The sequence below is a fragment of the Diaphorobacter sp. B2A2W2 genome, assembly GCF_056730635.1.
The window spans coordinates 1-52,640 of the sequence record NZ_JBWZOR010000013.1 but is presented as its reverse complement, the minus strand read 5'-3'; the positions used below and the strand labels follow the sequence as shown (position 1 = coordinate 52,640).

At 68.2% G+C, this 52,640-nt stretch carries 60 protein-coding genes (1 of these 60 running past the window's edge); 19 read left to right on the top strand and 41 right to left on the bottom strand.

Going from position 1 to position 52,640, the window contains the following annotated elements:
• The 4 genes from coaD to AC1PPL_RS17595 form a co-directional block, all read right to left on the bottom strand.
• Positions 1-344 carry the 5' portion of a pantetheine-phosphate adenylyltransferase gene (gene coaD, locus AC1PPL_RS17610; RefSeq protein WP_479973801.1) on the bottom strand. Its footprint begins 154 nt before the window's first position, so only the first 344 of its 498 coding nucleotides appear in the window; the start codon lies at positions 342-344; its stop codon lies off the left edge, out of view.
• 145 nt (positions 345-489) lie between these two features.
• Positions 490-1,113 (bottom strand): 16S rRNA (guanine(966)-N(2))-methyltransferase RsmD, encoded by a 624-nt coding sequence (gene rsmD, locus AC1PPL_RS17605; protein ID WP_479973800.1) that lies wholly within the window; start codon positions 1,111-1,113, stop codon positions 490-492.
• A complete protein-coding gene (locus AC1PPL_RS17600) occupies positions 1,110-2,492 on the bottom strand; it encodes a M16 family metallopeptidase (protein WP_479973799.1) in 1,383 nt (460 codons plus the stop codon). Before AC1PPL_RS17600 ends, rsmD begins: the two co-directional genes overlap by 4 nt.
• Before the next feature lie 15 nt (positions 2,493-2,507).
• On the bottom strand, positions 2,508-3,962 hold the full coding sequence (locus AC1PPL_RS17595) for a M16 family metallopeptidase (RefSeq protein WP_123676195.1): 1,455 nt from the start codon (positions 3,960-3,962) through the stop codon (positions 2,508-2,510).
• Between the two features lie 29 nt (positions 3,963-3,991).
• On the opposite strand from AC1PPL_RS17595, the gene ftsY reads away from it, so the two are divergent.
• Positions 3,992-5,140 carry a signal recognition particle-docking protein FtsY gene (gene ftsY / locus AC1PPL_RS17590; RefSeq protein ID WP_479973798.1) on the top strand — a complete coding sequence of 383 codons (1,149 nt, stop codon included), beginning with the start codon at positions 3,992-3,994 and terminating at the stop codon, positions 5,138-5,140.
• Between the two features lie 76 nt (positions 5,141-5,216).
• On the opposite strand, the gene cutA is transcribed toward ftsY, so the two are convergent.
• Positions 5,217-5,552, bottom strand: a complete 336-nt coding sequence (gene cutA / locus AC1PPL_RS17585; protein WP_479973797.1) for a divalent-cation tolerance protein CutA — start codon at positions 5,550-5,552, stop codon at positions 5,217-5,219.
• Positions 5,553-5,742: 190 nt separating this feature from the next.
• Between cutA and rpoH the strand changes: the two genes are divergently transcribed.
• The 3 genes from rpoH (at position 5,743) to AC1PPL_RS17570 (ending at position 8,859) form a co-directional block, all read left to right on the top strand.
• Positions 5,743-6,678: an RNA polymerase sigma factor RpoH gene (gene rpoH, locus AC1PPL_RS17580; protein ID WP_479973796.1), complete on the top strand. Its 936-nt coding sequence runs from the start codon at positions 5,743-5,745 to the stop codon at positions 6,676-6,678.
• 139 nt (positions 6,679-6,817) lie between these two features.
• Positions 6,818-7,828: a Bug family tripartite tricarboxylate transporter substrate binding protein gene (locus AC1PPL_RS17575; RefSeq protein WP_288012576.1), complete on the top strand. Its 1,011-nt coding sequence runs from the start codon at positions 6,818-6,820 to the stop codon at positions 7,826-7,828.
• Between the two features lie 248 nt (positions 7,829-8,076).
• Positions 8,077-8,859, top strand: a complete 783-nt coding sequence (locus AC1PPL_RS17570) for a Crp/Fnr family transcriptional regulator (RefSeq protein WP_088888415.1) — start codon at positions 8,077-8,079, stop codon at positions 8,857-8,859.
• A gap of 21 nt (positions 8,860-8,880) precedes the next feature.
• Here the strand turns inward: AC1PPL_RS17570 and AC1PPL_RS17565 are convergent, their stop codons facing one another.
• The 6 genes from AC1PPL_RS17565 to AC1PPL_RS17540 form a co-directional block, all read right to left on the bottom strand.
• Positions 8,881-10,704: a putative bifunctional diguanylate cyclase/phosphodiesterase gene (locus AC1PPL_RS17565; RefSeq protein WP_479973795.1), complete on the bottom strand. Its 1,824-nt coding sequence runs from the start codon at positions 10,702-10,704 to the stop codon at positions 8,881-8,883.
• 215 nt (positions 10,705-10,919) lie between these two features.
• On the bottom strand, positions 10,920-11,483 hold the full coding sequence (locus AC1PPL_RS17560) for an SCO family protein (protein ID WP_252102585.1): 564 nt from the start codon (positions 11,481-11,483) through the stop codon (positions 10,920-10,922).
• 57 nt (positions 11,484-11,540) lie between these two features.
• On the bottom strand, positions 11,541-12,461 hold the full coding sequence (gene cyoE, locus AC1PPL_RS17555) for a heme o synthase (RefSeq protein WP_011806625.1): 921 nt from the start codon (positions 12,459-12,461) through the stop codon (positions 11,541-11,543).
• The gene (locus AC1PPL_RS17550; protein ID WP_479973794.1) at positions 12,458-13,657 is read right to left on the bottom strand and encodes a COX15/CtaA family protein; all 1,200 of its coding nucleotides are present in this window, start codon (positions 13,655-13,657) and stop codon (positions 12,458-12,460) included. Before AC1PPL_RS17550 ends, cyoE begins: the two co-directional genes overlap by 4 nt.
• The gene (locus AC1PPL_RS17545) at positions 13,654-14,403 is read right to left on the bottom strand and encodes a thioredoxin domain-containing protein (RefSeq protein ID WP_011806627.1); all 750 of its coding nucleotides are present in this window, start codon (positions 14,401-14,403) and stop codon (positions 13,654-13,656) included. Before AC1PPL_RS17545 ends, AC1PPL_RS17550 begins: the two co-directional genes overlap by 4 nt.
• Positions 14,345-15,121 (bottom strand): SURF1 family protein, encoded by a 777-nt coding sequence (locus tag AC1PPL_RS17540; protein ID WP_479973793.1) that lies wholly within the window; start codon positions 15,119-15,121, stop codon positions 14,345-14,347. Before AC1PPL_RS17540 ends, AC1PPL_RS17545 begins: the two co-directional genes overlap by 59 nt.
• Positions 15,122-15,136: 15 nt before the next feature.
• On the opposite strand from AC1PPL_RS17540, the gene AC1PPL_RS17535 reads away from it, so the two are divergent.
• Positions 15,137-15,361 (top strand): twin transmembrane helix small protein, encoded by a 225-nt coding sequence (locus tag AC1PPL_RS17535; protein WP_015914161.1) that lies wholly within the window; start codon positions 15,137-15,139, stop codon positions 15,359-15,361.
• Between the two features lie 177 nt (positions 15,362-15,538).
• Here AC1PPL_RS17535 and AC1PPL_RS17530 read toward each other — a convergent pair whose 3' ends face one another.
• The 7 genes from AC1PPL_RS17530 to AC1PPL_RS17500 all read right to left on the bottom strand — a co-directional run bounded on the left by AC1PPL_RS17530 (position 15,539) and on the right by AC1PPL_RS17500 (position 21,617).
• Positions 15,539-16,420, bottom strand: coding sequence for a cytochrome c oxidase subunit 3 (locus tag AC1PPL_RS17530; protein ID WP_015914162.1), 882 nt, complete (start codon positions 16,418-16,420; stop codon positions 15,539-15,541).
• A gap of 58 nt (positions 16,421-16,478) precedes the next feature.
• Complete coding sequence (locus AC1PPL_RS17525; RefSeq protein ID WP_011806631.1) at positions 16,479-16,688, bottom strand: DUF2970 domain-containing protein; 210 nt, start codon at positions 16,686-16,688, stop codon at positions 16,479-16,481.
• Positions 16,685-17,305 carry a cytochrome c oxidase assembly protein gene (locus tag AC1PPL_RS17520; protein ID WP_088888409.1) on the bottom strand — a complete coding sequence of 207 codons (621 nt, stop codon included), beginning with the start codon at positions 17,303-17,305 and terminating at the stop codon, positions 16,685-16,687. The genes AC1PPL_RS17525 and AC1PPL_RS17520 overlap by 4 nt, the downstream gene beginning before the upstream one ends.
• A gap of 15 nt (positions 17,306-17,320) precedes the next feature.
• Positions 17,321-17,431, bottom strand: coding sequence for a cytochrome oxidase small assembly protein (locus AC1PPL_RS17515; RefSeq protein WP_015914163.1), 111 nt, complete (start codon positions 17,429-17,431; stop codon positions 17,321-17,323).
• Between the two features lie 17 nt (positions 17,432-17,448).
• Positions 17,449-19,083 carry a cytochrome c oxidase subunit I gene (ctaD, locus tag AC1PPL_RS17510; RefSeq protein WP_015914164.1) on the bottom strand — a complete coding sequence of 545 codons (1,635 nt, stop codon included), beginning with the start codon at positions 19,081-19,083 and terminating at the stop codon, positions 17,449-17,451.
• A 32-nt stretch (positions 19,084-19,115) separates the two neighbouring features.
• Positions 19,116-20,285, bottom strand: coding sequence for a cytochrome c oxidase subunit II (gene coxB, locus AC1PPL_RS17505; protein WP_479973792.1), 1,170 nt, complete (start codon positions 20,283-20,285; stop codon positions 19,116-19,118).
• Between the two features lie 423 nt (positions 20,286-20,708).
• Positions 20,709-21,617, bottom strand: a complete 909-nt coding sequence (locus AC1PPL_RS17500) for a class I SAM-dependent methyltransferase (RefSeq protein ID WP_135149425.1) — start codon at positions 21,615-21,617, stop codon at positions 20,709-20,711.
• Positions 21,618-21,652: 35 nt separating this feature from the next.
• Between AC1PPL_RS17500 and AC1PPL_RS17495 the strand changes: the two genes are divergently transcribed.
• Entirely contained in the window at positions 21,653-22,381 is a 729-nt protein-coding gene (locus AC1PPL_RS17495; RefSeq protein ID WP_479973791.1) for a phosphoribosyltransferase family protein, read from the top strand.
• A 90-nt stretch (positions 22,382-22,471) separates the two neighbouring features.
• The gene (locus tag AC1PPL_RS17490) at positions 22,472-22,960 is read left to right on the top strand and encodes a tRNA (cytidine(34)-2'-O)-methyltransferase (protein ID WP_196995029.1); all 489 of its coding nucleotides are present in this window, start codon (positions 22,472-22,474) and stop codon (positions 22,958-22,960) included.
• Positions 22,961-22,991: 31 nt separating this feature from the next.
• Here AC1PPL_RS17490 and AC1PPL_RS17485 read toward each other — a convergent pair whose 3' ends face one another.
• The 3 genes from AC1PPL_RS17485 to AC1PPL_RS17475 all read right to left on the bottom strand — a co-directional run bounded on the left by AC1PPL_RS17485 (position 22,992) and on the right by AC1PPL_RS17475 (position 24,945).
• Positions 22,992-23,456, bottom strand: coding sequence for a MaoC family dehydratase (locus tag AC1PPL_RS17485; protein ID WP_011806640.1), 465 nt, complete (start codon positions 23,454-23,456; stop codon positions 22,992-22,994).
• 82 nt (positions 23,457-23,538) lie between these two features.
• Positions 23,539-24,159, bottom strand: a complete 621-nt coding sequence (locus AC1PPL_RS17480) for a ParA family protein (protein ID WP_287952054.1) — start codon at positions 24,157-24,159, stop codon at positions 23,539-23,541.
• Positions 24,160-24,306: 147 nt separating this feature from the next.
• Positions 24,307-24,945, bottom strand: coding sequence for a LysE family transporter (locus tag AC1PPL_RS17475; RefSeq protein WP_011806642.1), 639 nt, complete (start codon positions 24,943-24,945; stop codon positions 24,307-24,309).
• Between the two features lie 285 nt (positions 24,946-25,230).
• Here AC1PPL_RS17475 and kefC point away from each other — a divergent pair, with 285 nt between their 5' ends.
• Positions 25,231-27,102, top strand: a complete 1,872-nt coding sequence (kefC, locus tag AC1PPL_RS17470; RefSeq protein ID WP_287805914.1) for a glutathione-regulated potassium-efflux system protein KefC — start codon at positions 25,231-25,233, stop codon at positions 27,100-27,102.
• Positions 27,103-27,224: 122 nt separating this feature from the next.
• On the opposite strand, the gene AC1PPL_RS17465 is transcribed toward kefC, so the two are convergent.
• The 5 genes from AC1PPL_RS17465 to AC1PPL_RS17445 all read right to left on the bottom strand — a co-directional run bounded on the left by AC1PPL_RS17465 (position 27,225) and on the right by AC1PPL_RS17445 (position 31,797).
• On the bottom strand, positions 27,225-28,217 hold the full coding sequence (locus tag AC1PPL_RS17465) for a Bug family tripartite tricarboxylate transporter substrate binding protein (RefSeq protein ID WP_015914171.1): 993 nt from the start codon (positions 28,215-28,217) through the stop codon (positions 27,225-27,227).
• A gap of 88 nt (positions 28,218-28,305) precedes the next feature.
• Positions 28,306-29,106 carry a 3-oxoadipate enol-lactonase gene (gene pcaD / locus AC1PPL_RS17460; protein WP_220637925.1) on the bottom strand — a complete coding sequence of 267 codons (801 nt, stop codon included), beginning with the start codon at positions 29,104-29,106 and terminating at the stop codon, positions 28,306-28,308.
• Positions 29,107-29,133: 27 nt separating this feature from the next.
• Positions 29,134-30,345, bottom strand: a complete 1,212-nt coding sequence (gene pcaF, locus AC1PPL_RS17455) for a 3-oxoadipyl-CoA thiolase (protein ID WP_479973790.1) — start codon at positions 30,343-30,345, stop codon at positions 29,134-29,136.
• 75 nt (positions 30,346-30,420) lie between these two features.
• Positions 30,421-31,074, bottom strand: coding sequence for a 3-oxoacid CoA-transferase subunit B (locus AC1PPL_RS17450; RefSeq protein ID WP_479973789.1), 654 nt, complete (start codon positions 31,072-31,074; stop codon positions 30,421-30,423).
• Between the two features lie 27 nt (positions 31,075-31,101).
• On the bottom strand, positions 31,102-31,797 hold the full coding sequence (locus tag AC1PPL_RS17445; protein WP_015914175.1) for a 3-oxoacid CoA-transferase subunit A: 696 nt from the start codon (positions 31,795-31,797) through the stop codon (positions 31,102-31,104).
• 120 nt (positions 31,798-31,917) lie between these two features.
• On the opposite strand from AC1PPL_RS17445, the gene AC1PPL_RS17440 reads away from it, so the two are divergent.
• On the top strand, positions 31,918-32,721 hold the full coding sequence (locus AC1PPL_RS17440; protein WP_047349744.1) for an IclR family transcriptional regulator: 804 nt from the start codon (positions 31,918-31,920) through the stop codon (positions 32,719-32,721).
• A gap of 65 nt (positions 32,722-32,786) precedes the next feature.
• Here the strand turns inward: AC1PPL_RS17440 and AC1PPL_RS17435 are convergent, their stop codons facing one another.
• Complete coding sequence (locus AC1PPL_RS17435) at positions 32,787-33,008, bottom strand: hypothetical protein (protein WP_015914177.1); 222 nt, start codon at positions 33,006-33,008, stop codon at positions 32,787-32,789.
• A gap of 151 nt (positions 33,009-33,159) precedes the next feature.
• Between AC1PPL_RS17435 and AC1PPL_RS17430 the strand changes: the two genes are divergently transcribed.
• Entirely contained in the window at positions 33,160-33,594 is a 435-nt protein-coding gene (locus AC1PPL_RS17430; protein ID WP_041836092.1) for a DUF1841 family protein, read from the top strand.
• On the opposite strand, the gene AC1PPL_RS17425 is transcribed toward AC1PPL_RS17430, so the two are convergent.
• Together AC1PPL_RS17425 and AC1PPL_RS17420 are read right to left on the bottom strand one after the other, a co-directional pair.
• Positions 33,555-34,457 carry a universal stress protein gene (locus tag AC1PPL_RS17425; protein ID WP_088888399.1) on the bottom strand — a complete coding sequence of 301 codons (903 nt, stop codon included), beginning with the start codon at positions 34,455-34,457 and terminating at the stop codon, positions 33,555-33,557. The two genes, AC1PPL_RS17430 and AC1PPL_RS17425, sit on opposite strands and share 40 nt — an antisense overlap.
• A gap of 460 nt (positions 34,458-34,917) precedes the next feature.
• Positions 34,918-35,577, bottom strand: a complete 660-nt coding sequence (locus tag AC1PPL_RS17420; RefSeq protein ID WP_011806652.1) for a c-type cytochrome — start codon at positions 35,575-35,577, stop codon at positions 34,918-34,920.
• Between the two features lie 108 nt (positions 35,578-35,685).
• Here AC1PPL_RS17420 and AC1PPL_RS17415 point away from each other — a divergent pair, with 108 nt between their 5' ends.
• From AC1PPL_RS17415 to AC1PPL_RS17375, 9 genes are all read left to right on the top strand, one after another.
• Entirely contained in the window at positions 35,686-36,528 is an 843-nt protein-coding gene (locus AC1PPL_RS17415) for an AAA family ATPase (protein ID WP_011806653.1), read from the top strand.
• A gap of 13 nt (positions 36,529-36,541) precedes the next feature.
• Positions 36,542-36,769 (top strand): hypothetical protein, encoded by a 228-nt coding sequence (locus AC1PPL_RS17410; protein ID WP_479973788.1) that lies wholly within the window; start codon positions 36,542-36,544, stop codon positions 36,767-36,769.
• Between the two features lie 17 nt (positions 36,770-36,786).
• Entirely contained in the window at positions 36,787-37,389 is a 603-nt protein-coding gene (locus tag AC1PPL_RS17405) for a GNAT family N-acetyltransferase (RefSeq protein WP_135149825.1), read from the top strand.
• A gap of 18 nt (positions 37,390-37,407) precedes the next feature.
• Positions 37,408-38,595 (top strand): vWA domain-containing protein, encoded by a 1,188-nt coding sequence (locus AC1PPL_RS17400; protein ID WP_479973787.1) that lies wholly within the window; start codon positions 37,408-37,410, stop codon positions 38,593-38,595.
• A gap of 5 nt (positions 38,596-38,600) precedes the next feature.
• Complete coding sequence (locus AC1PPL_RS17395; protein ID WP_479973786.1) at positions 38,601-40,505, top strand: autotransporter assembly complex protein TamA; 1,905 nt, start codon at positions 38,601-38,603, stop codon at positions 40,503-40,505.
• A gap of 107 nt (positions 40,506-40,612) precedes the next feature.
• Positions 40,613-44,764, top strand: coding sequence for a translocation/assembly module TamB domain-containing protein (locus tag AC1PPL_RS17390; RefSeq protein WP_479973785.1), 4,152 nt, complete (start codon positions 40,613-40,615; stop codon positions 44,762-44,764).
• Positions 44,765-45,085: 321 nt separating this feature from the next.
• Positions 45,086-45,475: a hypothetical protein gene (locus tag AC1PPL_RS17385; RefSeq protein WP_479973784.1), complete on the top strand. Its 390-nt coding sequence runs from the start codon at positions 45,086-45,088 to the stop codon at positions 45,473-45,475.
• Between the two features lie 491 nt (positions 45,476-45,966).
• The gene (locus tag AC1PPL_RS17380; RefSeq protein ID WP_479973783.1) at positions 45,967-46,320 is read left to right on the top strand and encodes a hypothetical protein; all 354 of its coding nucleotides are present in this window, start codon (positions 45,967-45,969) and stop codon (positions 46,318-46,320) included.
• A gap of 22 nt (positions 46,321-46,342) precedes the next feature.
• The gene (locus AC1PPL_RS17375; protein ID WP_479973782.1) at positions 46,343-46,501 is read left to right on the top strand and encodes a hypothetical protein; all 159 of its coding nucleotides are present in this window, start codon (positions 46,343-46,345) and stop codon (positions 46,499-46,501) included.
• A 90-nt stretch (positions 46,502-46,591) separates the two neighbouring features.
• On the opposite strand, the gene AC1PPL_RS17370 is transcribed toward AC1PPL_RS17375, so the two are convergent.
• The 12 genes from AC1PPL_RS17370 to AC1PPL_RS17315 form a co-directional block, all read right to left on the bottom strand.
• Positions 46,592-47,080 carry a hypothetical protein gene (locus AC1PPL_RS17370; RefSeq protein ID WP_479973781.1) on the bottom strand — a complete coding sequence of 163 codons (489 nt, stop codon included), beginning with the start codon at positions 47,078-47,080 and terminating at the stop codon, positions 46,592-46,594.
• Positions 47,080-47,289 carry a hypothetical protein gene (locus AC1PPL_RS17365; RefSeq protein WP_479973780.1) on the bottom strand — a complete coding sequence of 70 codons (210 nt, stop codon included), beginning with the start codon at positions 47,287-47,289 and terminating at the stop codon, positions 47,080-47,082. Before AC1PPL_RS17365 ends, AC1PPL_RS17370 begins: the two co-directional genes overlap by 1 nt.
• Positions 47,286-47,630, bottom strand: coding sequence for a hypothetical protein (locus AC1PPL_RS17360; protein WP_479973779.1), 345 nt, complete (start codon positions 47,628-47,630; stop codon positions 47,286-47,288). Before AC1PPL_RS17360 ends, AC1PPL_RS17365 begins: the two co-directional genes overlap by 4 nt.
• On the bottom strand, positions 47,627-47,788 hold the full coding sequence (locus tag AC1PPL_RS17355; RefSeq protein ID WP_479973778.1) for a hypothetical protein: 162 nt from the start codon (positions 47,786-47,788) through the stop codon (positions 47,627-47,629). Before AC1PPL_RS17355 ends, AC1PPL_RS17360 begins: the two co-directional genes overlap by 4 nt.
• Before the next feature lie 300 nt (positions 47,789-48,088).
• Positions 48,089-48,511 (bottom strand): DUF1353 domain-containing protein, encoded by a 423-nt coding sequence (locus AC1PPL_RS17350; RefSeq protein ID WP_479973777.1) that lies wholly within the window; start codon positions 48,509-48,511, stop codon positions 48,089-48,091.
• Positions 48,508-49,077 carry a glycoside hydrolase family 19 protein gene (locus AC1PPL_RS17345; protein ID WP_479973776.1) on the bottom strand — a complete coding sequence of 190 codons (570 nt, stop codon included), beginning with the start codon at positions 49,075-49,077 and terminating at the stop codon, positions 48,508-48,510. The genes AC1PPL_RS17350 and AC1PPL_RS17345 overlap by 4 nt, the downstream gene beginning before the upstream one ends.
• Before the next feature lie 5 nt (positions 49,078-49,082).
• A complete protein-coding gene (locus AC1PPL_RS17340) occupies positions 49,083-49,364 on the bottom strand; it encodes a hypothetical protein (RefSeq protein ID WP_479973775.1) in 282 nt (93 codons plus the stop codon).
• A complete protein-coding gene (locus AC1PPL_RS17335; protein WP_479973774.1) occupies positions 49,361-49,765 on the bottom strand; it encodes a hypothetical protein in 405 nt (134 codons plus the stop codon). Before AC1PPL_RS17335 ends, AC1PPL_RS17340 begins: the two co-directional genes overlap by 4 nt.
• Before the next feature lie 78 nt (positions 49,766-49,843).
• On the bottom strand, positions 49,844-50,077 hold the full coding sequence (locus AC1PPL_RS17330; protein WP_479973773.1) for a hypothetical protein: 234 nt from the start codon (positions 50,075-50,077) through the stop codon (positions 49,844-49,846).
• Positions 50,074-51,954: a hypothetical protein gene (locus AC1PPL_RS17325; protein WP_479973772.1), complete on the bottom strand. Its 1,881-nt coding sequence runs from the start codon at positions 51,952-51,954 to the stop codon at positions 50,074-50,076. The genes AC1PPL_RS17330 and AC1PPL_RS17325 overlap by 4 nt, the downstream gene beginning before the upstream one ends.
• 10 nt (positions 51,955-51,964) lie before the next feature.
• Positions 51,965-52,396 (bottom strand): hypothetical protein, encoded by a 432-nt coding sequence (locus tag AC1PPL_RS17320; protein WP_479973771.1) that lies wholly within the window; start codon positions 52,394-52,396, stop codon positions 51,965-51,967.
• Positions 52,396-52,640: hypothetical protein (locus AC1PPL_RS17315; RefSeq protein ID WP_479973770.1), on the bottom strand; the 245-nt coding region annotated here is incomplete at its 5' end. The genes AC1PPL_RS17320 and AC1PPL_RS17315, both read right to left, overlap by 1 nt.

Sequence of the window (52,640 nt, the reverse complement as noted above, 5' to 3'; positions counted from 1 at the left end):
TCGACGCCGGGCACCAGCGCGCGGTTCATGCCGGCAAGCTGGAACTCGTAGTCGAAGTCCGTGCCCGAGCGCAGCCCGCGCACCATGGCCGTGCCGCCGCGCGCGGCAGTGAACTCCGTCACCAGCCCCTCGAAGGACTCGACCTGCACCTGCGGACAGTCGGCAAGCGCCTGGCGCGCCATCTCCATGCGCTCGTCCAGGCTGAACAGGGTTTTCTTGTGGTGGGCAATGGCCACGGCCACGATTACGCGGTCGAACAGTCTTGCCGCGCGGCGCACCAGATCCTCATGCCCCAGCGTGATGGGGTCGAAGGTTCCGGGATAAACGGCGAGCACATGCGCCATGGCGTGGGGTCTCCTTGCAGTGGCGGAGCCCGCACGGGCTCCGTGGGGCGGATTATGCAGCGCACGCCTGCCCATGGGCGATTGAAGCCAAATCAGCCTCCAGCGCCCTACCAACAAGCGCGAGCAGCTCCTATATCAATAGCAATCAGGCTTTGTGGAGCAGGTGCGCATGCACGGCCCCGGCCTTCAGGTGCCGGTGCAGCGCCAGCCCCAGCGGGCCGAGCTGCTCCTGCGTCCAGGCTGCAGGCGCCTCCAGGTAGATGAAGCCGTCGGGCGCCACGGCCTGTGCGGCGGCCTGCAGCGCAGGGGCGAACAGCTCGCCGCCAAACGGCGGGTCGACGAGCAGCAGGTGCATGCTGGCCGGCGCGCACTGGCGCAGCGCGGCCACGCCGTCGCCACGCTGTACGCGCACGGCGCTCGTGTGCAGGCGCTGGCGCAGCGTCTCCAGCTGTGCGGCCAGTGCGGCGTCGCCCTCCACCAGCAGCACGCTGGCCGCGCCGCGCGATGCGGCCTCGAAACCCAAGGCGCCTGTGCCGGCAAAGGCATCCAGGCAGCGCCAGCCCGTCAGGTCCTGGCCCAGCCAGTTGAAAAGCGTTTCGCGCACGCGGTCGGGCGTGGGGCGCAGTCCGGGCTTGTCCAGCACGGGCAAGCGCGTGCGTTTCCACTGCCCGCCGATGATGCGCACCTCGCCGGCGCCCTTGGCGGGCGCACGCACTGCCGTACGTGGGGCTGTGCGCGGGGCGGCTGGCGCCGCGGCACGCCCGTTCATGGCCGGGCCTTTGCCGTGTCGGCCGGCTGCGCGCCCACGGTGACGGTCACCATGCGCTCGGGCTGCAGCTTGCGCTGCAGGGCGGCGCGGATGTCGGCCACGGTGAGGGCCTCCACGCGGTCGGTCCAGTGTTCCAGGTAGTCCAGCGGCAGGTCGTTCCAGGCGATGTTGACCACGTTGGCCAGCAGCTTGCGGTTGCTGTCGATGCGCAGCGCAAAGCCGCCGACGAGGTTGTCCTTGGCGGCGCGCAGTTCGGCCTCGGTGGGTCCTTCGGCCACGAAGCGCTCGAGCACGTCGCGCGTGACCTGCACGGCCTGGGCGGCCTGGTCGGGCCGGGTCTGCAGGCCGACGACGAAGGCCCCGGCGTTCAAGCCAGGTGAGAAGCTGCTGCCCACGCTGTAGGACAGGCCGCGCTTCTCGCGCACCTCATTGGTCAGGCGCGAGGTGAACCCACCGCCGCCCAGGATGTGGTTGCCCACCAGCAGCGCGAGGAAGTCCGGATCCCGGCGCACAAAGCCCGGCTGGCCGATGAGCACATGGGCTTGGGCCGAAGCGAAGGGCACATCCTCCTGCACGGCGCGTGCCAGCGGCTGCACCTCGGCCACGGCCGGCAACGGCGCACAGGCCCCGGCCTGGGGCGCAGGCAGGCGCGACAGCAGCGTCTGCACCAACGTCTGCGCCTGGGAACGCGTGAGGGCTCCCACGATGCTCACCCGCGCACGGCAGGCCTGCAGGTACTGGGCATGGAAAGCCTGCAGATCGGCCGGCTGGATGTTGTTCAGTGTCTCGGCCGTGGCGCGCTGGCCGTAGGGGTGGCTGCCGAACACCGCGGCGTTGAAGGCCTTGCCGGCGACCGTGCCGGGGCGTGTGTCGGCCTCCTTGATGGCGGCGCTCCAACGGGCCCGCTCGCGCTGCCACACGTCCGGTGCATAGCTGGGCTGGCCCAGCTGGCGCGCGGCCAGGCGCGCGGCACGGTCCAGCAGATCGGGCTCGGTCAGCGAGCGCAGCGAGAACGCCAGGCCGTCGCGCTCGGCGCCCGCCTCGAAGCTGGCGCCCAGGTCGGCCCAGGCCTCGCCCAGTTCGTTCTCGTCCATCGGGGGCTCGTTCGGCCCGCCCGCAGTCACGCCCTTGGAACTCATCAGGGCCGCCGCCGCAGCCAGGCCCGCCTGGGCCGCTGGGTCGCGGCGCGCGCCGGCATCGAAGTCCACCTGCACATCCACCATGGGAATGGCCGGGCTTTCCACCAGCCACACGCGTGCGCCGCTGGGCTCGGTCCAGTGCTGGATGGGCAGGAGCGCCCAGGCGGATTGGGTATAAAAAATGGCTCCAGCGCTTATCAACAAAGCGCGAGCAGCTATCGCTTTAAGATTTTTGTACATCGCTGACACCTTGGCTCAATGCACGCGGCCACCGGCAGCGTCGGGTGCTGGGGCGGCACGCTTGGTGCCTGCCGCCACGGGCTGGGGCAGCAGCGTGGCAACGGTGAGCTGATCGTCGCCGAAGTAACGCGCCGCCACGGATTGCACCTGCTGCGGCGTGACCGCGCGCAGCAGCTTGAGCATGCGCTCGTCCGCGTCCAGCGGCAGGCCCTGCACCCAGTTGCTGCCCAGATCGCTGGCCTGGCTGTAAAGCGAATCGCGCGCGTAGATGGTGGAGGCCGCCCACTGCGTTTTCACGCGCGAGAGCTCGGCCTCGCTCACGCCCTCGCGCGCCACGCGGGCCACCTCGGCGCGCAGCGCCTCCTCGACCTGGGCCGAGGTCTTGCCCGCGGCGGGCACGCCGGTCATGAGAAACAGCGCCGGTCCGCGTCCGAGGATGGACGCCTGGCTGTCCGCGCCGTCGGCCACACGGTCCGCACCCTGCGTGAGGGCTCGCTCCAGCCGCGCCCCGTCGTAGCCGCTGAGCACGGCCGACAGCACCAGCAGCGCCAGGCCGTCACGGTCGGCATCGGTCATGTCGTCCAGGCGCGTGACGCCCGGCACGCGGAAGGCCAACGCCACGTAGGCCTGCTCGGCCGGCGCCTTGAAGGCGATGCGGCGCAGGCCCTGCTGCGCCGGCTCGGTGCGCGGCTTGCGCGCTGGTAAGGCACGTGCGGGAATGGTGCCGTAGGTCTTCTCCGCCAGGGCCAGCACCTGCGCCGGGTCCACGTCACCCGCCACCACCACGGCGGCATTGCCGGGCACGTACCAGTCGCGGTGAAAGCGGCGCACGTCGTCGGGGGTCATGGAGTCCAGATCGCTCATCCAGCCCACCACCGGGCGGCGGTAGGGCGAAGCGATGAAGGTGGAGGCGAACAGCTGCTCGATGAGCGCGGCGCGCGGCTGGTCCTCGGTGCGCATGCGGCGCTCTTCCTTGACGACCTCGATCTCCTTGGTGAACTCCGCGTCGGGCCACTGGTTGTGGGCGAAGCGGTCGGATTCCAGCCGCATCACGTCGGCCAGCCGGTCGGCCGGTATCTGCTGGTAATAGCCGGTGTAGTCGCGGCTGGTGAAGGCGTTCTCCTGCCCGCCCAGCGCCGCCACGCGGCGCGAGAACTCGCCCGGCGGCACGGCCTTCGAGCCCTTGAACATCATGTGCTCCAGCACATGCGCCACGCCCGAGGTGCCGTCCACCTCGTCCATGGCGCCTACGCGCAGCCAGACCATGTGCACCGCCGTGGGCGCGCGCCGGTCGGGCTGCACGATGAGCTGCATGCCGTTCTTCAGGGTGAATTGCTGCGCACCGCTGGCCGTGGTGGCCTGGGCGTGCGCCGCCGCGGCAGACGCAGCAGGTGGGGATTCATGCGCTGGGTTTTGCGCCCAGGCGTGCAGACAGGCCAGCAGGCCCACAAGGGTGATAGCGCGTTTCATAGAATGGCTGCGATTCTAAGAACCCGCCAATGTTCAGTTTTTTCAAGAAGAAACCGCCCACCCCCACCGAACCCGCCCTTGCACCCGAGGACGTGGCCAGCCCTGCGGCGCCGCCCGCGGCCGACGCCCCCGCCAGCGGCGGCGCATTCGGCTGGCTGCGCAAGCCCTTTGGCGCAGGCGCCACCAGCGTGGCGGACCCGGCTGCCCCTTCGGCCGGTGCCCCCGCAGCCATCGACGCGCCCCTTGCCGTCCCCGAGCCCACCCCGAAGCCCGGGGGCGCACGCCAGGGCTGGATGGACCGGCTGAAATCCGGCCTGCGCAAGACCGGCAGCAGCATCGCGACCGTCTTCACGGGCACGCAGATCAACGACGCGCTGTACGACGAGCTGGAGGAAGCCCTGCTCATGGCCGACACCGGGGTGAAAGCCACGCAGCACCTGCTGGAGGACCTCAAGCGCCGCGTGAAAGAAACCAAGACCACCGAGCCTGCTGCCGTAAAGGGACTGCTGGCCGATGCGCTGGCCGACCTGCTGCGGCCGCTGGAAAAGCCGCTGGTGATCGGCGAGCACACACCCACCGTGATCATGGTGGCCGGCGTGAACGGCGCGGGCAAGACCACCTCCATCGGCAAGCTCACCAAGCACCTGGCCGACCATGGCGAGAGCGTGCTGCTGGCCGCCGCCGATACCTTCCGCGCCGCGGCGCGCGAGCAGTTGGGTGTCTGGGCCACGCGCAACACGGTGGAGATCGTCAGCCAGGAAGGGGGCGACCCTGCCGCCGTGAGCTTTGACGCCGTTACCGCCGGCCGCGCGCGCGGCAAAGATGTGGTGCTGGTGGACACTGCCGGCCGCCTGCCTACGCAGCTGCACCTGATGGAAGAGCTGAAGAAGATCCGCCGCGTGGTCACCAAGGCCGATGCCAGCGCCCCGCACGAGGTGCTGCTGGTGATCGACGGCAACACCGGCCAGAACGCCCTGGCGCAGGTGCGCGCGTTCGACGACGCGCTTCAACTCACCGGCCTGATCGTCACCAAACTGGACGGCACGGCCAAGGGCGGCGTGCTGGCCGCCATCGCGCAGGAGCGGCCCGTGCCCGTGTACTTCATTGGCGTGGGCGAGAAGGTGGAAGACCTGGAAACCTTCAGCGCAGGCGAATTCGCCCAGGCCCTGCTGACCTGAGATAGTTACCCCCTGTGGGCGGATACAGGCGGCAACCGCCAGCCATTGCTTCAACGCGGCGCTTGACCAGCCCCGGCTATCGAAGCGGGTCCACCTGCTGCGCCACCCACTGCACATAGTCCTGCTCTGCGTGCACGGCGTGGGTGAGCAGTTGCGGCACTTCGTAGGGATGCTGGGCACGCAGCCATTCCCGTAAGGCGGGCGCGGCAGACAGCAGCGTCTTGCACACCAGCCGCCACTCTGCTTCCGCCTGCTGCACCCCCTGCCAGACATAGTGCGAGGTGATGGCCTCCACCTGCACGCAGGCGGCCAGGCGCGCCTGGACAGCGCCGCTGGCCAGTCGGTGTGCGGCGGCGTCGCCGCCCACGGTGGTGGTCACAACGGCGATCTGTGCGTCTAGGGAAGATGTCATGATCGAAGTCTGGCACAAGGCGTAACTGCACAACGGACCTTGACGCGCGGCGAAGCAGCCCCACCTGCGTTCTAAGCGCCGTCGCTGCGCCTCTTGGTGGTTATTTCCTACATCCGTAGGGGAACTATGCCTTTAGCACTCTCTCCAATGGAGTGCTAATATGATTTGCATGGAAGAAAGGACTACCGATATGGCACTCCAGACTGCAACCTCCGTGACGACCCTCGCGCCCGCGAACCCGTGGGCGCTGGTTCCCCCGCTGGGCAACCTGGACGCCTATATCTCCGCCGTTAACCGCCTTCCCCTGCTCACGCAGGAGGAGGAGCAGCGCTACGCGCGCCAGCTCAAGGATGACAACAATGTCGAGGCTGCCGGCCGCCTGGTGTTGTCGCACCTGCGCCTGGTCGTGTCCATCTCGCGCCAGTACCTGGGCTACGGCCTGCCGCATGGCGACCTCATCCAGGAAGGCAACGTGGGCCTGATGAAGGCCGTCAAGCGCTTTGACCCTGACCAGGGCGTTCGCCTGGTGAGCTACGCCATGCATTGGATCAAGGCCGAGATCCACGAGTACATCCTGAAGAACTGGCGCATGGTCAAGGTGGCAACGACGAAGGCGCAGCGCAAGCTGTTCTTCAACCTGCGCTCCATGAAGCAGGGCTTCAAGGCCGACGCGCTGGACGCCGACACGCACCGCGAGACCCTATCCGATCACGAGATCGACCTGGTGGCCGAGCAGCTCAACGTGAAGCGCGAGGAAGTCATCGAGATGGAAACGCGCCTGTCCGGTGGCGACGTGCTGCTGGACCCCGCTCCCAGCGACGACGGCGAGCAGGCCTTTGGCCCCATCGCCTACCTCGCCGACGCGGGCCATGAGCCCACCGCCATGATCGAATCGCGCCAGCGTGACGCGCTGGCCACGGACGGTATTGCCACCGCCCTGGACAGCCTGGACGCACGCAGCCGGCGCATCGTGGAGCAGCGCTGGCTGCAGGTGAACGACGATGGCTCGGGCGGCATGACACTGCACGAGTTGGCTGCCGAGTACGGCGTGAGCGCGGAGCGCATCCGCCAGATCGAGGCGGCCGCCATGAAAAAGATGAAGAAGGCGCTGGCCGAGTACGCCTGAGCCTTCGCCCAGCAGCCCGGATCGCGCGCAGAGATCGCGGGCAGATAATCCAGGCGCGCAGCCCTCACCGGCTACGCGCCTTTTTCTTTGCCGGCCGGGCCGCACCTGGCTGCCCGGCCCAGACTGGAGATCGCCACCCATGTTCCCCCACCCCCTCGCCCGCCGCGGCCTGCTGGCACTGGCCCTGGCTTCGGCCTGCGGCGCCGCCATGGCCCAGAAGGATGCCGCGCCCGCCACCCCCGGCTGGCCCGCCAAGCCCCTGCGCATCATCGTGGGCTTCCCACCGGGTTCTTCGCCCGACCTGACGGCGCGCACCTTCTCCGAGCCACTGTCCCAAGCCCTGGGCCAACCCGTGGTCGTGGAAAACAAGGTGGGTGCGGGCGGCAACATCGGCGCCGATGCGGTCGCCAAGGCGCAGGACGGCCACACCATCGGCCTGTTCATCAACGGCAACCTGACGATCGCCAAGCTGCTCAACGCACACGTGCCCTACGACCCCGTGAAGGATTTCGCGCCGCTGTCGCTGATCGGCGTATCGCCCCTGGTCCTGACCGCTCCCGTGAACCAGCCCGACGTGCCCGCGGGCGCCGACGCACGCGCCTTCCTGCAGGCCGCGCGCACCGCGGGCGACCGCTGGAGCTACGGCACCCCCGGCGTGGGCACCGTGGGCCACCTGGGCACCGAGCTGCTCAAGGCGCGCACCGGCATTGCACCGGTGCACGTACCCTACCCCGGCTACCCGCAGGTGGCCACCGCCATGCTGGGTGGCCAGTTGCAAATGGCGCTGCTGCCGCCCGCGCTCGCGCAGGCCCAGGCACGGGCGGGCAAGCTGCGCCTGATCGGCGTGACCTCCGCGGGCCGCAGCACGCTGGCGCCCGAGGTGCCGAGCCTGGCGGAGGCCGGCGTGCGCGACTTCCAGCTGGAGATCTGGAACGCCTTTGCCGCACCCGCGTCCATGCCCGCCCCGGTGCGCGCACGGCTGTCCCGCGTGATCGGCGAGATCGCCCGCAGCCCGGAAGTGCGCGCCAAGCTGTTCCAGCAGGGCTGGCAGGCCATTGGCTCCTCGGCCGAGGGGCTGGCCAACCGGATCCAGGCCGACACGGCCACCATGAGCCGCGTCATCCGCGAACAGGGCATCCGCGCCGATTGACCGCGCACCGTCGCAGCGCGGCGGCCACGGCGGTAAGGGCCGGCCGGGGGCGCGGCCTGCGGCGCGCAGTGCAAGCACTTGGTCCCAAACGTTGACCTAGGTCACGGGGCAGGACGGCCCCGCCTTGCACACTCTCCGCCAATCCCCAGCACTCCGAGGCCGCTGACCGGCCCTCTGCGAGACGCTACGGTATTCATAGCTTCCACCGCTTGCCAGACAAGCGCTGAAGCCCATTTTGGCTTGTACTCATGACCGACCATCCGTCCTCCGGCGGCCATACCTGCAACGACTGCGCCTGCCAGCAGCAGTGCCTGCTGGGCCGCCTGGACCCGCAAACGCGCGCGGGCTGGCGCGGGCACCTGACGGAACGGCGCTTTCGCAAGGGCGAGATGCTGCAGCGCCAGGGCGAGAGCATCCACAGTGTGCAGGTGGTCAAGATCGGTACGCTGCTGGTGCAGCGCCGCGGCGACGATGGAGTGGAGCACCCCGTAGGCATGGCGGGCTGCTGCGAGGCCCTGGGCGCCCCCGCGCTGCTGCAGCAGCCGGCGGACCTGTCCTACGTGGCGGTCACGCCGGGGCGCGTCTGCCAACTGGACCTGGCGCCCCTGCTGGGGGCCGGCCGCCAGTCCCAAGGCGAATTCCTGCTGGAACTGGCGCGCGAGCAACTGAACGCCAACGCGCGCCTGGCCGACTGGGGCCGCATCGCCCGCATCCGCGGCGTGGTGGGCCAACTGGCGGGCGCGCTGCTGCAACTGGCCGAGCTGCAGCGCAGCACGCTGGTGCGCCTGCCCAGCCATACGGTGCTGGCTGCCCTGCTCGCCACCACGCGCGAGTCCGTGGCGCGCGCCCTGGCGCTGCTGGCGCAGGAGCAAGGCGTGCTGCGGCGCGACCGCTGGCACTGCGAGATCCAGCGCGCGCCACTGCTGGCGCTCACGCGCGGCGGCCGCCGCTCGGCGGCCAACCTGTACCAGGCGCGTGCGGCTGCGCGCACCACCCCTGCGGCGCAAGCGCCGGTGCACGCCGCGCTGTAAGCCAGCGTCGCTGCCGGCACCTCAGCCCAGCGCACCTTCCGCCGCCACGTCGGCACCGGCCGCGTACAGCAGGGCCACGTCGTCGGGCGACAGCGCCTTGGCAAACAGCCAGCCCTGGTAGCAGGCGCACTGCATCTCGCGCAAAAACTGCAGCTGCTCGCGTGTTTCCACCCCCTCCACGACCACCCGCAGCCCCATGGTGTGCGCCAGCGCGACCACGGCGCGCACCAGCGTGGTGTCGCCTCCGCTGGCAGGCACGTTGCGCATGAATTCCCGGTCCACCTTGATGTGCGACACCGGCAGGCGCTTGAGGTAGGCCAGCGACGAGTGGCCCGTGCCGAAGTCGTCCAGCGCCACGGCCACGCCCAGCGCGCGCAGCTCGTTCAGCACCTGGCAGGCCTGCTCGGGGTCGGCCAGGGCTTCGGACTCGGTCACCTCCAGTTCCAGCAACTCGGGCGGGACATGGTGGGTACGCAGGTTGCGCGCCACCTGCTCGACGAGGTCGGTCTGCCGCAGCTGCTGGGCGGACAGGTTCACTGCCACGCGCAGACGCATGCCCTGGCGCTCCCACGCCGCGATCTGGCGACAGGCCGCGGCCATGACCCAGGCGCCCAACTCCAGGATCAGTCCCGTGGCCTCCGCCACGGGCACGAAGCGCTCGGGCGACACCTCGCCCAGCTGCGGGTCGTGCCAGCGCAGCAGGGCCTCCACACCCACCATGCGGTTGGTGGCCACCTCGACCTGCGGCTGGTAATGCAGCGTCAGCCCGCCGTAGGCCAGGGCCAGCTTGAGCCGGTCGTGCAACTGGATCTTCTCGGCCATCTTGCGGCCCATGGACGGGGCGTAGAACGCGAAGTTGGCGCGCCCGCGGTGCTTGGCGTGGTACATGGCCATGTCGGCATAGCGCAGCAACGTGGCGGCGTCCCCCGCATCCTGCGGGCACAGCGCGATGCCCATGCTGGCGCCGAAGTTCAGTTCGAACCCCTGCACGCGGCAGGGCACGCACAGCGCCTGCATCAGCCGCGCGGCCACGCACTCGGCCTGCGCGGCGCAGGCCACACCGGGCAACAGCACGGTGAACTCGTCGCCGCCCAGGCGCGCAAGGATGTCGCCCGTGCCCAGCGCACCCCGCAGGCGCCGCGCCACCTCCTGCAGCACCTGGTCGCCGGCGGCATGGCCGTAGCCATCGTTGATGGCCTTGAAGTCGTCCAGATCGAGCAGCAGCAGCGCGAAGGGCGGGCTTTGCGCTGCCGCCTGCTCCGCGATCGCCTGTTCCAGCCGCTGGCCGAACTTCCAGCGGTTGAGCAGGCCGGTCAGCGTGTCGTGCGTGGCCTGGTAGTGCATGCGCGCCTCCAGGCGCCGCAGGTCGGAGACGTCGCGCACAAAAGCCACCACCGTGCCCCCGTGGGCGGAGGAATGGCCGAGGGCGATGTCCACCGGCACCTGGCTACCGTCGCGTCGCTGCAACCACAGGTCGCGCCCCATGCCCATGGGCCGGCGGCTGGGAGACTGGTGGTAGCGCTGCATATGCTGGCCATGCTCGGGCCGCGCGTGCACCGGCACCAGCAGGTCGATGGACTGGCCGCACAACTGCGCGTTGGTGTAGCCGCTGATGGTCTCCATGGGGGCGTTGACCATGAGGATGCGGCCCTGTCGGTCGGCCAGCACGATGCCGTCGGGCGCCGCATCCATGGCAGCGCGCTCCAGCGTGCCCGCGCGCAGGCTGCCGATGCGCTGCAGGAAGGCCGCCGCACTGTCGTCGGCGGCGTCATCGGTCCGATGGGGCGACGGGTGCGTCACGCCGTCCTCGGACCGGGGGCGGGCGGCAGGGGCAAAGGAATCCATGGCGCGTCGGTAGGGCGTCGGTAGGTTGAGGCCGTGGCCGGCGCCTGCGCCATCACCGTCGATGCGCCTGGCGGCCAGCCACTGCGCACTCTAGGCAGGCGCGGCGCACTCCTGGCGCCTATCGCCACCCAAGGTGACGCACACGTCAATTCAGGCCCTACGGGCAATGTGGCTTTTGCCACACGCCAGCCCCTGGGCGCGTGGAGCGCGTGGAATCAGCGCGTTTCGTCCAGCAGCGCGCGCACGTCGGCCGCCAGGCTCTGTGCCCCACTGCCGTAGCGGTGGTACACGCGCAGGCGGCCGGCGGGGTCGTAGACATAGCTGCCGGCGGAATGGTCCATGGTGTAGCTCGTGGGGGTCTGGCCTTCCACGCGCTTGTAGTAGATCTTGAAGTCCTTGGCCACGGCGGCCAGTTGCTCGGGCGTGCCGCGCAGCGCGAGGAAGCTGGGATCGAAGTTGGCCATGTAGGCCTTGAGTACCTCGGGCGTGTCGCGCTCGGGGTCCACGCTGACGAAGATGCCTTGCAGCTTGTCGCCGTCCGCGCCGAGGGCGCGCTTGACGTCGGCCAGTTCGGACATCGACGTGGGGCAAACGTCCGGGCATTGCGTGTAGCCGAAGAACACCACCACCACCTTGCCCGCGAAGTCCTTGAGGCTGCGCTGCTGGCCGTTGTGGTCGGTCAACTGCAGGTCGCGCGCGTACTCGGCGCCCGTGAGGTCCACCCCCTGGAACTTGGGCGCCTTCGGAGAACACGCGGCAAAAGTGCCTGCAACGCCCATCCATAGAGCGCCAGCAGCTATTTTTTTCAGAGCATCACGTTTATCCATAAGCTTGCTTCACAGGAGGTAGTGGTCCACCAGCAGCGCCGCGAACAGCAGGCTCAGGTGGATCAGCGAGAAACGAAAGGTCTTGCGCGCCAGCGTGTCGGAGTAGTCGCGCCACAGCCGGAAGCCGTACAGGCAAAAGCCCGCGCTCAGCACCACGGCGGCTGCAAGGTAGATCCACGAACTCATACCGTACACGAAAGGCATGAGGCAGCCTGCGAACAGGATCAAGGTATAGAGAAACACCTGCAGGCGCGTGAACTCGTTGCCGTGGGTGACGGGCAGCATGGGCAGGCCGGACTTGCGATAGTCCTCCACGCGGTACAGCGCCAGAGCCCAGAAGTGCGGCGGCGTCCACAGGAAGATGATGAGGAACAGGATCAGTGCCTCGGGACCCACCTCGCCGGTCATCGCGGCCCAGCCCAGCACGGGCGGCATGGCGCCGCTGGCGCCGCCGATCACGATGTTCTGCGGCGTGAGCGGCTTGAGGATCACCGTGTAGATCACCGCATAGCCGACAAACGTGGCGAAGGTCAGCCACATGGTCAGCGGGTTGACCCACCAGTACAGCAGCGCCGAGCCCGCCGCGCACAGCAGCGCCGAGAACAGCAGCGTCTGCGTGTTGGACAGCTCGCCCTTGGCCGTGGGGCGCCAGGCCGTGCGCTTCATCTTGGCGTCGATGCCCTGCTCCACGATGCAGTTGAACGCCGCCGCCGCACCGGCCACGAGCCAGATGCCCGCGCTGGCCACGGCCATCAACGCCCACTGCGCGCCGCTGGGCATGCCCGGCACGGCCAGCACCATGCCGATGAAGGCGCAGAACACGATCAGCTGCACCACACGCGGCTTGGTCAGCGCGTAGAACTGGGACAGCCGCGACGGCAGAGCGCGCGGCGCTGCGGCGGCGGGGGCGGGAGCAGGAGCGGCACTCATGCGGAAACTCTCTTGACGGAATCGGCACCGGCGCGCGGCTGCGAAGCCGTGGCGCCGGCGGTGGCGCGGCTGGCCGTGAGCGCCCAGGTCAGCACCACCACCAACGCGGCAGCGCCGCCCGTGTGCAGCACGGCGGCCACCAGCGGCCAGTCCAGCACCACGTTGGACAGGCCGGTGACAAACTGCAGCAGCGCCAGGCCGGCGAGCCAGCGCGCCGGGTCGCGCAACACGCCCGCGCGGCGCAGGCGCCAGGCCAGCACCATCAGCGCCGCCAGCACCAGGTAGGCCGCGAGCCGGTGCACATAGTGGATGGCCGTGAGCCCGGCGAAGCTGATGTGGCTGCCGTCCTGCAGCAGGCCCAGCGCGCGCCAGACCTGAAAGCCCTCGGCAAACGCCATTTCGGGCCACCAGCTGCCCTGGCACTGCGGAAAGGTGGTGCAGGCCAGCACCGCGTAGTTGGTGCTGACCCAGCCCCCCAGCACGACCTGCAGCGCCACCAGCGCCGCCGTCACGCCCAGCAGCCAGCGCAGGCCGCGTGGCAGCGCCACGGGCACCACGCCCTGCGTCATCTGCGTCTGGCGCACGGCCTGCACGCACAGCAGCGCCAACAGCACCAGCCCGCCGATGAGGTGCAGCGTCACGATGGCGGGGAACAATTTCATGGTCACGGTGAGCGCGCCGAAAGCGCCCTGCAGGCACACCCACACCAGCGTGGCGGTGGGCCACCAGGGGCTCAGCGCAGGCGCCGCCCCTGCCAACTGAGGCAACTGTGCGGCTGCGCGGCGCTGGCGCCACGCGCCCACGGTGAGCGCGATGATCAGCACGCCCACGCCGGTGGCAAGGTAACGGTGGATCATCTCCACCCAGGCCTTGCCGTGGGTGACGGGGCCGGTGGGCATGGCTTCCTGTGCGGCGGAAATCTCCGCACGCGCGCCCACGGGGCTGGCGTTGCCGTAGCAGCCCGGCCAGTCAGGGCAGCCCAGGCCGGAGTCCGTCAGGCGCGTGAAGGCGCCGAACAGCACCAGGTCGAAGGTGAGGAACAGCGTGAGCACGGTGAGCGCCTGCAGACGCCGCACCGGCGTGTTGCCGCGCCCGCGCCACCACACCCAGGCCAGCGGGCCCAGGGCGATCACGATGCCCAGTGCCATCAGCTCCAGGGCCGGCGCCAGGTCGTACAGCGGCTGCATGTCCGTCACGGGGCCTCCTGCAAACGGCCCGGCTGGTCCCACGATGCCGAGGCGCGCAGCAGCCGGTCGAGGTCGCGCTTGGCCTTGGCCGCGCCAGCGCGGTCCAGCCGCGCGGGAAAGCGCATCATCCAGTGGCCCTGCGGGTCTACGACGTACAGGTGTTCTTCCAGCGTATGGCCGGGCGCGGGTTGCAGCCAGGTGGCCAAGGTGGCGGCATCCACGCGGCGCACGGTGGCGCCCTGCAGGCCGGGGGCGATCTCCGCCGGGGGCACGGCGCCGTCGGACACCAGCCAGACCCAGTCCATGCGCTCCTTCTCGCGGCCCATGGTTTCGCGCAACTGGCGCTGCAGGTACAGGTTGTTGCGGCAGCCGTCGTCGCAGGCGCCGGGTGCCACGCTCACCAGCAGCCACTGGCCACGCAGCTCGCCCAGCGTATGCGCCGTGCCGTCCAATGCGGTGGCTGCGGCCTGCGCGGGCAAGGCGCGCTGGGGTTCGATGAGCTCACCAAAGTTGCGCCGGCCCTCGGGACGCAGCACGTAATAGGTGAAGTACGAAGCGATCACGGGCGCCGCGCACACCAGCAACAGCCCCAGCATCTGCCAGCGGCCGCTGCGCGAGCGCTGCAGCGCCGCCATGGCATCGCCGGCCTGGGGCAGGCTGTGCACCGTGAGGCCCAGCGGCTGCTGGCCGCCGGTCTCAGGCACCACGCTGGCGGCCTGGGCGAAGGAAGCGTCGGACGAATTGGAACCAGACATAGAGGATTGCCACCAGGCCGCAAAGCCCGAACCATTGGAATGCGTAGCCGTAATGCTTGTCGACGCCGCTGTCGATGGGCGCCCAGTCGCGCTGCAGCCCGTCGCTGGCGGCGCCGTTCTGCACGACGGTCAGGGGCGCCAGCGCCAGGCCGGTCTCGGCCCCATAGGCGGCCAGGTCCAGATTCTGCCGGATGCGCGAAGACCCCTCGCCCTGGGCGGTGGGGGTGAACTCGTACAGCCGCGCCGGCGGGCCGGCGAGCCGCCCCTCCAACTGCACTGGTCCGGCAGGGGTGGTGATCTCCGGCAGGCGCGTGCGCTCCAGGAAGTTGCGCGGCGCCCAGCCGCGCTGTACCAGCACCACGCGCGGGCTGTCCGCCAGTTGCAGGGGCGTGAACACGAAAAAGCCCGGACGCCCGTACATCTGGCGGTTCTCCAGGAACACCGTGGCCTCGGGGAGCCACTGGCCGCGCAGCTCTGCGCGGCGGTGCAGCAGCGGCGCGGTGGCCTCCTGCGATGCCGACTGCAGCGCCTGTGCCAGTTCGGCACCCTGCAGCGGTGCGCGGGACTGGCGTTCGTCCATGGCCGCCTGCAGCGCGGTCTTCTGCGCGGCACGCGATAGCTGCCAGCGGCCCAGGGACGCGGTCACCACCATGGCGACCAGCGCCGCGAGGGTCACCAGCCAGAAGCGCAGGCCGAAGGGTTGTCGGGCAGGGTTCACCGGATAATGGGCCTCATGAAGATTCTGGTGGCATTGGCGTTTCTCGCCATCATCGCAAGCCTGGGCTCGGCGCTGTTTTTCATGATGCGCGGCAAGGGCGACGACCGGCAGCAGGGCAAGCGCATGGCCCGCGCGCTGGGGCTGCGCGTGGGGCTGTCCATCGTGCTGTTCCTGTGCCTGCTGCTGGCCTGGAAGCTGGGGTACATCCAGCCAACCGGGCTGCCCGCCGCAGTGCGCTGAGGCGCACGCCGATGGCCATCAAAAAAGTGAGCGCCTTGCGCTTGGTGCACAGGGCTTTCAATAGTATTTATATCCAAAGTGCTTATCTATCAAGCGCAGGCAGCTCCTGTTTTTGAAGCAACCACCTCCGCGTAAAAAAAGCGCCTTGCGGCGCTTTTTCCCGATCCGGAGACGGGATTACATCCAATACACCAGGATGTACAGGCCCAGCCAGACCACGTCCACGAAGTGCCAGTACCAGGCCGCGCCCTCGAAGCCGAAGTGGCGCTCGGCCGTGAAGTGGCCGCTGTGCAGGCGCAGCGTGATGAACAGCAGCATCAGCATGCCCACGAACACGTGGAAACCGTGGAAGCCCGTGAGCATGAAGAAGGTGGAGCCGAACACGCCCGAGGTGAGCTTGAGGTTCAGGTCGGTGTAGAGGTGGAAGTACTCGTAGCCCTGCACGCACAGGAACACGAAACCCAGCAGCACCGTGACCCACATGAAGCCGATCGTCTTGGCGCGCTGGCCTTCGCGCAGCGCGTGGTGGGCGATGGTGAGCGTAACGCCCGACGTCAGCAGCAGCGCGGTGTTGATGGTGGGCAGCCAGAATGGCCCCACGGTCTGGAACGGCTCCACGGTGTTGGCCGGCGAGGCGGTCGCCCCGGCCGCCAGGCTGGGCCAGACCGCCTTGAAGTCGGGCCACAGCAGCGCGTTGTCCAGGCTGCCCAGGGCCGGCACGGAATGCGCACGCGCCCACCACAGCGCGGTGAAGAAAGCACCGAAGAACATCACCTCCGAGAAGATGAACCAGCTCATGCTCCAGCGGTACGAGATGTCGATCTTGCGGCCATACAGCCCGCCCTCGCTCTCGCGCGCGGCATCGCGGAACCACTGGTACAGCACGAACAGCCACCACGCCAGGCCGAAGGCCAGCGAATACTTGCCCCAGTCATGGCCGTTGATCCACTGGCTCGCGCCGAGGAGGACAAAGAACAACCCCGCCGCCGCCAGCACGGGGTGGCGAGACTCCGCGGGGACGTAGTAGTAAGGCGTCGTGCCGTGGGTAGATGCACTCATTTCAGCTCCTCGTTCTCAAAGTTCTCGGTTGTCTCGTTGTTATCAGCGGCGACAGGCCTCAAGCAATCCAGTTCACCAGTCCGATCAGCAGCAGCACCAGCACAAACAGAGCGACCAATCCCACGAACACGATGTGCAGCGGCTGCAGCGTCTCCTGGTCGCGCTGGTACTGCTCCCCCTTGCGCAACCCGATCAGCGACCATGCCACGGCACGCAGGGTGCGCAACAGCGATCCCTTGCGTGGCGGACGCGGGGGCGTGGGGCTCATGAACCGGCCTCCGCGGAAGTCGCCGGCAGTGCGGCGGCCGTGGACTGGGGCGCGGCCGGTGTCTTGCCGCCGACTTCGAAGAAGGTGTAGGACAGCGTGATCGTGGTGACGTCCTTGGACAGGCGCGGGTCGATCACGAAGGCCACGGGCCATTCCTTCTTCTCGCCGGGCTCCAGGGTGTATTGGTTGAAGCAGAAGCACTCCAGCTTGGTGAAGTGGGCGGCCGCCTGGCGCGGCGCATAGCTGGGGATGGCCTGCGCGGCCATGCGGCGGTCCTGCACGTTCTGGAACTCATACATCACCGTGGCCAGCTCGCCCGGGTGCACCTGCACAGAGCGCTGCGCGGGCCGGAACTGCCACGGACCACGCGCGTTCGCATCGAACTCCACAGTGATGAGGCGGGTCTTGTCCACCTGGCTGTTGGCGGGCACCTGGGCGTTGCGGCCGGCCGTGCCGTTGCCGGGCACCTGCCGCTCCGACAGCGACAAGATGTTGATGCCCGTCATCTCGCAAATGTGCTTGTAGATCGGGATCAGCACGTAGCCGAAGGCGAACATGCCGACCGTCACCACGGCCAGCTTGCCCACCATCTTCAGGTTCTCGCTACGCGCACCCATGGTCCCGCCCTTTCGTCAATGCAGCCAGGCGATCTTCACCATGAATCCGATGAAGAACACCGCCGCCACCGACGCCAGGATCAGCGCCATGCGCAGGTTGGACTTTCTTTGCTCCGGCGTGGTCATGGCGATCTCCCGCAATGTCAGCCGATCACCCGCGTGGCCGTAGCGTCCAGCTTGGGCGGCACTTCAAAGGTGTGGAATGGCGCGGGCGACGGCACTTCCCATTCGAGGCCTTCAGCGGCTTCCCAGGGCTTTTGCGGCGCCTTCACGCCCCGCCCGCGCATGGCCGGCAGCACGACGAACAGGAAGAAGTACACCTGCATCAGTCCAAAGCCCAGTGCCCCGACGGACGCCAGCGCATTGAAGTCGGCAAACTGCATGGGGTAGTCGGCATAGCGGCGCGGCATGCCGGCCAACCCCAGAAAGTGCATGGGGAAGAAGGTGATGTTGAAGGTGATCAGCGAACCCCAGAAGTGGATCTTGCCGCGCGTCTCCGAGTACATGATGCCCGTCCACTTGGGGCTCCAGTAGTAGTAGGCCGAGAACATGGCGAACAACGAACCGGCCACCAGCACGTAGTGGAAGTGGGCCACCACGTAGTAGGTATCCTGCAGCTGGATATCGATCGGCGCCATGGCCAGGATCAGGCCCGTGAAGCCGCCGATGGTGAACACGAAGATGAAGCCCACGGCCCAGAGCATGGGCGTTTCGAAGGTCATGGAGCCGCGCCACATGGTCGCCGTCCAGTTGAAGATCTTCACGGCGGTGGGCACGGAGATCAGCATCGTGGCGTACATGAAGAACAGCTGGCCCGTGACTGGCATGCCCGTGGTGAACATGTGGTGCGCCCACACGATGAACGACAGGATCGCGATGGACGAGGTGGCGTACACCATGGAGGCGTAGCCGAACAGCTTCTTGCGGCTAAAGGCGGGCACGACCTGGCTGATGATGCCGAAGGCCGGCAAGATCATGATGTACACCTCGGGGTGGCCGAAGAACCAGAAGATGTGCTGGTACATCACCGGGTCGCCGCCGCCAGCCGGGTTGAAGAAGCTGGTGCCGAAGTGGCGGTCGGTCAGCGTCATGGTGATCGCGCCGGCCAGCACGGGCATCACGGCGATCAGCAGGTAGGCCGTGATCAGCCAGGTCCAGGCGAACATGGGCATCTTCATGAGCGTCATGCCCGGGGCGCGCATGTTCAGGATGGTCACGATGATGTTGATCGAGCCCATGATGGAACTGGCGCCCAGGATGTGCATGGCGAAGATACCCACGTCCATGGACGGCCCCATCTGCAGCGTCAGCGGCGCATACAGCGTCCAACCCGCGGCAGGCGCGCCACCGGGCATGAAGAACGACGACACCAGCATGATGGCCGCGGGGATCATCAGCCAGAAGCTGAAGTTGTTCATGCGTGCGAACGCCATGTCGGACGCGCCGATCTGCAGCGGGATCATCCAGTTCGCGAAACCCACGAAGGCCGGCATGATGGCGCCGAACACCATGATCAGCCCGTGCATGGTGGTGAGTTGGTTGAACAGCTCGGGGTTCACCACCTGCAGCCCGGGCTGGAACAGCTCGGCACGGATCAGCAGCGCGAGCACGCCGCCGATCATCAGCATGGTGAACGAGAACAGCAGGTACAGCGTCCCGATGTCCTTGTGGTTGGTGGCAAACACCCAACGGCGCCAGCCGGTGGGGCCGTGGTGGTGGTCACCGTGGTCGTGTGCGTGGCCGCCGGCGTGCCCGTGATTGTCCAGAACTGCGCTCATGTTCGATTCCTCAATGCGTTGGGCGTTGCGGTTCACTTGCCGCGCTGGGCCACGATTTCAGACGGCTGCACCAGCTGACCCGTCTTGTTGGACCAGGCGTTCTTGGTGTAGGTCACCACGGCGGCCAGATCGGTGTCGCTGAGCTGCGCCCAGGCGGGCATGGCGCCGTTGGCAGCGCCCTTGAGCACCACCTGGATCTGCTTGGCGTGGTCGGCGTCTGTGACGATGGCCGAACCGTCCAGCGGCTTGATGGGGCCGGCCCCCTTGCCGTTGGCCTGGTGACAGGCGGCGCAGTTGGCGGCGTAGACCTTCTCGCCGCGCGGCAGCAGCGCGTCCAGCGTCCAGACCTTGCTGGGGTCGTCCAGCTTGGCGGCGGCCTTCTTTTTCTCGCCATCCACCCACTGCGTGTATTCCTGTGCGGACACTACCTTGACGTGGATCGGCATGTAGGCGTGCTCCTTGCCGCACAACTCGGCGCACTGGCCGTAGTAGTCGCCCACCTTTTCCGCGCGGAACCACGTGTCGCGCACGAAGCCGGGGATCGCGTCCTGCTTGATGCCGAACGCCGGCACCATGAAGGCGTGGATCACGTCGTTGGCCGTGGTGATCACGCGCACCTTCTTGCCCACCGGCACCACCAGGGGTGCGTCCACCTTCAGCAGGTAGTCGGCTGGTGCATTGGCCACGTTGCCACTGTCGGACATCCGGCGATGGCTGCTGTCCAGCGTGGAGATGAAAGACAGGCCCTCGCCCTCGCCCGACAGATAGTCGTAGCCCCACTTCCACTGGTAGCCGGTCACCTTCACCGTGAGGTCGGCATTGGTCGTGTCCTTTTGCGCCACCAGCACCTTGGTGGCCGGCAGGGCCATGAGGACCACGATGATGAAGGGGATCACCGTCCAGACCACCTCGACGGTGACGGACTCGTGGAAATTGGCGGCCTGGGCGCCGCGCGACTTGCGGTGCTTCCAGATCGAATAGAACATCACCGAGAACACGCCGACGAAGATCACCGTGCAGATGATGAGCATCATCCAATGCAGGAAGTGCTGCTCCTCGGCGATCTTGGTCACGGGGGGGTGCAAGTTCAGCTGGTTCACCGCAGGGCCGCCGGGCAGGCTCTGAACCGCATGGGCCGCCATGCCCACCCATGCTCCGGCCATCAGCAGCCCAGAAGCCAGCTTGTTGGAAATGCTCTTCATAGTTCTCACTTACTTCTAAGCTCCAATTGACCAATCCCTCGGTGCGCGCCTGCGTGGGGTCAAGCGGCGCACAAAGCCATGCGGGCATGCCGTGCACCCGCTTTCACCAATCAGTCCAGACCGCTTTCCTGGCAGCCTGTTGTCTCCGCAGTCCAACACGGACTCTCTTGATCGCATTCAGCATGCCCAGCACGGGACATGGCTGCAATACACGTTAGTCCCGAGAGAACACTGCCAAGAAGTGACGCAGAAAGGAGGCCTGAGAGCGCCGCGTGGCGCCATCAGAACTCCAGAAGACGCGACGCCGGCCGCGGGCGACCACCCGATGCAGGCGCGCCAAGAGAGTTCCGAATCTGCAATCTTAAAGAATTGTAGCCTGCATTGATTGAGGTCATTGACAGCGCAAATTGCGCTGCAGCCCCCTCAGCGCGGCAGCGTGCGTCCTGCGTGGAGCATGGCGCGCATGTCCTGCAGCGACACCGCGCTGCTGCCCTCCACGCGCACGCGGGGCGCGGGCTTGAAGGCATGGCCGTAGACGACCTCGAAGGTCAATGCAAGCTGCCCCTCATGGCGAGGATCGGCCAGCCGCTGGGCCAGCGCCTCTTCCAGTCGCTGGCGCCAGTGGCGCCCGCGCAACGCGGGAAAGCGCTGCGGATGCAGGTTGCGCCCCAGGCCGCGCAGCTCCTGCAGCAGCCGCTCGGGCGTGGCAAAGGTGAGCGTGATGCGTTCCATGTCCATGACAGGCTCGGCAAACCCCGCATGCACCAGCATGTCGCCCCAGTCGTGCATGTCGGTCATGGCGTGGCCGGCGGCGGGCCAGCCCAGCTCGGCATACAGCGCGTGCAGCTCGCGCAGCGTGTCAGGGCCCAGGCACGAGAACATCAGATAACCGTCCACCGCCAGTGCCCGATGCCACTGGGTGATCAGCGCCTGCGGGTCCGCCGCCATGTGCAGGGCCATGTTGGACCACAGCATCTGCACGCTGCCCTCGGGCGGCACCCCGAAGCGCGGCGCCGCCGCGGACCAGCGCGCGGGGCTCCACCAGGGCTTTGCGAAGCGCACGCGCGCCAGCGCCTCCCCCGCGGGTGATGAAGTCTCGGTGATATGGCTGGTGGCTTGTTCGAAATGCTGCCCCACCAGGCCATGGCCCTGCACGCCGCCGCGCAGCGGATCCCAGTCGCACCAGGCCTGCGGCGCCTGCACGATCCACTGCAGCCGCTCCTGCATGCGCTGCGCCACCTCTTCGTGCAACCAGGGCGAGACCTCGGGCACCATGGCATGCCAGCGTGCAGCGGCGACCGGGTCGATGGTGGGCGGAAGGTGTTCGGACATGGCGGGCCGCAAATGGCCGCGAGTATATTGAGCCCATGCTGTTCACGCATCTGGCCACGCACCTGGCAGGGATATCGCGCGGCCTGGCCCGCATGGGCGCGGCAGTGCCCAGCCGCTGCGCGGTCTGCCGTGCCTGGCCCGCACGCCCCGTGTGCGACGCCTGCCGCATGCAGTTTGCTCCGCCGCTCCCGCGCTGCGCCACCTGCGCGCGGTTGCTGCCCCACGGCGTCGCGCAGTGCGGCGACTGCCTGCGCCACCCACCGCCGCTGGATGCCTGCGTGGCCGCAGTGAGCTACGCCTTTCCTTGGGCCGACCTGCTGGCCCAGTTCAAGTTCCATGCGGAGCCCGGCTGGGCCGGCGCCCTGGCGCAACTGATGGCGCGTGCCCCAGGCGCGCAGGCAGCGCTGGCCCAGGCCGACCTGGTGTTGCCCGTGCCGCTGTCACCCGAGCGATTGCGCCAGCGCGGCTACAACCAGGCCCTGCTGCTGGCGCGCGCGCTGGGCCATCCACAGGTGCACGCGCGGATGCTGCTGCGCGTGCGCGATACCGAGGCGCAGAGCCACCTGGCGCGTGCCGAACGGCTGCGCAACCTGCGCGGCGCCTTCGTGCCCGACCCGCTGCGGGCCGCGCAACTGGCCGGCAAGCGGGTGCTGCTGGTGGACGACGTGATGACCACCGGCGCCACGCTGCATGCGGCCGCAGCGCCCCTGCGCGATGCGGGTGCGCTGCAGGTCTGCGCGCTGGTGCTGGCCCGCACGCCGTGACGCGCGGGCATGGCCGCCGGTATACGATTCATTACCATCTGCCGCCTCATCCGTCAGCCCGCCACCCGCGGGCCGCCGACAATAGCCACCATGTTTCACATCGTCCTCGTCGAGCCTGAGATTCCGCCCAACACCGGCAACGTGATCCGCCTGGCCGCCAATACCGGCTGCATGCTGCATCTGGTGGAACCGCTGGGCTTCTCCATGGAAGACCCTCTCATGCGCCGCGCGGGACTGGACTACCACGAGTACGCCGAGGTGCGCCGCCACCCGGGCTGGACGGCCCTGCTGCGCGACATGCAGCCCGACCTGTCGCGCATGTTCGCGCTGACCACCCATGGCACGCAGTCGGTGTACGACACGGGCTTCCTGCCGGGCGACTGGTTCGTGTTCGGCGCCGAATCGCGCGGCCTGCCGCCGGAACTGCGCGAGACGTTCCCGCCCGCGCAGCGCCTGCGCCTGCCGATGCTGCCCAACCAGCGCAGCCTGAATCTGTCCAACGCCGTGGCCGTGACGGTCTACGAGGCGTGGCGGCAAAACAGCTTTCTCATTCCGCCCACGCAGACCCAGCCTGCCTGAACCGGACCGGCAGGCCCCCGGCGCAGCCCCGTCAGGCGGGTGCGCCGTAGCTGCGTACCAGCGCCTCGGCCACGCACACGGGCTTGTCGCCGCCCTCGCGCTCCAGGGTCACCTCCCAGGTCATCTGCATGCCGTCGGGCGCGACGGGCTCGGCCGCTGCCAGCACCATGTGCGCGCGCAGCCGGCTGCCCACGGGCACGGGAGCGGGGAAGCGCACCCGGTTGAGCCCGTAGTTCACGCCCATGCGCGCGCCGGTGATGGCAAACGATGCCTCCATGAAGCGCGGCAGCAGCGACAGTGTCAGAAAGCCGTGCGCGATGGTGGTGCCGAACGGCCCCTGCGCTGCGCGCTGCGGGTCCACATGGATCCACTGGTGGTCGCCCGTGGCGTCGGCAAACCGGTCGATCTGCGCCTGGGTGACTTCCACCCAGTCGGTGACGGCCACTTCCTGCCCGACACAGGAGGCCACTTCGGAATAGCTGCGGAAGGTTTTCATGCGGCCACTGTAGCGGCCTGCGCGCGCGGGCGCCTGTCGGCACCGCGACAGCCCTGGCGCTGGAACTCGGCCAGCGCGCGCGTCAGGCGCCGTCCAGCCAGGCGCAGATGCCCTGCCACTGCTCCAGATCGCGCGCCACGCGGCCGGGCGACAGATCGAACAGCGACAGGCCGTGCGCCGCCAGGTGGATGTAGTTCTGCGTGTCGCGCAGGTAGCCCAGCACCGGCAGGCCCAGGCTGTCCACGAAGGCATGCAGCTTGTCCGCCGCGATGGTGCGCGCGTCCACGCGCATGCCCACGATGCCGATCGGCACGCCCGCGCTGCGACGGTGCGCTGCCAGCTCGTCCAGAAACTGGCGCGTGGCGAAGATGTCGAACACGCTGGGCTGCAGCGGCACGATGATACGGTCGGCCAGCTTGAGCATGTCCTTCAACCGCCAGCCGTGCAGGCCCGCGGGCGTGTCGAGCACGGCGTGGGTGGCGTGCTTGGGCGGCTTGTCGAAGCGATCGGGCTCAATGTCCCACGCGCCGATGGGGCGCGCCGCGGCCGGGCGTTGCTGCAGCCACAGCCGCGCGGACTGCTGGCGGTCCACATCGCCCAGTACCACCGCATGCCCGCGGCTGGCGTAGTAGCCTGCGATGTTGGTGGCCAGCGTGGACTTGCCCACGCCGCCCTTGGGATTTGCAACTGCGACCACGGTCATGCCTGCCTCCTGTGTTCCGTACCCGCGCGGGGCCAGCCCGCATCGTAGTGCCGGCGGTCGCGGCCGCTGGCTCCACATAAGCAAAAACAGGCCTTAGCGCCCGTCCGTCAAGCGCTAATAGCTATTATAAAAATAGCAAACCAGCGACTACCCGTGCTGTGTGCCGCGCTTGACGAAAAACAGCCCTGCGCCCACCAGCATCAGCAGGCCGCCAAACACGCGGTTCTGCGTGCGCATGGCGCGTCCGCTGCGCATCAGCGTGCGCAGCGCGCTGGCGCTGGCGGCGTAGCCGTTCATCACGATCAGGTCCACCGAGAGCATGGTGACGGCCATCACCAGCAGCTGGCTCCACAGCGGGCGCGTGTCGGTCATGAACTGCGGCAGCACGGCCACCATGAAGATGATGCCCTTGGGGTTGGTGGCATTGGTCAGCAGGCCGGTGAGCACGCGGCGGCGCCAGCTCGCGGGCTGCGCCTGCAGGTCGCCCTGCAGCGTGCCGGCGGCGCCCGCGCGCCACTGCATGAAGCCCAGGTAGATCAGGTAGCACGCACCCAGCACCTTGACGATGCTGAAGGCCAGTTCCGACGCCACCAGCAGCGAGCCCACGCCGGCGCCGGCCACCACCAGGATCAGCAGCAGGCCTAGCTCCAGCCCCAGGATCGTGGCGCCCGCCTTGCGCACGCCGTAGGACAGCCCGTGGCTCATGGACAGCACGGCGCCCGAGCCCGGCGAGATGGCGATCACCCACGACGCCGCAAAAAAAGCCATCCAGGTATGCCAGTCCATGTCGTGGTCCGTTGGGAAATGAGGGGGAAGGAATGCGGCGATTCTATCGGCCGACGCAGCCGGCACGCTGCGCGGCGGTCCTCTGGCGTCCGGCATGAAAACGCGGTCTAGCGCTTCTCCATCCAGCGCTAACAGCTATCAAAACAAGAGCATCCACGGCACCCTGCCCGCCCGGCGGCCCCCCGCGCCTGCGCCGCCCGCGGGCCGGGTGCACAATTTCTGCCCGCGCCCGAGTGCGGCGCACACACTTCCCCGCATCACTTTCGCGCCCTCTTCCTGCACACCATGGCCCAAGCCCCCGTCTGGCTCACCTACGGATTCACCTATCTCGCCGCGGCCGTGATCGCCGTCCCCATCGCCCGCGCGCTGGGGCTGGGCGCCATTATCGGCTACCTGGCCGCGGGCATCGCCATCGGCCCCTGGGGCCTGGCGCTGGTGAGCAATGTGCAGGACATCCTGCATTTCGCGGAGTTCGGCGTGGTGCTGATGCTGTTTCTGGTGGGGCTGGAGCTGCAACCCAGCCGCCTGTGGAGCCTGCGCCGCCCCATCTTCGGCCTGGGCACGGCCCAGATGGTGGGCTGCGCTGCACTGCTGTGGGCCGCGGCCTGGGCGTTCGGGCTGCCATGGCGCGTGGGGCTGGTGGGTGCGCTGGGGCTGGCGCTGTCGTCCACCGCCATCGCGCTGCAGGTGATCCACGAGCGCAACCTGATGCGCACGGACAGCGGGCAGAAGGCCTTCTCGATCCTGCTGTTCCAGGACGTGGCGGCGATCCCCATCCTGGCGCTGCTGCCGCTGCTGGGCGTGGCCGCGCGCGCGGCCGAGCTGGACCATCCGCACGAAGTGCAGGAGCTGCTGCTGGAGGCGGCCAAGATCCTGGGCGTGGTGGGCGCCATCGTGCTCGGCGGGCGGCTCGCGCTGCGCCCGCTGCTGCGCTGGATCGCCAAGAGCAAGACGCCCGAGATCTTCACCGCCACCTCGCTGTTCCTGGTGGTGGGCATCGCCATGCTGATGCTGTCGGTGGGCCTGTCGATGGCGCTGGGCGCGTTCCTTGCCGGCGTGCTGCTGGCCGACAGCGAGTTCCGCCGCGAGCTGGAGACCGACATCGAGCCCTTCAAGGGACTGCTGCTCGGCCTGTTCTTCATCGCGGTGGGCATGAGCATCGACTTCGGCGTGATCCTGCGCACGCCCTGGGGCATGCTGGCGCTGCTGCTGGGCTTCCTGGGCATCAAGGCACTGGTGATCTGGACGCTGGCGCGCGTGACCGCCATGCCCTACCAGGAGCGGCCGGTGTTCACGCTGCTGCTGGCGCAGGGCGGCGAGTTCGCCTTCGTGGTGTTCCAGGCCGGCGCGGGCTTTCGCGCGATTCCGGCCGAGATGGCGTCGCTGCTGATCGGCGCGGTAGCCTTGTCCATGCTGATCAGCCCGCTGCTGCTGGTGTTGCTGGACCGGGTGCTGCTCAAGCGCTTTGCCACGCTGAAGACCGCCCCGCAGGCGCAGGAGATCTCCGAGCCGCAGTCGGCCCCGGTGATCATTGCCGGCTTCGGGCGCTATGGGCAGATCGTGGCGCGCATGATGCTGGCGCAGGGCGTGCCCGCCACGGTGCTGGACCACAGCGTGGAGATGCTGGAGGTGGCCCACACCTTTGGCTACCGCGTGTTCTATGGCGACGCCACGCGCGTGAACCTGCTGCGCATGGCCGGCGCCGAGCATGCGCGCATCCTGGTGGTGGCGGTGGACGCGCCGGAGCAGTCGCTCAAGATCGTGCAACTGGCGAAGAAGCACTTTCCTCAGTTGCAGATCGTGGCGCGCGCGCGCGACGTGACGCACTGGCACGCGCTGCGCGATCTGGGCGTGGAGCATGTGGAACGCGAGGTGTTCGAGTCCAGCCTACGCACCGCACGCACCGTGCTGGAGCTCAACGGCCTGTCGCCGCAAGAGGCCGACACCTTGGCCGAGCGCTTCCGCGCGCACAACATGGCGCTGTCCAACCGCATGTACGAGCACCACAACGACCGCGAGGCCATGATCGCCGTCGCCAAGCAGGGCCGCGCCCAGCTGGTGGAGCAGATGGCCAAGGAGCGCCAGGAACGCATGGCCGCGGCGGAGGCTGGCGCCGGCCTGCCGCCCGATGTGCCCCAGGCACCCAAGGCTCCATAACAAAAGAGCCTGTAGCGCCCGCCTATCAAGCGCTACAAGCTCTCGTATCAATAGCAGATTACCGCTACCCCTCCACACGCCGTGTGAGGGAGGGGTAAGCGGCTGAACCGCTCAGCGAAGGGTCAGTCGGCCGTCGCGCCGGACTCCTTCACCACCTTGCCCCACTTCACGCTTTCGGCCTTGATGAAGGCGGCGAACTGCGCGGGTGTCTCGGCCACCACGTCACCGCCCTGCTCGGCGATCTTCTTCTTCACGTCGGCCTGGTTCAGCACCTTGATCAGCGCGGCGTGCAGCTTGTCCAGCACCGGCTTGGGCGTGCCGGCCGGGGCAAACATGCCGAACCAGGACGTTGCCTCGTAGCCGGGCACGCCGGCTTCGGCGATGGTCGGCACGTCAGGCAGCTCGGGCGAGCGCTTGGCGGTGGTCACGGCGATGGGGCGCAGCTTGCCCGAGCGCACGTGCTGTATGGCCGAAGGCATGTTGTCGAACATGACGGAGGTCTGGCCGCCCAGCAGGTCGGTCATGGCGGGGGCGCTGCCCTTGTAGGGGATGTGCAGCAGGTCGGTGCCGGTCATGCTCTTGAAGAGCTCGCCCGATACGTGGGGCGACGCGCCGCTGCCGGGCGAGCCAAACGTGATCTTGCCGGGGTTGGCCTTGGCGTAGGCGATCATTTCCTTCACGGTCTTGAACGGCTGGCTGGGGTGGGCCACCAGCAGGTTGGGCACCGTGGCCACGCGCGACAGCGGCGCAAAGTCCTTCACCGGGTCGAAGGGCATCTTCTTGTACAGCGACTGGTTGATGGCGTGCGTGCCCACCGTGCCCATGAACAGGGTGTAGCCGTCGGCTGCGGCCTTGGCGGCCAGCGATCCGCCAATGTTGCCGCCCGCGCCGGGCTTGTTGTCCACCACGACGGACTGGCCCAGCTCGGTGGTGAGGCCCTGGCCCACGATGCGCGCCAGGATGTCGGTGGTGCCGCCGGCCGAGAATGGCACGATGATGGTGATGGGCTTGGTGGGGAAGTTCTGCGCCAGGGCGCCCAGGGGCAGCGCGCCGGCGGCGGCCACGGCCAGGGAGGCCAGCAGCGTGCGGCGGGTGGTGTGATGAAGGTTGGTCATGCTTGTTTCCTCTTTCTCTAGGATTGGATGAATGGAAGGGAGCGGCGTGGGCAGCGCAGCAAGCCGCACTGCATCGCTACCTGCGGTCTCAGCCGCGCAGGAACTGCGCCAGGGCCTCGTCAAAGGCCTGCGGCGCTTCCAGGTTGGACAGGTGCGAAGCCGGCACCTCGGCCAGCCGCGCACCGGCAATGGCCGCCTGCATGAAGCGGCCGTCGGCCACGGTGGTCACGGGGTCGGCGCTGCCAGCCACGATCAGCGTGGGCACGTCGATGCCACCGACCTGCGAGCGCAGGTCGGCCAGCGCCAGGGCTTCGCAGCAGGCGGCATAGCCCTCGGGGGCGATGCCGGCAATCCAGCTCTGCGCGCGCAGCACCACGTCCGGCTCGGCCGCGCAGAAGGCTGGGGTGAACCAGCGCGCGGGTGACGATGCGGCCAGCTCCGCCATGGCGTCACGGCCCTTTTCGCGCACCAGCGCGGCGCGGGCCTGCCAGCCTTCGGCCGTGCCGATCTTGGCGGCGCTGTTGCACACGGCCAGGCTCAGCAGGCGCTGGGGCTGGTGCACGCCCAGCCACAGGCCCGTGAAGCCGCCCATGGAGATGCCGCAGAAGTGCGCACGCTCGATCCGCAGCGCATCCAGCACCGCGACCACGTCGCCGCCCAGCAGTTCGAAGGTGTAAGGGCCGGGTGTCACCACGCTCGCGCCGTGGCCGCGCGTGTCGTAGCGCACCACGCGGAAGTCCTGGGCGAAGCGCGCGGCCTGCGCGTCCCACATCTCCAGCGTGGTGCCCAGGGAGTTGGAAAACACCAGGGCCGGGGCGCCCTCGGGGCCTTGCACGCACACGCGCAGGCGCCCGCCTTGCACGTCCACCCAGCGTTCTTGCTTGTTCATGCTCGCTCCTCGGGTCACGCCGCGCGCTTACACGCGCTCCAGCACCACGGCGATGCCCTGGCCCACGCCGATGCACATGGTGCACAGCGCGTAGCGGCCGCCCAGCGTGTGCAGCTGGTTCACGGCGGTGGTAGCCAGGCGTGCGCCCGAGGCTCCCAGCGGGTGGCCCAGGGCGATGGCGCCACCCCACTGGTTGACGCGCTTGTCGTCATCGGCAACACCCAGGTCGCGCAGCACGGCCAGGCCCTGTGCGGCGAAGGCTTCGTTCAGCTCGATCACGTCCATCTGGTCCAGCGTCAGGCCGGTCTGGGCCAGCACCTTGCGCACGGCGGGCGCGGGGCCAAAGCCCATGATGCGCGGCGCCACGCCGGCCACGGCCATGCCCACCACGCGGGCGCGGGGCACCAGGTTGTATTGCTGGGCGGCCGCCTCATCGGCCAGCAGCAGGGCGCAGGCGCCGTCGTTCACGCCGCTGGCGTTGCCGGCCGTGACGGTGCCGCCCTCGCGCACCACGCCCTTGAGCTTGGCCAGCGCCTCCAGCGTGGTGGCGCGCGGATGCTCGTCCTGGCTGACCACGACGGCGTCGCCCTTCTTCTGGGGAATGACGACGTTGACGATTTCCTTGGCCAGATAGCCGGCGGCCATCGCGGCGGCGGCCTTTTGCTGGCTGGCCAGGGCCATGCGGTCCTGGGCCTCGCGCTCGATCTTGAAATCGTCGGCCACGTTCTCGGCCGTCTCGGGCATGGAGTCCACGCCGTATTGAGTCTTCATCAGCTTGTTGATGAAGCGCCAGCCGATGGTGGTGTCGTACACCGCGTTGCTGCGGCTGAAGGCGCTTTCCGCCTTGGGCATCACGAAGGGCGCGCGGCTCATGGACTCGACGCCGCCAGCGATCATCAAGCGCGCCTCGCCCGACTTGATGGCGCGCGCGGCGGAGCCCACGGCGTCCAGGCCCGAGCCGCACAGGCGGTTGATGGTGGCGCCGGGCACGTCGATGGGCAGGCCGGCCAGCAGGCTGGACATGCGCGCCACGTTGCGGTTGTCCTCGCCGGCCTGGTTGGCGTTGCCATACAGCACGTCATCCACGGCCGCCCAGTCCACGCCGGGGTTGCGCTCCATCAGCGCCTTGATGGGCAACGCGCCCAGGTCGTCGGTGCGCACGCTGGAGAGGGCGCCGCCGTAGCGGCCGAAGGGGGTGCGGATCGCGTCGCAGATGAAGGCTTGGCGGGCGTTGCTCATGGTGTCTCCGAGGGGAATATCAAAAAAGTGAGCTGCCAGCGCTTGTCCATCAAGCGCTGGAGGCCGTTTTGGTACTTATTGCTGTGCGTGCTGGATCGGCAGGCCGACGATGCGCTCCAGCTCCTCGTGCGAGAGGCCGGGCACGGTGTCGATCAGGCGCAGGCCCTGGGGCGTGCATTCCAGCGTGCACAGGTCGGTGTAGATGCGCTTGACGCAGGCCAGGCCCGTCAGGGGGTAGCTGCAGGCCTGGACCACCTTGCATTCGCCGGTCTTGCTGACCAGATCCATCATCACCCAGGTGGACTTGGCGCCCACGGCCAGGTCCATGGCGCCGCCCACGGCGGGAATGGCGCCGGGCTCGCCGGTGCTCCAGTTGGCCAGGTCGCCCGTGGCCGACACCTGGAAGGCGCCCAGCACGCAGATGTCCAGGTGGCCGCCGCGCATCATCGAGAAGCTGTCGGCATGGTGGAAGTAGCAGCCGCCGGGCAGCAGCGTCACGGGCTGCTTGCCGGCGTTGGTCAGGTCATAGTCTTCCTGGCCCTTGGCGGGCGCGGGGCCCATGCCCAGGATGCCGTTCTCGGAATGCAGCACCACCTCGCGGCCTGCGGGGATGTGGTTGGCCACCAGGGTCGGCTGGCCGATGCCCAGGTTCACATAGGCACCGTCGAAGATGTCCTGGGCCACTCGTGCGGCCAGTTCGTCCTTGGTTCGTTTTTGATAGCTGCTCACGCTGTATCTCCTTGGGCTGAACGGGCTTTACTTCTTGAATCCACCGGCCTGGGTGGCCACGCGCGGCACCTGGACGACCTTGCTCACGTAGATGCCGGGGGTGACCACGGCCTCGGGGTCCATCTCGCCCAGCTCCACCAGTTCGTGCACGGTCGCCACGGTGTACTTGGCCGCCATGGCGCACACGGGGCCGAAGTTGCGCGCCGACATGCGGTAGGTCAGGTTGCCCCAGCGGTCGCCCTTCTCGGCCTTGACCAAGGCCACATCGCCGTAGATGGGGTACTCCAGCACGTAGTGCTTGCCGTTGATCTCGCGGGTTTCCTTGCCTTCGGCCAGCTGCGTGCCATAGGCCGTGGGGCAGAAGAAGGCGCCGATGCCGGCGCCCGCGGCGCGCATGCGCTCGGCCAGGTTGCCCTGGGGCACCAGTTCCAGTTCGATCTTGCCGCTGCGGTACAGCTCGTCGAACACATAGCTGTCCACCTGGCGCGGGAAGCTGCAGATGATCTTGCGCACCTGCCCGCTCTTGAGCAGCGCGGCCAGGCCGGCATCGCCGTTGCCGGCGTTGTTGTTGACCACGGTGAGGTCGCGCGCGCCTTGGGCGATCAGGCCGTTGATCAGTTCAATGGGGTTGCCCGAAGTGCCAAAGCCGCCAATCAGTACGGTGGCGCCGTCCTGCACGCCCGCGAGCGCCTCGGCAACGGAATCCGCAATCTTGTTGATCATGTGTTGCTGGTCCAGTGAGGGGAAAAGGAGCCGGCCCGGGCCGGGCCGGTTGTCGTGATCGTGTCACTTTGTTCGTATATAGAACAAATGTTCGTATAATGAATTTTAGGACGAACTGCCATGGATGACACCCCCCTTTCCGTAAGTAATACCCACAAGCCGGGGGATAGCTACGTGCAGTCGTTTGCACGCGGGCTGGAGGTGATCCGTTCCTTCAGCGCGGCGGCGCCGCAGCAGACCCTGAGCGAAGTCGCGGCACGCACCGGCCTGACGCGCGCAGGCGCGCGCCGCATCTTGCTGACGCTGCAGACGCTCGGGTATCTGGAGAGCGATGGCCGGCTGTTCCGCCTCACGCCGCGCATCCTGGACCTGGGCTTTGCCTACCTCAGTTCCATGCCCATCTGGGACCTGGCCGAGCCGCTGATGGAGGCCCTCACCGACCGCGTGCACGAGTCCTGCTCCGCCGCCGTACTGGACGGGCTGGACATCGTCTATGTGCTGCGCGTACACACCCACAAGATCATGAGCACCAACCTGGCCGTGGGCTCACGCCTGCCGGCGTTCTGGACGTCGCTGGGCCGCGTGCTGCTGGCCGAGCTGCCCGAGCAGGACCTGCGCGCCCGGCTGTCCGCGCTGCCGCGCCAGCAGTTCACGCGCCACACGGTGCTGGACGATGCGACGCTGCTCGCGCGCATCGCCCAGGCACGCGCCCAGGGCTGGTGCTTGGTGGACCAGGAACTGGAAGAGGGTTTGATTTCGGTGGCAGCGCCACTCAAGAACCGGGCGGGCCAGGTGGTGGCGGCCCTGAACATCAGCGGCCAGGCCAATCGCACCAGCACCGAAATGCTGCGCGAGCAGTTGCTGCCCGAACTGCTGGCCACGGCCCAGACCATCTCGCGCATGCTGGGCACGCGCCGGCCCTGACGCACGTAGGACCTGAGCCAACGCCCGCCCGCACGGCGCAAACCGTGCCGGCAATGGAACCTGCGTCAGGGCTTGCGCATGCTGAGCACCAGCACCAGGGCGCCCACGGCGATCGCGCCAATGCTGAGCCATTGCGGCACATTGACGGATTCCTTTTCCTTCACCGACAGCTCCAGCGGCCCGATGCGGGCCTGCGTGGTTTCCTTGGTGAAGCTGAAGCCCCCGGTGAAGAACCCGGCCAGGCCCAGGATCAGCAAGATCACGCCCAGAATGCGCATGCCCGTCATGGTGTCCACCTCTTTTTTATGTTGGTCGTAGGGTCGGCAGCCGCCAGCGGTGCCCGCCGCTACTGTAGAGCTGGGCGTAACCCCGCCGGCGTAGGAGGCCACCGCGACATCCCGCGGCAGAGCCGCCGCGTTGCATGCTACTCTGGAATCCATGTTCAATCCCACCCAAGCCGACGTACGCCGCTTCTTCTGCGCCACGCATGCCAAGCAGCAGGCCGGCCAGCCCATGGAGGCCATCGAGACGCTGGCCGGCCTGTGGATCGCGGAGCACCCTGAGTACCAGCCCGAGCTGGCCGATGTGGACACCGCCCTGGCGCGCAACTACGACGAGACGCCGGACCGCACCAACCCCTTCCTGCACTTGTCGATGCACCTCTCGATCAGCGAGCAGTGCAGCATCGACCAGCCGCGCGGCATCCGCCAGGCCGTGGAGCTGCTGGCCGCGCGCCTGGGGTCGTTGCACGACGCGCACCACGCCGCCATGGAGTGCCTGGGCACCATGCTGTGGGAGGCCCAGCGCGCGGGTCGGGCACCCGACGGCGACGCCTATATCGCCTGCGTCCAGCGGCGCGCCACGCGGGGCTGAGCCGTGGTGCCGCGCGGTGCGGCGCCTGCGTAGTCGTGCGGGTACACCAGCACGTCGCAGCCCACGCCCCCCAGCAGCCGCTGGGCTACGCTGCCCAGCAGCAGATCCAGCATCCATCCCCGGCGACGGTGCATCAGCGCCACCAGCTCCGCGCCCGAGCGCTCCTGCTGCACGGCCACCTGCCGCGCCACATCGCCCATGCCGACGGTCATTCCCACACGATTGCGCCGCGCCTCGAAGGCATCGGACAGCCGCACCAGCCGGTCGTGCGCATGCCGCTGCATTTGCGCGCGCCACGCGCGCACGGCCTGGGCCGATGCCTCGGCACTGCGCAGCTTGGCCTCATCGCGCAGGTCTACGGCATGGAACAGCTCCACCGCAGCGGCAGTGTCCAGTCCGCTCGCGTAGCGCACCATGGCATCGGCCGCCGGCGAAAAATCCACGGCCAGCAGCACATGCGCATAAGCCTCGCGCGCCGCACGCTGCACCACCAGCACGGGGCACGGACTGCGCCGCAGGATCTGGCTCAACGTGCCGCCGCGCCACAACTGCTCCACACCCTGGTGCGCGCGCTTATCCAGCACCAGCAGGTCCGCGCCCACGGCCGCGCGCAAGACCTCATCCACCACGCCGGCGCCGCGGTACGCCAGGGCCTTGACCGGCAGGTCGTGGCGGCGCGCCAGTTGGCGCGCGCGCTGCTCCAGCCGCGCCTGCGGGTCGACGAACTTCGGGTCCGGCTGCTCCGCACCGAACAGAAGATGCAGGCGCGCCTTGTGCTCGGCAGCCAACAGCGCGGCACGGTCAAGCGCATGCTCCGCCGCGGTCGAGAAATCGGTGAGGGCCACAATGGTCTGAAGGCGCATGGTCAAAACTCCTGGTCAACAAGCGGGAACAACGGCGCAAAAAGCGACCGTCAGCGGCGCGTCATCGGCGGGAAGAAGGTGCGCATCCGGGGTGCCGCACGGCGGCGCGCGCGGCAAGCAGGCCCCAGCGCACCGGAGCTGGCTGCCCGGCGGTACGCGTGACGCTTGGATGAAAGGAGTGGAGAACCGCCGGGCCTAGTGATCTGCGGCCGGCGAAGCTGGTTTCAGAACACCCATCCTGCGCATGGCGCGCGCCATCACGACGGCTGCAGATGCAAGCCGCGCGATACGGACGCACGGGGTGGAAACCAGGAAACGCATAGTGCCGATTGTAGGAAGTCCCTCCCTCCGGGGCAACCATTCCGCACCTGGGCGTGCCAGATAAGGGAACCCGGCCCGCGTGCCTCACCCGGGCGTAAAAAAACCCGCGTTGGCGGGCTTCTTCGGGTGCGTGCCACGGTCAGCGAAAGCGCGGCTGCGGAACGACCTGCAGGTCTCCATCGAGCGAACCCAGGTAACCCGCCAGCGCCTTCAGCTCGGCGTTGGAAAACTGCTTGGCGATGCCGGCCATCACGCCGTTGCTGCGGCCCACGTACGCGCCCTTGTCGGTCTTGTATGACTTGAGCGCCACGAACAGGTAGTCCGCATGCTGGCCCGCGATCTTGGGATAGGACGGGTCGATGGGCTTGGCGAAGTTCTCGCCGTGGCAGGACACGCAAGCGCCCTTTTGCAGCAGCTGCGCCACCTGGGCATTGGGTTCGCGCGAGGGCTTGGCGGGTGCCCCGGCGCTCGTGCCGTGCTCGGCATAGTAGGCCGACACATCGGCGATGTCCTGCTCGGACAGCGAATCGGCGATGCCGCGCATGGTGGGATGCTTGCGATCGCCCTTCTTGTAGGCGTCGAGTGCGGAGGCGATGTACTTGGCACCCTGGCCGGAAATCATCGGCACCTTGTGCACCTCGGGGAAGCTGGCCTGGTAGCCCGGGATGCCGTGGCACCCGATGCACATGGCGATCTTTTGCGCCCCAGCTTTGGCATCTCCCTTGATCTCCTCGGCATGGAGAAAACCGGTCGCACAAGCGACAGACAGGCCGAATATCGTGGTCAGTGTCTTCTTCATTTTGCGCGCACAATCAGGCGATTGGTTGTCTCCGCGTTCTAGTTCGTGGACGATTATAGCCAGCGCTTGTCAAGCCCTTTCATCAACGATTTCCCTATTCCCAGGCCCATGAAATTCCAAGGATCCCAGAATTACGTTGCCACCCAGGACCTGATGCTCGCGGTGAATGCAGCCATCACACTGCAGCGCCCGCTGCTGGTCAAGGGCGAGCCCGGCACGGGCAAGACCATGCTGGCCGAGGAAGTGGCCCAGGCGCTGGACATGCCGCTCCTGCAGTGGCACATCAAGTCCACCACCAAGGCGCAGCAGGGCCTGTACGAATATGACGCGGTGAGCCGCCTGCGCGACTCGCAACTGGGCGACGAGCGCGTCAAGGACATCCACAACTACATCGTCAAGGGCGTGCTGTGGCAGGCCTTCACGGCCGACAAGCCGGTGGCGCTCTTGATCGACGAGATCGACAAGGCCGACATCGAATTCCCCAACGACCTGCTGCGCGAACTCGACCGCATGGAGTTCTACTGCTACGAAACGCGCGAGATGATCCGGGCCAAGCACCGCCCGCTGGTGTTCATCACCTCCAACAACGAGAAGGAGCTGCCCGACGCTTTCCTGCGCCGCTGCTTCTTCCACTACATCAAGTTCCCCGAGGCCGAGACGATGAAGAAGATCGTCGACGTGCACTTCCCCACGCTCAAGAGCGAACTGCTCACCGTGGCGATGAAGACCTTCTACGACGTGCGCAACCTGCCCGGCCTGAAGAAGAAGCCCTCGACCAGTGAGCTCATCGACTGGCTCAAGCTGCTGGTGGCCGAGGAGATCCCGCTCGAAGCCCTGCAAAGCGCCGACAACAAGGTGGCCGTGCCGCCACTGGTGGGCGCGCTGCTCAAGAACGAGCAGGACGTGAGCCTGTTCGAGAAGCTGGTCTTCATGAACCAGCGCAACCGCTGAGCCGGAGCCCGTCATGAGCACTGCACAGCGGCTTTTGATGGAAGGTGCGTCCGACGCGGTAGGGTTCGTGGGCGGCGCGCTCGCGGGCTATGGCGTGGGCCTGCTGCTGGGGATGGACATCTTCAACGAGGGCTACGGGGCGGCCAGCATTGCAGGCATCGCCCTGGTGGGCATCGGGGGCGGGCTGGGCCTGCACCTGGCGCGGCGCTGGCGCGCGGCCCGCAGCGCGCGGAAAGAATGAGCAAGGAGCGACAGTCCATGGCCTTCGTCGAGCCCGTCACCCTGCGCCAGAGCGGCCTGCGGCTGGAGCCCCTGGCCCTGGCGCATGAAGCCGGCCTCGCCGCCGCCGCGGCCGACGGCGAGCTGTGGAGACTGCGCGTCACCAGCGTGCCCGAGCCGCAGGACACGCGCGCCTACATCGAGACGGCGCTGCGCATGCGCGACGAGGGCAACCGTTTCGCGTTTGCCGTGCTCGACGATGCCACGGGCCGCGTGCTGGGCACGACGAGCTACCACGACATCCTGCCCGCCGTGAAGCGGGTGGAGATCGGCTACACCTGGTATCGCCAGAGCGTGCAGCGCACGCATGTGAACACCACTGCCAAGCTGCTGATGATGGGCCATGCCTTCGACACGCTGGGCTGCCACGTGGTGGGCTGGCGCACGGACAACTTCAACTTTGCATCGCAGCGCGCCATCGAACGCCTGGGCGCGAAGAAGGACGGCGTGATCCGCGGCCATGCGCTGCGCCGCGACGGCACCATCCGCGACACGGTGATGTACAGCATGCGCAGCGGCGAATGGCCCGAAGCGCGCGCGCAGTTGCTATACCTTCTGCAGCGCCATGCGCCCGCTGAATAAGCGCTGGAGGCCTGTTTCATGTTGATCGACTTCTTCTACACCCTGCGCGCCGGCAAGCTGCCGGTGTCCGTGAAGGAATTCGTCACGCTGCTGGAGGCGCTGCAGGCCGGCGTGGTCGGCCCCAAGTCCGACGACGCCTGGAGCCTGGACGACTTCTACTACCTCGCGCGCACCGCGCTGGTGAAGGACGAAAAACACTTCGACAAGTTCGACCGCGCGTTCGCTGCCTACTTCAAGGGCGTGGAGATGCTGGCCGACTTCCGCAAGGAAATCCCCGCCGACTGGCTGCGCAAGATGCTGGAGCGCGAGCTGACGCCCGAGCAGAAGGCCGCCATCGAGAAGATGGGCTGGGACGAGCTGATGGAGACGCTCAAGAAGCGCCTGGAGGAGCAAAAGGAGCGCCACGAAGGCGGCAACAAGTGGATCGGCACGGGCGGCACCAGCCCCTTCGGCCACGGCGGCTACAACCCGCAGGGCATCCGCATCGGCGGCGCGGGCAAGAACAAGAGCGCCGTGAAGGTGTGGGAGCAGCGCGCCTACCGCGACTACGACGACACGCAGGAGCTGGGCACGCGCAACATCAAGGTGGCGCTGCGCCGCCTGCGCAAGTTCGCACGCGAGGGGCATGAGCTGGAGCTGGACCTGCCGGACACCATCCGCGCCACGGCGGCCAACGCGGGCTGGCTGGACATCAAGATGGTGCCCGAGCGCCACAACAACGTGAAGGTGCTGCTGCTGATGGACGTGGGCGGCACCATGGACGAGCACATCCAGCGCGTGGAGGAACTCTTTTCTGCCGTGAAGAGCGAGTTCAAGCACCTGGAGTTCTACTACTTCCACAACTGCGTTTACGACTTCATGTGGAAGAACAACCGCCGCCGCTTCGCGGAGAAGTTCCCAACCTGGGACATCATCCGCAAGTACAACAAGGACTACAAACTCATCTTTGTGGGCGACGCCACCATGAGCCCGTACGAGATCCTGCAGCCCGGTGGCAGCGTGGAATACAACAACGAGGAGCCCGGCGCCGAGTGGTTGCAGCGCCTCACGCACGCCTTCCCCCGGTTCGCGTGGATCAACCCCGAACCCCAGGGCGTGTGGCAGTACCGCCAGAGCATTGGCATCATCCAGCAGCTCATGGGCAACCGCATGTACCCTTTGTCACTCAAAGGCCTCGAAGAAACGATGCGGCTTTTGTCAAAATAGCCCGCATGACCAAGCCAAGCTCAGCGCCGGCCCGGTGGCCGGCGTTGCTGTTTCTGCTGATCGGCCTGGCCCTCTTGCAGGGCTGCAGCCTGCTGCAGCGCCCCTCCCCCGCGCCGCACGACGCGCCCTCTTCCATCACCTCCGAGGCGGGCCCGGACTCCGGCCCCGATGCGTTCGCGCTGGATGTGCAGGTGGAGGACGACACCCTGCGCGAGTACCTCACGCGCCATCTGGAGCTGCAGCGCTTTCGCCAACTGCCCGACCTGCAGGCGCATGAACTCACGCGGCTGCTGGGTTCGGCCGACGCGAACGCCCGCGACCTGCTGGCCACGCAGGGCTACTTCAGTCCCGAGATCACCATCGAGCTGCGCGAGCAGGCCACCGACGCCGACGCGCCACCGCGCACCGTGCTGGTCAGCGTGTCGCCCGGCCCGCGCACGCACATCGCCAGCGCCGACATCACGCTAATGGGCGAGGACGGCCACGGTGCCGACGCGACCGAGCTCGCGCGCCGCCAGGCCCGGTTGCAGCGCGGCTGGTCGCTGCCGCCCGGCGAGCCGTTCACGCAGGAGGGCTGGGACAGTGCCAAGAACCAGGGCCTGCGCGATCTGCAGGCGCGCCGCTACCCCACGGCGCGCATCGCCAACAGCCGCGCCGAGGTGGACGCCGACCGCGCCGAGGCCAAGCTGCAGGTGGCCTACGCGCCTGGCCCGGCCTACCGTTTTGGCACCCTGCAGATCCAGGGTGGCGAGCGTTACGACAACGAGGGCATGCGCCGTATTGCGCGCCTGCCCACGGGCGAGGACTACAGCGAGGCGCGCCTGCTGGACACCCAGCAGCGCCTGGCCAGCAGCGGCTATTACGACGCGGTGTTCCTCACGCTGGACACCGAGCACGGCGATCCGCAGTCCGCGCCCGTGATTGCCCAGGTGCGCGACGCGCCGCTGCAAAAAATGGTCTTCGGCGTCGGTATCTCCACCGACAGCGGACCGCGCCTGTCCATGGACCACACGCACAACCGCCTGCCGGGCTTGGGCTGGCGCGCCGTGAGCAAGGTGGCGGTGGACAACAAGCGCAAGCTGCTGTCCACCGACTGGACCGGGCTGCCGCATGCGAACGGCTGGCGCTGGTTCACCGGCCTGCAGCTGCAGCGCGAGGCCACGGGCAGCTACGACGTGGACAGCTCGCGGCTGCGCGCCGGGCGCACCAAGAGCACGGACCGCATCGACCGCAGCTACTTCCTGCAGCACGACACGGCCAAGAACCGCGGCGAGGACGCGCCGCCGTCCAGCAGCGCGATCTCCGCCAACTACGGCTGGACGGGGCACTACTTCAACAGCAATACCAACCCCACGCGCGGCTGGGGCCTGGCGGCCGAGCTGGGCGTGGGCACCACGCTGCGCCCGGAGCGCGACCCCTTCGTGCGCACCCTGCTGCGCTGGCAGTCCTTCGTCGGCCTGGGCCGCGTGGACCTGGGGAACAACGTGCGCCGCGGCAGCCGCCTGTCGCTGCGCCTGGAGGGCGGCGCGGTGCTGGCGCGCGACGGCGCCGACATCCCCGTCACCCAGCTGTTCCTGACCGGCGGCGACACCACCGTGCGCGGCTACGGCTACCGCAGCATCGGCGCGCGCACCGACGCGGACAAGCTCTTCGGCGGGCGCTACATGGCCGTGGGCAGCGCCGAATGGCAGCGCCCCATCACCGTGCGCGGCAACCGCACCGACTTTGAGAGCGCCCTGTTCATCGACGCCGGCGCCGTGGCCGACACACCTGGCGATCTCACGGCGCGCGTGGGCGTGGGTGCAGGCCTGCGCTGGCAAAGCCCGGTGGGCCCGCTGCAGGCCGACCTGGCCTATGGCCTGCACACGCACCAGGTACGGCTGCACCTGCGGCTGGGCTACACGTTCTGATATACAAAAAAGTGAGCTGCCAGCGCTTGATACACAAGGGATTCTGATGGTTTTCATTTCAAATTCCTTTGCTGGCAAGCGCTAGCAGCTATTGTTTTTAAACCTCCATGACCCACCCCTCCAGCCACCAGCCCTACGCCGCAGGCGCGACGCCCACGCCGCGGCCGCCGCCGCGCCGCCGCGTCGGGCGCTGGGTGCTGGCTACGCTGGGGGGCCTGCTCATGGCGGCGCTGGTGCTGCTGGGCGGGCTGTGGTGGTGGGCCGGCAGCAACACCTCGCTGGCCAGCGCACTGGCGCGCGCGGCGCAATACCTGCCCGAGGGGCAGAGCCTGCAGGCGCGCGACGTGAGCGGCTCGTTGCGCTCGGGCGGCACGATTGGCTGGCTGCGCTGGAGCAGCCCCACGCTGGCCGTGGAGGTGCACGACGCGCGCATCGCCTGGAGCGTCGCGCCGCTGCTGCGCCGCCAACTGCGCCTGGGCGAGGTGCGGGCCGCGCAGGTGCTCATCACGCCGCAGGACGCGCCCGGCCCGCAGGAGCCGCCCACCCCGCCTCTGCAGCAGCTGGTGCTGCCACTGCGGATCGAGCTGCCCTTCCACGCGGACCGCATCGACTGGGCCGGCAGCACCGTCGCCCAGCAACTGGAGGGCACCTACCGCTACGACGGCGAGCAACACCGCCTGGCGGTGGACCAGGTCACGCTGGCCCAGGGCCGCTACGCGCTGCTGGCCACGTTGCAGGCCCAGGCGCCCATGGCGCTCACCGCCACGCTCAACGGCACGCTGCGCACGCCGGTACCCGGCAGCGCGCAACCCTTGCAGGCCCTAGCCCAGGCCAGCGCGCAGGGCACGCTGGCCGGCGCGGGCGCACAGATCCAGCTCACGGCCCAGCTGCGCGGCACCGATGGCGCAGGCCCCACCCATCCACCGCTGCGCGCCGACCTGCAAGCGCGCATCGCCCCCTGGGCCGGTCAACCGCTGCTGCAGGCCGCGGCCGAGGTGCAGGCCCTGGACCTCGCCGCGCTGTGGCCGCAGGCGCCCGCCACCCAGCTCAGCGGCACCGCCGCGCTGGAGCCCGCCGAGGCCGACGCGCCCGGCTGGCAGATTCAGGCCGCGCTGCGCAACGCCCTGCCCGGCCCGTGGGACCAGCAGCGCCTGCCTGTCGACACACTGCAGGCCCGCGCCGCGTTCGATGGCGCCACCTGGACCGTGTCCGAATCGCTGGCGCGGGTGGGCAGCGGCAGCGTCGCACTGCAGGGCGCCTACACACCCGCCACGCGCGCGCTGCAGGGCCAAGCCGAGGTGCGCGCCCTCAACCCTGCGGCGCTGCACACTCTGCTGGACGCCGCGCCCGTGAACGGCACCGCCAGCGCCGAAAGCCGCGACGCGGCCAGGGAGTCCGAGGGCGGCGCCGTGCGCTTCAGCGCCGATCTGCGCGCCGCCGGCCGCCCCGCCCCCACGGCCGCGGCGAAGGCGGGCGCCCCCGCGCCGCTGCGCCTGGACCAGTTGACCGTGCAGGGCCAGTGGCAGGGCGATCAGATCGACATCGCCCGCCTGCAGCTGGACGCCCTGCGGGCGCAAGTGCGCGCCCAGGCGCTGCGCATCGACCTGGCGGGACCGGCCGTGCAAGGCGCGCTACAGGCCACGCTGCCCGGCGCCAGCGCGCAGTTCGACGGGCAACTCGCACCCCAGCGCGGCAACGGCACGCTGGACCTGCGCATGACGGACGCGCAACGCGCGCAGCGCTGGCTGCAGGGCCTGCCGGGCCTGCCCGCTGCATTGGCGGGCTGGAGCCTGGACGGCAACGCCACGCTGGCCGCCACCTGGCGCGGCGGCTGGCACGACCTGCAGCGCCAACTGCAGGCCGCAGGCCTGCCGGCAGGCACGGCCGTGGCCGCCGCAGCCGCACCGCAGCGCTTTGACCTGCAGGCCCAGCTGTCCGCGCCGCGCCTGCAGATCGCGCGCGCACCCCAGCCCGGCACGGACGCGGGCCCCCTCACGCTGGAGCTGCGGCGCACCACCGCCACGCTGCAGGGCTCGCTGTCGCGCGCCGCGCTCGACTGGGATGGCGAGCTGCGCCACGGCCCGCAGCCTGACGAGGGCCCTTCCGCCCGCAGCGCCACCCTCACGGGCCAGCGTGCCCAGTTGCGCCTGCGCGCCACGGCGGCCAGCCGCGGCGCGGGCCAATGGCAGGCCCAGTTGGAATCCCTGCAGATGCAGGCCGACGCGGCCGGCCAGCCCGGCCCGTGGAAGCTGCGCCTGGCCGAGCCGGTGGCCATCCAGCTGCGCCAGTCCCCCCAGCTGGTGGTGGAGGCCGGCGCCGGCCAGGCCTTCGTCGAAGGGCCGCGACCCGGTCATCTGCAACTGCGCTGGCAACCCCTGCGCTATGCCCAGGGCGCGCAGGGTGCCCTGCAGCTGAGCAGCCAGGGCGAACTGAAGGGCCTGCCGCTGGACTGGGCCAACGCCTGGCGCATGGACGGCGACGGCATGCTGGAGCGGGCGGGCCTGGCGGGCGACCTGCTGCTGGACGGCACCTGGGACATCGACGCCGGCGACACGCTGCGCGCCAGTGCCAGCCTGCGGCGCAGCGGCGGCGATCTGCGCATCCTCACGCTGGATGCCGCGCCGACCACCGTGGTGCACAGCAGCGGCCAGGGCAAGGGTGCCCAGGCGGCCCAAGCCACGCCCACGCGCGGCACACCCGCCGGCGTGCGCCGGGCCGAACTCACGGTCAGCGCCGAAGGCCCGGCGTTGCGCGCCCGACTGGATTGGGACAGTGAGCGCGCCGGCCAATTGCACGCCGAAGGCAGCACCCAACTGGCGCGCACGCCCGACGGCTGGACCTGGCCCGCCGAGGCCCCACTGGCCGCCACCGTGCGTGCCGAACTGCCCGACGTGGGTGTGTGGTCCGCCCTGGCGCCGCCGGGCTGGCGCGTGCGCGGCACGCTGAGCGCCGACGCGCGCCTGTCCGGCACGCGCACCGCGCCGCAGTGGAGCGGACAGCTGGCGGCGGACCAGTTCGCCATCCGCTCGCTGCTGGACGGCGTGGACCTGCAGGACGGGCGCCTGCGCGCCGCGCTGCAGGGCGACCGGCTCACCATCACCGAGCTGAGCCTGCACGGCGGCCAGGGCAGCCGCGCACGCATCGCGGGCTACAGCGGCAACCGCACCGCGGCGCCGCAGGACGGCGGCACGCTCACCGGCAGCGGCACCGTATCGTGGGGCGCGGCAGACGCAGGCGGCGCCGGTATCCGCATGGACCTGCGCGCGCAGGCACGGGCGCTGCAGCTGCTGGTGCGCGCCGACCGGCAGGTCAGCGTCTCGGGCGACCTCACGGCGCGGCTGCAGGGCGGGCAATTCACGCTGCGCGGCCAGCTCACCACCGACCGCGCCACCATCATCCTGCCCGAGGCGGGCGCGCCCACGCTGGGCAGCGACGTGGTGGTGCGCTCCGCCGCATTGGACAAGCAAGCCGCCGCCAAGGCCGCGCGCGACGCGCAGCAGGCCCAGAAGGCCGAGGCCGGCGGGCAGGTGCAGGCCGCGCGCCCGCCCGACATCGCCGTCACGCTGGACCTGGGCAACGACTTCGCCCTGCAGGGCCACGGCATCACCACACGCCTGACGGGGCAGCTGGACATCCGCAGCAGCGGCACGGCCGGCGCCCCGCCGCGCGTGACCGGCGAGGTGCGCACCGTGCAGGGCCGCTACCGCGCCTGGGGCCAGGCGCTGGACGTGGAAACGGGCCTGCTGCGCTTCAACGGCCCCTACGACAACCCGTCGCTGGACGTGCTGGCCATCCGGCCCAACATCAGCGTGCGCGCCGGCGTGCAGGTCACCGGCACGGCCCAGTCGCCGCGCGTGCGCCTGTATGCCGACCCCGACCTGCCGGACGCCGAGAAGCTCTCATGGGTGGTGCTGGGCCGCAGCGCCGCCAGCGGCGGCGCCGAGGCCGCGCTGCTGCAGCAGGCCGCGCTGGCCCTGCTGGGCGGGGGCTCCGGCAGCGGCACCGGCGGTATCGCCAAGCGCGTGGGACTGGATGAGATCGGCTTCAAGGGCCCCGGCACGGGCGAGGACGCGAGCGCCGCCGCCCTCACCTTCGGCAAGCGCCTGTCCAAGGACCTGTACGTGACCTACGAGCGCAGCCTCTCGGGCGTGCTGGGCACGCTGTACATCTTCTACGACCTGTCGCAGCACCTCACGCTGCGCGGCCAGACGGGCATGCAAAGCGCGGTGGACCTGATCTACACGGTGCGTTACGACTGAAGTTCTATGCCAAAAATCGGCCGTAACGCTTTCCCTTCGAGCGTAAGCAGCTATTAAATAAATAGCAAAAGGGCGGTATGGCACCGCCCTTACAATCTTGCCTCACTCTCCGTAGTTCAATGGGCGAACCACAGAGGGATGCAAGTTGGCTTGTATCACTGTTTGTATCACTGACAGCTGCCGAATGCTGCGCAGGCAATTGAGAAGTTCATTCAGCGTGCGGTATCGCCTTCCTCGCAAACACTGTATTAATATCCAGTGATTGCGATTGATTTTAGGCGCGTGGCGCCGGGTGGACAAATGCACTGCTGGGTGTACCGAATGCGAGAGAACGGCCAGCGAATTGCCGGGGCTGACCCTCGCCTGCGGCGCGGGGTGGAAGGATGGCTGGATTTTTCACGCTCGGTAATGGATGTGCAGCAACCGAGCTGGGAAGCGCACCTGCGCGACGGCCGCGGCGGCAAAGACCTGGTGCTGCCGCTGTACCGCGCGCGGCTGCTGCGCGTTGACGGCGTGCTGCACCTCGCGGGGCGGGAGTCGCTGGGGCGGCAGACGCAAAAAGCGAAGAGCCGGCCAGCGCCGCAATCATGGCTTGTCGCGCTTGACCCGCTCGATGCGCTGCGGCTTATCGACAAAGTCTACGTAGGGTCAGCCACGGGGTTCACCGCCGAGGATGACGACGAACCCGAGCCCGAATGGCCCATAGGGTGACGAATTGCAACAAGAAAGCCACGGCAGGCCCGCCTCATGCTGCAGAGTGCGCCCCGCAACACGCCAGCCAACATGATGCGGATAGCCCCATCCATCACCGTCCGCTGGACATGGAGCGCAACAAAAAGCACAAAAAAACACACGTACTATTTTGATAGCGCACGAGAAACAACTTTAAGTTGAACTCGTAAGTATCAACAAATACAGCGAAATCAATGCCTTGGAGCCGCCTTCCATCAAGGCCCTTGATAGCTTATCTACTCCTATTTCATGGGACAAAGCTATTGACGACAACTTCAATAGCACTTAATGTTCGTTAGATAGCTGCCTATCTCTAGACAGCCTTTTTTTTCGAGATACAATAGCGGGCTTTGCCAAAAATTTGCGCTCTCACCCTGCTTGAAAAAGGGTTGCCGGAACACACATAGCAACAAGCATCAGGGGGAGGACACATTTTGGAAACATCAAGCGCAGAACATCAGGATCAAGTTATGACGATGGATGCCAATGCGGCGTGGCAACAAGTAGCGCCGAAGGTTGAAGAGGTGTGGCATGAAATCTACAGCACTGCCGACAAGCTATTAAAGGTGCATCTCAAGTTTGGTTTTGAGCAGTTTGCCGACAACGTGTCCCCTTCCATTGAGGACATCCTGCTTAGCTTGAAAGCGGTGGAATCTCTCTTAGATGGCATCCACCACGCTTTGGACTATTCGGAGCAACGCAAGGTGGCCAACGCCAAGCAGCAGATTTTTTGGGTGCAGGACATTGCCGAGTCGCTTAAGAACAACGATGAAGCCCGATATCTGGCAGCTATCGAGAAGATGGGCAACCAAGCTTTTGTTTAAATGGGTTTACTAGGAGGTGAACATGACAGATCTCAAATTTGATCTTTTCGCGATGGTTCATCCAAAGAACAGTCGCGACATCAACGCAATGCTGGATGAAGCTCTAGCCGAGATCCGTTCGGTGAACAGCAAGCTTGACCAGATCCTGGCGAAAGAGCCTTGCGATTCGCAACCGGCATAAGATACAAAATGCGATAAAAAGGCCCGCCATGAGCGGGCCTTTTTATCGCCTACGTAAAGCTTGGGGTGTTTTCACAAAACAAGCCCCAAATCACCAACCGCTCCCCAATGCACCCGCGCGGCGCTGCCGCCGCTTCTCTACTTTGCCAGCGATGAGCCGGGCCCGCTCCTTAGCCGACAAGCCCGCGTACCACTCCCTGCTGGCGGCCAGGAACTTCTCGCGCTGCTCGAGAGTTGCCAGGCGGCGCCACTCGCGCATTTTCTGCAGATGCATGGCGCGGCGCTCGGGATCTGCGTTGCGCCGCTCCACCGAGTTTTTGACGTTGCGCCTGTGCTGCTGAGCCTGCGCGGCATCGAACGCCGGGTCTTGTGCACGCCGGCGCTTGATGCTCGCCACGTACTCCGCCTGCGCGGCTTTGAATTCCGGCGTCTGCTTTCGGCGCTCGTAGCTCGCATGCTTGAGCCGCTTGAGCCGCGCTACGCGGCAGGGCTCGGAACATGTGACGGTGCGCGTACCACCAGGCGAGAGAATCGGCTTGCCGCACTCAACACAGACGCGCGGCTGGCGCGGCTTCTTCATTACGCCCCACCCAAGGGGCGCAACCCCGCCTCCAGCGCAGCGCAGGCCAAGGCCGTGCGGCGGTCGTACACCACCGGCGTGCCGCTGTCGCGGCGCTGGCCAGCGAGCAAGTTGGCGTACGTGCTGCGATTCACACCCAGGGCCGCGGCCCCGGTGTCATACGTGTAGCCCATGCGCTCATGCCACAGCACGAAATCAACGTGGGTCATGTGTTTTGACTCAGCCACTTCACTGCCTCGTCTGCCGGGAGCATGACGGCTTCCAGTTGAAACCCCCCGCCCTCTTCAATTTCCCGTTCATGCGCTTTGCTTTGACGCATGTATTTCGCAAGCGCCAAGCGCCCTGCCTCTTCTGTCGTGAGCGCCTGCACAACGCCAAGAAACACAGATCCACCGTCGTGCCAGTACAACGTCACATCAAAAACGTGATGCCGCATTTCAACCCTTTCAACGATCCAGTCCGAGAGCCGCATTCCCGCAGCCCTGCTTTCGCGCACCCAGCAAGCCTTGACGGCTGCCGGTACGCGCAGATGAATGACGGATTCGGTCACACTAGGCCAGCGAGTTCGGCCAAGCGTGCGCGGGTGATGATCGCGGGGTTGCCGGGGCGCACCCAGTAAGCCGCGCCGTTGTACTTCCCTGCGCCGCGCACCAGGCCGAGGTTGGCGGCGATCTTGTTTGCTTCGCGGAGGGTCTTGATTGCGTTCATGATGTTGCTCCTATCAGGAATCCCGGTTCCGCCGGGGCGGTGGCCGCTTTGTATGCTGCCATGGGTGTTAATGTAGTGCATTTAATGCACTAGCGCAAGCATTATTTTCATGTGCTGCAGCTAAATTTTGGGCGCCTGCACTCCCGGCTCCACCGTAGTGATCTGGCAGCTGCCACTCACCCCGTATGGCACATAGCACGCCGCGCCCACCTTCGAGCTGGCGCAGCCCTGCAGAGTCAGCAGCCCGGCCGCAGCCAGGGAAATGCACAGGATTCGTTTACGCATGAGGATTCCTTTCGATTACTGGGGGTTGTAGTGTTCGGGCCGTGGATCAGGGTCCGGCTTGGCGTCGTGCGCGGCGTAGATCGGACCGCCGCCGATGCGCACGCCGGCCCACATGAACCAGCGCGCCAGGGCGCCCACGTCTTCGTTGCGCATGGCTGCGCGGAACACGTCGTCAGCCCACCCACGCGGGTAGCGCGACACGTACAGCCAGTCGTGCAGGATCGCGCTGCGGCGGGCGCGGCCGGCGAACAGCATGTGCGCCACGGGCAGGCGCGGCACGCTGGCCAGGTCTGTCGAGAAGCCCGCGGGGATCGTGAACGCGATGGGCTCATCGCCGTCGCCCGACTCGATGCGCACGTGGAAGTCCTCGGCCAGCAGCCACTCGCTGCCGTTGCCCAGGATCTGCAGGCGGGGTTCGTTGATGAAAACCACGTTCACGTCATTTCCTCCATCGCCTCGCGCGCAGCAGCCCACAGGGCTCGGCGGTCGGCCAGTCCATTGGTGCCGCCGTTGATGTGGCGGGTGATCGCAACGAACGCGGCGTCATCGCCCACGTCCGCCAGGGCATTCAGATCACGGCTATGCCAGTACCAAGCCGCCGACAGCGCTGCCCAGCGCGGCTGCTCCAGGGCTTGCGGCTGTGCCTCGAAGTCGGGCACGCTGGGCTCGATCGCTCGCAGCCCGTCGCGCGTGGCGCGGTAGTTCGCGCGGCCCGTGGTCTGAATGAGGCCGCGCCCCATGTAGCGCTTGCCGTCGCCCGGCTGCAGGTTGCCCAGGTCGGCCCGGCCCTCGTAGCGGCGCTGCGCGGGCGTGGGGCCCCAGATCTCGCGCACGTACACCAGGCGGCCGGACTCGTGCCCGATCTGCGCCAGGAAGGCGGCCAGGCGCACCGGGCTGTCGATTGAGAACAGCGCGCAGGCCTGGGCGATAGGGCTGCACCAGGCCACGGCGCGGGCGGGCGTAGCGCCAGTGGCGGCGCACAGAATGGATGCGGTGAGCTGCATGGCGACTACCCCTCTTTGACGCGGGTGCGGACGATGAGCACCGCAAACCCCAGCGCCACGCACACGTCACGCAGCGAGGGCGCCTGCATCTGCAGGATGGGCGTGGCCACGGCACCGCCGCCCCCCAGGGCCAGCAGCATCCAGGCGATGGCCTTGAGAATTTCAGTGGTGCGTTCTCGTGGCGTCAGACCGCGCCTGCATGGCGCGGTGCGCTCCAGCTTGTTCAGCGCCTCGGCCAGCACCACCAGGCCGCACAGCCAGTGAACGGCATTCAGGATCTCGCTCATTGCCCACCCCCCTGCCGCTGCGACAGCGGAAAGTACCGCTCGCTCACGGCGGACAGCGCGCGTTGCGCACAAGAGCCGACGAGGAAGGCCATCGACAGCAGCAACGCCTCGGGCACATTGGCCGCCAGCAGCGCCAGTGGCGTGACGTAGCCGGCGGTGATGCTGCTGGCGCAGGCCACGGCCATGCGGCGCAGCGTGGTGCGCAGCAGCTCGCGCCACGTGTCGCCCGTGCTGGGCACCGTGTTGAGCAGCACGATGGCCACCAGCGCGCCCGCAAAGCCGGCGATCAGCAGATCAACCCGCAGGCCCAACGGCACACCGAATGCAGTTAGCACCGCGGTGGCCGCCGTGCCCGTGGCCACGGTGAGCACGCCCGCGGCGGTGGATGTGGGCTCAGGCATCGGGCTTCCCTCTCTTGTTGCTTGACCCGGTGGGGTCGGGTTGTTGTGGCTTCACGGACTCCCTCTCTACCTTGGGTTTCAGATCTCAATCAGCACCACCGGCAGGTCAGGCGCGTCGCCGATGACGGCGCCGTCCTGCACGTACACGGTGGCGCCGACGGCGTGGCCCAGCGGGTTGCGCACGCGCGCCTGCGCGCCACCGGGCATGGTGACCATGGCGGTGCCGTCGGGGTACACCGTGTCCACGGTGGCCGTCAGCACGGGCTGGCTGGGCAGCAGCTCCAGCAGCCGGGTGTAGAGGGTGGTGCTCATGCGTTGCGCTCCACTGCGATGGTCTGGCGCACGATGGGCATGCCTGCAGTGATGCGAATGCCGCGCACCAGGCCGCGCCACGTGTGGCCGATGTCGTTGACTTCGATGAGGTACCCCGGTTGGATGAGGCCTGGATTGGTGCCACCCGTCAGCAGCGGCAACGTCATCGTGTGGGTGAGTTTGTTTCCCGCCCCACCCAGGACTGCACTGCCGCGCTGGCGGGCTGCCACCTCTTGCGTGATCAGCGCATCGGTCACCTGGGGCGCCAGCAGGTCTCCAGCCGTGCCAGTGCGCCGCACCTGGCCCAACACCCCCTGGGCCATACCCCCCACGTACACCGCGTTGTAGGCCGGGCGCGGGTCAGGCTCAAGACTGTCGGTGGTGATGATGGCCGCAGGCATCTGCACGTTGGCCATAGCACCTCCCCAGGCCCACGGCAGCGCCGGGTAGCGCGGCGCGTAAATCAGCTGCGCATCGGTGCGGTGACTGCGCACCACCGCGCCTACGCTCTCGGCCACGCGCAGCGCTGCCTGCAGGGGAGTGCCTGTGAAGCTCCACGCACCACCTGGCACCAGCCAGTCATCAATCCCCCAGGCGATGGTGGTGCCCGTGAACTCCAGCGCCTGGGCCACGATCTGCTGGGCAGTCAGGTTGCCAGCATTGAGCCAGCTTTGCTGTGGCATGTACGGGTCGGCCAGCAGTGCGGTGACGCTGCGCCCCTGGATGCTTGTGCGGTGCTGGCCGAAGCGGCGCGTGCGGCTGACGCGCTCCACGGCAAACACCCAGTCGATGCCATCGATGGTGACGCGCACGCGCGCCGGCAGGCCAGAGACGGGCGCCAGCTGGTCCAGCAGGTGCTCTGGTCCGTTAGCGGACAGCGCCCAGCCAAAGCCGCCATCGTCGCTCTCGATCGTGGCATCCAGCAGCGCCACAGGCTCCAGGCTGGGCAGCAGCACGGCGTTGAGGGTGTGCAGGCTCACATAGACCTCCAGCAAGGGAATGACGTATTGCGGCGGCTCTGGGTCCGGCCCCGCCCGGCGGCATACGAAGACCAGCCGCCCATCGCCCGTGTACGGCGTGTCGAACACCAGCAGACCCAGGCGCGCGGGGTCGTAGCACGGCGGGCGTGGCTCGGGGGGCTTGGGTAGCTGGGATACGCCAGAGCGTGGGCGCCAGGCCTCTTGCCAGTGCGCGCGCATCGGCAGGCGCACGGGCAGGCCATCGCCGTAGCTTGTAAGCAGGTGCACATGGCGCTGCTGGCCTTGCTGCCAGTGCGAAGTGACAACCGCACGCAGGCGCAGCATCTCTTGCCAGTGGCTGCGCACAGCTGCGCGGCGCAGCTCACCGTGCTGCCATCGGGTGAGCGCTGCGGCACGTAAACGCTCGGCCTCTTTCCACAGCAGATCCACACCGGCGCGGCGCAGCTCACCCTGCTGCCAGCGCGTGGCAACGGCTGTGCGCTGGCGCTCGGCATCTTGCCAGTGGCCGCGCACCGCACCGCGCTGGGTGTTTGCCAACTGCCACCGGGCCTGCGTGCCCAGGTGCAACGGCTGTGCCTGCTGCCATGCGGCGCCCAGGCCGGCGGCCAGGGTGTGGGCGGGCTGCCAGTGGCTGCGCAGCTCGTGCCGCAGGCCGCCGCGGCTGACGTTGGCATCCCACAGCAGCTGCACATCGGCCGCGCCCTCACCGTCAAATCCCGCATCGACAGCCAGCGGCCTGCCGTAAGCAAGGCGGACATTCGCAGCGGCATCGCCGGCGAACCCCGCATCAATGGCAAGGTTGGCGTCCGGGACGATGCTGCCCGCATGGGCGTCGCCCAGCACCAGCTTGGCCGACCCGCTGGCGGGGCGCAGAAAAACGAGCTTGCCGTCTGCCACATGCGCCCCTCTACCCAATCAGGCCCGTGTTGAGCAGCACCAGGCCACCCTCGTACAGCTGCGTGCCCGTGGTGCCCTGCAGCACCCAAGGGCCCACGTCGCCCGTGGGCGTGAGGCCGCCAGCTCCGTCGCTGACGTTGCCATCCTCATCGGTGACAAGGCCAGTGGCCATCACCGTGCCGTCGCCCGCATGCCACTCTCCCCAGGTCGCAACTCCAGTCGCCGCCACCACGTCGTTGACGGCGCCGATCTCAAGCTGGATGCGCCCGTCCGTCGGGCGCACGGTGCCGCTGGGTTTGTCCAGCTGGCGCACAGCCAGCAGCGTGCCTCCCTGGGCGGTGTAGAGCTTGATGGCGCTGTTGCCGGTGCCGGCATCGGCCTGGGCGATGCTGCCCGCATTGCGGGCTGCGCGGGCGTCTTTGGTGAGTGTCAGGTCACGCATCAGCCAGCCCTCACCGCAATGACCGGCCCGGCGGCATCGCACTCATGAGTGCCACTCAGGTCGATCGCCACGGGGTAGTAGGCCGCGCCCACTTCTAGGCCGGACGGCCAGTAATAGCCAGAGGCGTCGGAGATGCCCTCCCAGGCGCAGTAGCCGTCCAACAGTCGGTGCAGGCGCACACGCGCACCGGCAAAAGGCACCTCGGGCGTGGCGGGATCCGGCTTGAGCATGACCCGGTTGTTGT

What these genes read in the sequence shown, in the direction of transcription:
- AC1PPL_RS17435 (WP_015914177.1), bottom strand. Translation starts at nt 33,008, where the DNA reads ATGACGGGCATGCGCATTCTGGGCGTGATCTTGCTGATCCTGGGCCTG.
- AC1PPL_RS17500 (WP_135149425.1), bottom strand. Translation starts at nt 21,617, where the DNA reads ATGTCCGAACACCTTCCGCCCACCATCGACCCGGTCGCCGCTGCACGC.
- AC1PPL_RS17570 (WP_088888415.1), top strand. Translation starts at nt 8,077, where the DNA reads ATGACCGACCATCCGTCCTCCGGCGGCCATACCTGCAACGACTGCGCC.
- AC1PPL_RS17340 (WP_479973775.1), bottom strand. Translation starts at nt 49,364, where the DNA reads ATGAGCGAGATCCTGAATGCCGTTCACTGGCTGTGCGGCCTGGTGGTG.
- cyoE (WP_011806625.1), bottom strand. Translation starts at nt 12,461, where the DNA reads ATGAGTGCCGCTCCTGCTCCCGCCCCCGCCGCCGCAGCGCCGCGCGCT.
- AC1PPL_RS17560 (WP_252102585.1), bottom strand. Translation starts at nt 11,483, where the DNA reads ATGGGCGTTGCAGGCACTTTTGCCGCGTGTTCTCCGAAGGCGCCCAAG.
- AC1PPL_RS17445 (WP_015914175.1), bottom strand. Translation starts at nt 31,797, where the DNA reads ATGATCAACAAGATTGCGGATTCCGTTGCCGAGGCGCTCGCGGGCGTG.
- coxB (WP_479973792.1), bottom strand. Translation starts at nt 20,285, where the DNA reads ATGAAGAGCATTTCCAACAAGCTGGCTTCTGGGCTGCTGATGGCCGGA.
- AC1PPL_RS17390 (WP_479973785.1), top strand. Translation starts at nt 40,613, where the DNA reads ATGACCCACCCCTCCAGCCACCAGCCCTACGCCGCAGGCGCGACGCCC.
- AC1PPL_RS17485 (WP_011806640.1), bottom strand. Translation starts at nt 23,456, where the DNA reads ATGAAAACCTTCCGCAGCTATTCCGAAGTGGCCTCCTGTGTCGGGCAG.
- AC1PPL_RS17385 (WP_479973784.1), top strand. Translation starts at nt 45,086, where the DNA reads ATGCGAGAGAACGGCCAGCGAATTGCCGGGGCTGACCCTCGCCTGCGG.
- rsmD (WP_479973800.1), bottom strand. Translation starts at nt 1,113, where the DNA reads ATGAACGGGCGTGCCGCGGCGCCAGCCGCCCCGCGCACAGCCCCACGT.
- AC1PPL_RS17370 (WP_479973781.1), bottom strand. Translation starts at nt 47,080, where the DNA reads ATGAAGAAGCCGCGCCAGCCGCGCGTCTGTGTTGAGTGCGGCAAGCCG.
- AC1PPL_RS17415 (WP_011806653.1), top strand. Translation starts at nt 35,686, where the DNA reads ATGAAATTCCAAGGATCCCAGAATTACGTTGCCACCCAGGACCTGATG.
- AC1PPL_RS17480 (WP_287952054.1), bottom strand. Translation starts at nt 24,159, where the DNA reads ATGACCGTGGTCGCAGTTGCAAATCCCAAGGGCGGCGTGGGCAAGTCC.
- AC1PPL_RS17395 (WP_479973786.1), top strand. Translation starts at nt 38,601, where the DNA reads ATGACCAAGCCAAGCTCAGCGCCGGCCCGGTGGCCGGCGTTGCTGTTT.
- AC1PPL_RS17490 (WP_196995029.1), top strand. Translation starts at nt 22,472, where the DNA reads ATGTTTCACATCGTCCTCGTCGAGCCTGAGATTCCGCCCAACACCGGC.
- AC1PPL_RS17575 (WP_288012576.1), top strand. Translation starts at nt 6,818, where the DNA reads ATGTTCCCCCACCCCCTCGCCCGCCGCGGCCTGCTGGCACTGGCCCTG.
- AC1PPL_RS17400 (WP_479973787.1), top strand. Translation starts at nt 37,408, where the DNA reads ATGTTGATCGACTTCTTCTACACCCTGCGCGCCGGCAAGCTGCCGGTG.
- AC1PPL_RS17525 (WP_011806631.1), bottom strand. Translation starts at nt 16,688, where the DNA reads ATGAGCCCCACGCCCCCGCGTCCGCCACGCAAGGGATCGCTGTTGCGC.
- AC1PPL_RS17595 (WP_123676195.1), bottom strand. Translation starts at nt 3,962, where the DNA reads ATGAAACGCGCTATCACCCTTGTGGGCCTGCTGGCCTGTCTGCACGCC.
- AC1PPL_RS17405 (WP_135149825.1), top strand. Translation starts at nt 36,787, where the DNA reads ATGGCCTTCGTCGAGCCCGTCACCCTGCGCCAGAGCGGCCTGCGGCTG.
- AC1PPL_RS17320 (WP_479973771.1), bottom strand. Translation starts at nt 52,396, where the DNA reads ATGCGTGACCTGACACTCACCAAAGACGCCCGCGCAGCCCGCAATGCG.
- AC1PPL_RS17565 (WP_479973795.1), bottom strand. Translation starts at nt 10,704, where the DNA reads ATGGATTCCTTTGCCCCTGCCGCCCGCCCCCGGTCCGAGGACGGCGTG.
- AC1PPL_RS17545 (WP_011806627.1), bottom strand. Translation starts at nt 14,403, where the DNA reads ATGTCTGGTTCCAATTCGTCCGACGCTTCCTTCGCCCAGGCCGCCAGC.
- AC1PPL_RS17355 (WP_479973778.1), bottom strand. Translation starts at nt 47,788, where the DNA reads ATGAACGCAATCAAGACCCTCCGCGAAGCAAACAAGATCGCCGCCAAC.
- pcaF (WP_479973790.1), bottom strand. Translation starts at nt 30,345, where the DNA reads ATGAGCAACGCCCGCCAAGCCTTCATCTGCGACGCGATCCGCACCCCC.
- AC1PPL_RS17430 (WP_041836092.1), top strand. Translation starts at nt 33,160, where the DNA reads ATGTTCAATCCCACCCAAGCCGACGTACGCCGCTTCTTCTGCGCCACG.
- AC1PPL_RS17535 (WP_015914161.1), top strand. Translation starts at nt 15,137, where the DNA reads ATGAAGATTCTGGTGGCATTGGCGTTTCTCGCCATCATCGCAAGCCTG.
- AC1PPL_RS17530 (WP_015914162.1), bottom strand. Translation starts at nt 16,420, where the DNA reads ATGAGTGCATCTACCCACGGCACGACGCCTTACTACTACGTCCCCGCG.
- AC1PPL_RS17465 (WP_015914171.1), bottom strand. Translation starts at nt 28,217, where the DNA reads ATGACCAACCTTCATCACACCACCCGCCGCACGCTGCTGGCCTCCCTG.
- AC1PPL_RS17345 (WP_479973776.1), bottom strand. Translation starts at nt 49,077, where the DNA reads ATGCAGCTCACCGCATCCATTCTGTGCGCCGCCACTGGCGCTACGCCC.
- AC1PPL_RS17515 (WP_015914163.1), bottom strand. Translation starts at nt 17,431, where the DNA reads ATGACCACGCCGGAGCAAAGAAAGTCCAACCTGCGCATGGCGCTGATC.
- AC1PPL_RS17420 (WP_011806652.1), bottom strand. Translation starts at nt 35,577, where the DNA reads ATGAAGAAGACACTGACCACGATATTCGGCCTGTCTGTCGCTTGTGCG.
- AC1PPL_RS17410 (WP_479973788.1), top strand. Translation starts at nt 36,542, where the DNA reads ATGAGCACTGCACAGCGGCTTTTGATGGAAGGTGCGTCCGACGCGGTA.
- ftsY (WP_479973798.1), top strand. Translation starts at nt 3,992, where the DNA reads ATGTTCAGTTTTTTCAAGAAGAAACCGCCCACCCCCACCGAACCCGCC.
- pcaD (WP_220637925.1), bottom strand. Translation starts at nt 29,106, where the DNA reads ATGAACAAGCAAGAACGCTGGGTGGACGTGCAAGGCGGGCGCCTGCGC.
- ctaD (WP_015914164.1), bottom strand. Translation starts at nt 19,083, where the DNA reads ATGAGCGCAGTTCTGGACAATCACGGGCACGCCGGCGGCCACGCACAC.
- AC1PPL_RS17425 (WP_088888399.1), bottom strand. Translation starts at nt 34,457, where the DNA reads ATGCGCCTTCAGACCATTGTGGCCCTCACCGATTTCTCGACCGCGGCG.
- AC1PPL_RS17375 (WP_479973782.1), top strand. Translation starts at nt 46,343, where the DNA reads ATGACAGATCTCAAATTTGATCTTTTCGCGATGGTTCATCCAAAGAAC.
- AC1PPL_RS17520 (WP_088888409.1), bottom strand. Translation starts at nt 17,305, where the DNA reads ATGGGTGCGCGTAGCGAGAACCTGAAGATGGTGGGCAAGCTGGCCGTG.
- AC1PPL_RS17335 (WP_479973774.1), bottom strand. Translation starts at nt 49,765, where the DNA reads ATGCCTGAGCCCACATCCACCGCCGCGGGCGTGCTCACCGTGGCCACG.
- AC1PPL_RS17600 (WP_479973799.1), bottom strand. Translation starts at nt 2,492, where the DNA reads ATGTACAAAAATCTTAAAGCGATAGCTGCTCGCGCTTTGTTGATAAGC.
- AC1PPL_RS17495 (WP_479973791.1), top strand. Translation starts at nt 21,653, where the DNA reads ATGCTGTTCACGCATCTGGCCACGCACCTGGCAGGGATATCGCGCGGC.
- AC1PPL_RS17365 (WP_479973780.1), bottom strand. Translation starts at nt 47,289, where the DNA reads ATGACCCACGTTGATTTCGTGCTGTGGCATGAGCGCATGGGCTACACG.
- AC1PPL_RS17380 (WP_479973783.1), top strand. Translation starts at nt 45,967, where the DNA reads ATGACGATGGATGCCAATGCGGCGTGGCAACAAGTAGCGCCGAAGGTT.
- cutA (WP_479973797.1), bottom strand. Translation starts at nt 5,552, where the DNA reads ATGACATCTTCCCTAGACGCACAGATCGCCGTTGTGACCACCACCGTG.
- rpoH (WP_479973796.1), top strand. Translation starts at nt 5,743, where the DNA reads ATGGCACTCCAGACTGCAACCTCCGTGACGACCCTCGCGCCCGCGAAC.
- AC1PPL_RS17475 (WP_011806642.1), bottom strand. Translation starts at nt 24,945, where the DNA reads ATGGACTGGCATACCTGGATGGCTTTTTTTGCGGCGTCGTGGGTGATC.
- AC1PPL_RS17440 (WP_047349744.1), top strand. Translation starts at nt 31,918, where the DNA reads ATGGATGACACCCCCCTTTCCGTAAGTAATACCCACAAGCCGGGGGAT.
- kefC (WP_287805914.1), top strand. Translation starts at nt 25,231, where the DNA reads ATGGCCCAAGCCCCCGTCTGGCTCACCTACGGATTCACCTATCTCGCC.
- AC1PPL_RS17330 (WP_479973773.1), bottom strand. Translation starts at nt 50,077, where the DNA reads ATGAGCACCACCCTCTACACCCGGCTGCTGGAGCTGCTGCCCAGCCAG.